This window comes from Sporofaciens sp. SGI.106, assembly GCF_050314255.1.
Classification (GTDB): domain Bacteria; phylum Bacillota; class Clostridia; order Lachnospirales; family Lachnospiraceae; genus Claveliimonas.
Genome location: NZ_JBNPMZ010000020.1, coordinates 1 through 54028, shown reverse-complemented (window position 1 = coordinate 54028; position 54028 = coordinate 1). Strand labels below are relative to the sequence as shown.

Sequence of the window (54028 nt, the reverse complement as noted above, 5' to 3'; positions counted from 1 at the left end):
AATTTTGAAGGTACATTGAAAAATCTTAAAAAAATCCTTGCAAAAGAGCTTGTAAAGGACTATAATTAAATAGTGATATTCCTCGATAGCTCAATGGTAGAGCACACGGCTGTTAACCGTGGGGTTGTTGGTTCGAGCCCAACTCGGGGAGCTTGAAGACCTGTAGAAGATAAGCTTTTACAGGTTTTTTGTTGTTTGAATTTGCTCTTGCGAAAAATTGACTTGTCTTCAATTCTGTGAGAAAATAACTCCATAAAAAAGGATTAATAAGGTGGAAGTTATGGAAAAGAAAAAAAGAGATAACTTTGTTATCCATAAGGTGTTTATAAATTCACTAGGTGTTTTTATGGCAGTTGAGATTGCAAACTCGCTGTCTAAGACGATTGACGGTATGATCACTGGACATTTTCTCGGAACGCTGGAGCTGGCTGCCAGTGGTCTTGCAAGTCCCTACTTTAGTATAGTTGGTATTCTGTCAGGCATTCTCTCTGTGGGAATGCAGTCAGTTTGCTCAAAAAGTATGGGGGAAGGAGACATGGAAGAGACCAACAGACAGTTTTCAACTGTAGCGCTCATAGCGTTTCTTACGTCTATAGTGGTGACTATTCTTGGAATTGTGTTTGTTGAACCCATTTGTGCAGGGCTTGGAGCAAGTGGGAAAGATGCCAATTTATTGCCATATACCAAAGAGTATCTTGTAGCTTTATTCCTAGGAACTCCTGCATTGATAGGCTTCTCGCTTTTGTCTCCGATTATGCAGCTGGATAGTGATGGAAAGCGGGTAAAGTATGCTGCAACAGGGCTGGCAATTGGAAATATAGCAGGTGATCTGATAAATGTATACATATTTCATGCAGGAATGATGGGAATGGGATTAGCAACCTCGTTTTCCATGGTAGTCGGTTTTGTGATACTGTTGCTTCATTTCCGAAGAAAGGATGCCTTGTTTAGATTTTCACTTCGTAATATACGGGTGAAGGATATCGTACCTGTCTTCGGAATAGGGTTGCCACGTGCTGCAAGACGTGTGTGCAATACACTGCGACCAATCCTCCTGAATCGTCATATCCTGTATATAGGTGGTAAAGTGGCCATGTCTGCCTATTCTGTTCAGAAAAGCGTGGAGGGTTTGGCTTTGATTGCGGCATATGGTGTCTCTGAGGCTGTTTTTCTTATAAGTGGAATTTATTATGGGGAGCAGGACAGGAAGGCGATTAGCAAATTATTTCATGAGGTAGTTAAATATGGTCTTATGATATCGGCAGGGATTGGAGCTACTATTTTTCTGCTGGCACCCTGGTTGGCAGAGGTGTATACAAGAGATTCGGCACAGACGCAGGGGCTGGCAGTTATTGCGCTTCAGTTATTTGCATTAAGTATTCCGTTTACAACAATGAATGAATCATTTGCAGCTTATATACAGATGCTTCGTAAGAAGACAAGCTCAATGGTTTATCTTATATTGCAGAAGCTGGCTGTTCCGTTGGCTGTGTGTTATCTTTTCACTATGACTATGGGCACATATGGAGTATTTATGATCATCACAGCTGCAGAGATGTTCATGTTCTTCGTTGCAGTTCTGATGGTATGGAAAGAAAACAGAAGATTCCCTACGAAGATTGATGATTTCATGATTTTGCCGGATGACTTTGGAACTTCTGAAGAAAATGCAATTGAGATATCAGTGCAGAGTATGGAGCAGGTGATCGGTCTGTCTATTCAAGTGGAAGATTTCTGCAAAAATCATGGTGTGAATAACAGAAAAAGCTGTTTCCTATCTCTTTTTGTGGAGGAGATGGCAGGAAATGTTGTGGAACATGGATTTAATGACGGAAAAAAACATGGTTTAGATATCCGTGTTTTGATTGAAGAGGAATCATTAATTCTGCGGATGAGGGATGACTGCCGTCCGTTTGATATAAAAAAGAAGCTGAAGGAAATGGATACGGAAGACATCTGTAAAGGAGCTGGTATTCGGATCGTTTTGGGACTTGCGGATCAGGTGTCCTATGTAAATGCATTGAGAACCAATAATCTGTTTGTTGTTTTATCAAGGGCTGATTGATAAAATGCGCTTCTTATGATACTATTTTTTATTGGATAAAGTACTTGACGATAACAGGAAAGAAGGGAAGACGTATGAATATTTTACACATTTCGGATGTACATTTTGGAAGAGATTATAAGCGTTATAATCTTAATGAGCCTTTAGTTGACCGTTATAAAATTTTGGATGGCATGATTGAGACCCTGAAATCACTTCCGAAAGAATTACGTCCAGAACACATTATTTTTACAGGTGATGTTGCGTGGCATGGTCTGGTGGATGAATTTGAAGAGGCAGCTGTATGGTTTAAAAAGTTGCTTGATGAAATGGGGATGACAGGGAAAGATATCACATTTATTGTGGGAAATCATGATGTGGACTGGAATCAGGGCAGAAAAAAACACGATATGACGAATGACTCTATTGAAGTGATCGATGAATTGTACAGATACAGGAATGTGCAGTATATCGATGCTACATTGGATAACTATAATCAATTCTGCAGTATATTGGGGGTAGAACCCTTTATGTATCCGGTGGATGACAGGATGAAATACAGTTATTCTGTTGGATATAAGGATATTACATCGGAGACAGGAGAGGTTATCAGGCTTCTCGCGTTCAATACGGCTTCCCTGACAGGTTATCCGCAGATAGCGGATGATAAATGTTTTTTAGGAATTCCGCAGATACGGTCCATGTACAAGTATAATATTATTCCAAAAGCAAAAGGTGTGGATTACACCATTGGTATGTTCCATCATGCTCCAAGATTTCTTCATTCAAACGAAACGAATACATATTCAGACAGACCGGCTACATTGTTGGCACTGCAGTATTGTACGAATCTGTTGCTGTATGGACATACGGAGAGCATGGGATATCCTACGATGACGAAACAAAGCGGCGGCGGTACACTGATGCCGGGTGGAGCGCTTTATTATAATGATATACACAAGCATACATTTAATCTGATATATATCAATGCAAAGAAGAAATCTGTTGGTTTAATGCCATACCAGTATGATGGCCATTGGCAGGAATTTGATTATATCAGTCCTAAACTTGCAAGAGAAACGGTTCCCGCAATTGTTTTCTCAGAGGAAAAATATGAAGATTGCTGCCTTGTGATGACAGCAGGCAAGCTGAAAAAGAAGATAAGGCTCCCGCATTTTCATAAATTGCAGGATGAGGGAAAGATTAACGAATATAATAACAAAAATCATATTCAGAGAATTTTTGATATTACAATAAAGAAAGATGATACTGAAGTAATTCTGGATATAAAAATTGCATCACATAAACGTAACAGAGTAGAATCGATGATGGAAGGTAAGATTCTGGCAGAATTTTATAACCGGATACAGGATAAGGAAGACTTTAAATTTTCGGTTCTGGACAGTTGCGGCAACAGTATTGTTGAGGGAAAGAAATTTGTTTATACAACACAGGAAGAGTATTTTGATTATGAATTCCTGAATCGTTTGAGTGTTTTCCAGAATTACTTTCATGCAAATTTCTATGTGGATCATTACTGTGATGAATCCGAACAGGTTATTATGGAAATGCTGGATGAAATCATCAGGAATGGATACAGCGACAGAGTAGAAGTAGACGGAAAGGTATGTGCTAAGTTTACTTCCGCAGAGGAGCTTGAAAATGCAATTACCCAGGCGAAGGAAACCGGTTATGTCGAGTTACACGCAAAGGCAAGTCCGGTCATTGAACTGTTTGGCGCCAGAATTTATCTGGGGGATTGTCAGATTCTGGTAAAATCAGTGAAGGCAGACGCTGATAATTTCAAAAAGAAGCTGGATTGTTATAACGAAGGAGATATCTATATCCATAACTTTAGAATTGAAGATGAGAGCGAAGTGTATCTGGTAGCGGATGAAGAAAAATTTATTAAGAAAAATCTGAGATATAAAGAGCCACAAAAGCTGGATGTAGAGCAGATTCCAATTCGGGTTGAATAATTTAGTTGAAAGAGAAAGATAGCAGTGAAAAAGATAACAGAAAATAAGCGGGGAAGCAATCCCCTCATTTCAAAAATGATTTTGCAGATTGCATTTGGCCTGGTCATGATGGAACTGGCGGGTGCGATAACATATATGATAGATGGAGTCATAATCGGGAAATATCTGGGAGATATTGCTCTTGCGGCAAATGGAATCGCCGGTCCCATATTTACGATCCTTACTATTTTTTCCGGAGTGCTGGCATCAGGCTATCAGAGTACCGGCGGAAAGCAGCTTGGGAAAGGAATGGTAGAAGAAGCACGAAAAAACTGGTATATGACGATGATGACAGCATTAGTCATCTCGGTTATTGCAACCGCAATTGGTCTTCTGTTTCCGGATGAGATTGCAGCCTTACTCGGAGCACCAAGAACAGATCAGGAGCTGCATGCAAAAGCTGCAGGTTATATTTTCGGTTTTATGACAGGTGCAGTCCCATACATTTTTGCTGCAATACTGGTACCAATTGTGCAGTTGAACGGAGAAAATTCAAAAATAACAATTTCCATAGTGGCAATGACAATAGCGGATATTGCGGGCGATCTTTTGAATGTATTTGTATTTAAAGGCGGAATGATGGGAATGGGAATCGCAACGGCATTCAGCTATTACGTAGCTGCACTCATTCTGCTGTCATCTCTGCTGAAAAAGAATGCGCTGATAAATATTGGCTGGTGCAGAGTGGATATCCGCACTTTATTTGAAAATATTTATCAGGGACTTCCGAAAGCAACAAAAAGAGTGTGTAATACTATTCGTCCTGTTATTATTAATCGTATGATCATAGCTGCTGCCGGCAGTGCGGCCATGGTTGCGATGTCGGTGGAGATTAATACCAGGTATGTTGTAGAAAGTGTGGGAGTCGGAATTGCTGGCGCAGCGCTGCTCCTTACGGGAATTTTTGTAGGAGAAATGGATAAAAATTCGGCTGAAAGGATGAAGAAAGTATGTTTTAAATATATCTGCGTCGGAGTGGCAGGTCTGGCGGTGTTGTATTATTTTGCGGCACCATACATAACGGCAGCATATGTGAAGACAGATTCAGCATCTTATGCAATGGCAGTCATGGTATTGCGGGCACATGCTGTGAGCTTACCGTTTTTAGCTTATAATGAATTTTATCTGTCTTATTTCCAGGGATTGGGAAAGGTTACAATTACGCATGTGCTGAATGTGGTTCAGCGAATGGTGTATATCATATTCCTGAGTTGGCTGTTCTCCATATTCTGGGGAATTAAGGGCATCTGGTTTGCAATTCCTGCAACGGAAATTCTGATGGCAGTTACGGTGAAACTGATTTCAGTCTTTATGAAGGAAGATTTTGGAACAGAAAATATTCTGGATGAGATGAGTGTGCTTATTACAGAAAAAGAGCATATATCAGGATTACTGGAAAAAGTAGATGAATTTCTTTATCGAAACCATATACAGGAAAAAGAAAGTTATTATACTCATTTGTTTTTTGAAGAATTATCCACGACAATCGTAGAAAATGGTATTTTAGAGCATCGTTTTGGGAAGAGAAGGCGTTTCCTTGAGATGAGACTGATTAGGACGGAAGATGAGCTTACGATTCGAACCAGGGATAACTGCCTGAATATCAGTGCACAGGAAAGCCGGAAGCATTCCAATAAGGAAGACCAGGAGAAATATCTTGGTTTCAGTATGGTTTTTTCCCTTGCGAATGATATGAAATATGTGAATTCTTTGAATATAAATAATTTAATTGTGAAGTTAGCTATATGATATTGCCTGGTTAGATACCTTTTCGGTCAGTCGGCTGTTTTGCATTTTCATGCAAAATAGCTCAGAGCTGACCGTTTTCTATATCTGATTTTTTGACTTCTTTTTTCCGTATACATGCGGAAATAGAGAAGTTGAGGAAAAGACTGGAATTTTATATTCTAAGGTCAAGAAAGAAATCGCGATTTAACTCTAAAGAAAAAAGGTTACACAGAAAGGAAAAGAGATATGGAAACGAAGGTTAAGAAAGGTTATGGAAAAGGCTGGGCACTGATTCTTTATGGTTTTCTTGCATATTTTACTGCTACAGCTGTAGGTAGTGCGATGAACGCAGCATCTGGAACATTATCAGAGCTGAGAGGATGGAATGCAGCAATGCTGACAAGCTTTATCTCTCTTGGTGCAATCGCAAATGTAGTTGCCGGATTTGTTTTTGGTAAGTTATCAACAAAGGCATCCGCTAAAAAGTTAAGTATTGTTTGTGGTCTTATCTGGATCGCAGGTGTTGTTGGAATGGGCGTAACAACAAACTTATGGTTGTTTGCAGTTTGCCTGATTATTGCAAATGGTATTTCATGTGCACTTGGCTATCAGTTAGCACCGGTTCTGATTGCAAGATGGTTCCCGAAGAGAAAAGGTATCATTATGGGAATTGTAACAATGGGTATTCCGCTTTGCTCCGGTGTCGCTACAATGATGTATCAGGCTGGTTATGCAGCTATGGGTGCTCTTGGTGGTTTTGTTCCGTTTATCGCAGTCTTTGTTGTAGCATTGATTATTCTTGTAGTATTTCTTGCAGATAATCCGGCTGATAAAGGATTTGTTCCGGATAATGGAATGAAGATTGAGGGAGCAGAAGAAAAAGGAATTAATACAGAAAGTATATGGACAACTAAGAAATTACTTACAACTCCGCAGGTTTGGATTCATGGAGTTACATTAGGATTACAGCTTTTATTTGCAAGTGGATTAATGGTACAGTTGTTTCCAAGACTTCTTGAAATTGGCTTTGATCCGGGAACAGCCGGAATGATGATGCTTGCATCAGGTCTTCTTGCACTGCCGGGTTCCTATATGTGTGGTGTTCTTGATTCCAAGATTGGAGCAAGAAAAGCGGCTTATACTTCTTATGTATTTGGTATCCTTGCAATGGTTCTGAATCTTACAGGCAATACGGTATGTGTATGGCTCTCACTGGTATGCATCGGTATGGTTGTAGGTGGTGCAGCTAACTGGCCGGCATCCTTATGTATCGAGGAATTTGGAGACAGCTTTGCAAACGGATATGGAATTATTCAGCCGATGATTCAGACGGTTGGAGCAGTTGGACCGGCATTCTTTGCTATCTTCTATGGAATGACAGGAAGCTACAGAATTCCATATATCTGTGGTGCGGTGCTGATGTTAGTAGGTTTAATTGCTTTTGCACTTCTTGCAAAACCAGGATTTGTAAAGGCTGAAGAAGAGAAATGCAGAAAATAAAGGGACAGGATTATGAACACTTATAAAGTATTTACGGTAAACCCTGGTTCCACCTCTACAAAGATTGCACTGTTCGAGGGAGAGAAAAAGCTGTATTCTGCAAATGTCAGTCATGATGCTGAGATTCTGGCACAGTATAAAACACTGGGAGAGCAGCTTACATATCGAAAAGAAACTATTGAAAATCTGCTGAAGGATAACCAGGTGGATCTGGAAGGTCTGGATGCATGTGTAGGACGTGGCGGAGGTCTGCTTGCCATGGATGGAGGTACCTATGAAATTGATGAGCTGGTGCTTGAACATTCTATTAATGCAGCCAATGGAGTGATTCATCCGGCATGTCTGGTACCAAGCATTGCCAATGAATTTGCAGAAAAATATGGTGCGAAAGCCTATGTAGTAAATCCGCCGGATGTTGATGAACTTCAGGATCTGGCGCGGTTGACCGGTATCAAAGGAGTATACCGGGGCGTACATCTTCATGCATGCAGGATCCATTGTATTATGCAATGGCTATGCAGAGAGTTGGTGAGGCAGATGTTACATTTGCAGGAATCGACAATACAACAGGTGACGTGCTTTTGGCAGGTCAGATGATCATCGGCATGAAACCGGGAATCAGCACCATTTCCAGCATTGGTCTGGCTGACATTCCGGGATATGAAGGAAGTGAAGGCTCCCTTCTGGCAGTTGGTGACAGTGCAGTCTGCACGAATCCGAATGCCGAGCAGCTGGCAAGTATTGCCATCTCTGCGTGTGATACCGTGCAGGAACTTCTCGGCTGGGAGTCAAGGTGTGCCATGGTTTGTTATTCCACACTTGGCAGCGGTCAGGGAGAGCTGATTGATAAAGTGACAGATGCGTTAAAGATTGCGAATGAGCTTCGTCCGGACCTGGCGATTGACGGAGAATTCCAGCTGGATGCCGCAATCGTCCCTGCAGTTGCAGAGAAGAAAGTAAAGCGTGAAAGCAAAGTTGCCGGAAAAGCTAATGTATTGATTTGGCCGGATCTGAATGTTGGAAATACAGCAGTGAAGCTGATTCAGCAATTTGGTCATGCGAATGCATACGGACCGATGCTCCAGGGCTTTAACAGTATTGTGTGTGACTGTTCCAGAGGAGCACCGGTATCTGAGATTAAAGGAAATGTCGTTATCTCAGCGGTTCGTGCAGCTGAGAGCAAGAAACGAGCTTAATGGGCTCTCCGTTATCTTCATAGCAGACGGACAGAATCTGTCCATGTGACAATTGCGTCTGATAGCATGAGACGGTGGAGTCTGAACAAATGACGGAGAAAAGGTCTCCGCTATTTGTAAAGGAGAATGAAAAGTTGGTCAGATCGGTGTCAACGCCGATTCCTGATTTCTTTACATATGCTTCTTTCAGCGTCCAGAGGCGATAGAACCATTCCTCTCTTTCGGAAATGGAAGTGCTTTTGGATTGAAGGAAGCATTTTTCCTTTTCAGACAAAGCACGGTTGATTAAAACCTCCGGAAAATAGCCGGGATTTTCGGCATCAATACCAATAGGGCTGTTGTGGAATGCGCATGAGACCAGCTGATTGCAGTGGGTGATGTTGAAACAGATTTCCGGATGTCCCGGAAGATAAGGTTTTCCATTTACATCGTATTTTAAGGCGGCATTGATTTCCCCGCATGTCAGCGGAAGCTGAAAGAGTTCCTGTATCCCGCGGGCAAGCAACTCGCGTCCGAGTGCATGTTCCTGTTTGCTGATGGCGGGGACAGAATCAGAAAATGGTGTATAATATGAGTAGTAAATGGTGGGCATTGCCTGTTCCTCCTCTTAATGTGTGCCGGTTTGTTTTGTCTGTATTATAATACTACGTAGAGGAAAATCATAGTAGAAACGATGTTTAAAATATGAAACGGTGGTGAATCGAAATGTTTTTGGAAAGAGATTACAGAAAACTTTATTATGAAATATATGGGGAAGGTGAGCCGCTATTACTCATTCATGGCGTGATTGTTGATGCGGGGCTTTATGAGCAGGCAGCGCATATTCTGTCCCGGTATTATCAGGTGATCTGTTATGATCGGAGAGGGTATTCCCGGAGCAAATCAGAGAATATGAAGGAATTCCATATGGAGGATCAGGCTGAGGATATACGGAGCCTTCTGGATGTTCTTGGTATTGAAAAAGTCAGTATTGTGGGTGCAAGTGCAGGCGCAGTGATTGGAGAGTATTTTTTGCAGAAATACCCTGACAGGATCAGACATCTGATTATGTACGAACCGGCAATGCTGGGGCATATGCTGGAGGAAGATGAAGCATTTCGAAAATGGGCAGAAGAGATAGGGCAACTGATTGAAAAGAGAAAATACAATACAGCGTTGCTTCGTTTTTCTGAACATATTGGTTCACCGGATCCGAGAAGTCCGAAGAAACCGGAAGAGGTATCATTCCGGGAATTCAGTAATATAGAATATGCATTCACGGCGGAGATTCCGGGGATTCTTGCATATCAGCCTGATCTGGAGAAGATGTGTAAAGAGGCAGGGAAGATTACAGTAGCTGCAGGTGAGAAAAGTGGCAATACAGCATATGTGCAGGAGGCTTATCGCCTTGCTGAAATAATGGGAAAGCCTGTTGTTTTTTATCCGGGAGGGCATAACCTTCCTTATGATCTGGCTTTGGAGTTTTCAATCTGTATACTGGGAACTCTGAAACTGGCTGAATAAAGACAAAGCAAGATAATTGAAGAAGGATCATAAAAAGGAAGCGATGCCTGGTGGGCAACGCTTCCTTTTTATGGTATAGTGAAAGTAATAATAACGACAAGGAAGGTGGCAGGCGTGGAAGAAAAAAAAGTCTGGATGAAGTTTGTGAAGGAAAAATATCCTACGAAGCAGGCTTTGTGCGAAGAGATTATAAATTTAAATGCTATTATTAATCTCCCGAAGGGAACAGAACATTTTATGAGTGATCTTCATGGGGAATATGAGGCATTTATGCATATTATGAATAACTGCTCCGGTGTTATCCGGGAGAAAGTAAATATGTTGTGGGAGGATTCCCTAAGTGACAGGGAGAGGGATGAACTCTGTACGCTGATTTATTATCCCCGTGAAGTGCTGAGCAGGAAGAGGGAGCAGGGGCTTTTATCAGAGGAATGGTATCGTACAGTGCTGAATTATCTGATTGAACTTGCAAAGACACTTTCTTCCAAATATACAAGGTCGAAGGTTCGTAAAGCTATGCCGAAGGAATTTGGTTATATTATTGATGAGCTTCTGCATTTTATGCCGGATGAGGATGGCAATCAGTATAATTATCATAAGAAAATCCTGGACACCATCATCGGCATTCACAATTCGGAGGAATTTATTATTACGCTGTCAGATCTGATCAAGCGTCTGGCAGTGGATCATCTCCATATAGTGGGAGACATTTTTGACAGGGGAGACAGTGCGGATAAGATTCTGGATCTCCTGATGGAATACCATTCTCTGGATATTGAGTGGGGAAATCATGATATTCTCTGGATGGGAGCTGCCGTTGGAAGCGAAGCATGTATTGCCATGGTTGTGAGAAACAATATTAAATATCAGTGCTTCCAGATTATGGAAAACGGGTATGGAATCAGCCTTCGTCCGCTGGTGCTCTTTGCGGAGCGGGTATATAAGGAACTGCCGCCGATGGAGGCGGCACTGAAGGCAATCACGGTTATTTTCTTTAAGCTGGAAGGACAGATCATTAAGCGGCATCCGGAATATAAGATGGAATCAAGAAGACTCCTTCATAAGATCGACTATGAACACAAGACGGTTGAATGTGAGGATAAGGTTTATGAGATGGAGGACGTATATTTTCCTACCATAGATAAGGAAGATCCGTATCGGCTGACGGAAGAGGAAGAGGATGTGATGGAAGGACTCAAGTTTGCTTTCCTGAACAGCCAGAGGCTTCAGAAGCATGTGGATTTCCTGTATGAGAAGGGCAGCATGTACAAATGCTATAATGGGAACCTTTTATATCATGGATGTATTCCCCTGGATGAACAGGGAAATTTCGATGGAATCGAGCTTCACGGAAAGACATATCTTGGCAAGGCATATCTGGATTATGCCGAGAAGGTGGCACGAAGAGCTCACACGGAGAATCCAAAACAGCGGGATCTGGACTTTATGTGGTATCTGTGGTGCGGCAGGAAGTCTCCCCTTTCCGGACGAAATATGAAGACATTTGAGCGTTCTTTTATAAAAGATAAGTCTGCATGGACGGAGGAGGTAAATCCATACTATCGTCATTATTATACAGAAAAAACCTGTAATATGATTTTAAGGGAATTCGGGCTTTATTCCGACAACTGCCATATTATTAACGGGCATACCCCTGTAAAGACCGGTAAAGGCGAAGAACCGGTAAGAGGAAATGGAAAACTGATCGTCATTGATGGAGGATTAAGCAAAGCTTACCATGAGGTGACCGGAATTGCAGGTTATACACTGATCTATAGTTCCCATGGCCTTCGTATCAAGGCACATCAGCCATTTGAAAGTGTGGAGAAGGCACTGGAAAATAATGCGGATATTATTTCCACGACAACGGTGGTTGAGACGGAAAAACATCGCGTGATGGTAGGGGATACGGATGCCGGAAAAGAATTGAAGGAAGAGATTGAGTTTTTGAAGAAGCTCTTGTAAAAAAATTGCGTGTAGTGTATAGATTTTGCTAAGAAATAAAAAGAATAAATTTGTTCTCGACATTTTCCGGTGAACGTAGTATTATTAGTGGGTGTTTTTGAGAGTTGATTTAGAGACATCATAGGATGTGAAAATTAGACAGGAAGAGAGGTCTTAAAGTTGAAGAGATTATTTTGCTTTATGACAGTGCTTGTAAGCACCTTGCTGGCATGCCCACTAAATGTATTTGCAGCGGAGACGGCTGCTAAGACAGCCAAAGCATTGGTTCCTCCGCTGTGGATGTGTATTCCGTTTGCCGGTTTGTTGTTATGTATTGCGATTATGCCGCTGGTTCGTGCAGAATGGTGGGAATCACATCAGCCGGTTGTAGTTGCAATGTGGTCAGTGCTGTTTATTTTGCCTTTTGCGTTTGTCTATGGTGCAGGGCATGCGGCAGAAACAGTGTTGGAGTGTATGATTGGTGACTATCTGACATTCATTGTCCTTTTATTTGGATTATTCTGTGTGGCAGGTAATATTACCATGGAGGGAGATCTGGCTGGTTCTCCCAGAGTTAATGTGATACTTCTGACAATTGGCACCCTGCTTTCCAGTATAATCGGAACGACCGGGGCGAGTATGCTTATGGTTCGCCCGGTGATTAAGATGAATGCATGGAGAAAAAGAAGAGCCCATATAATGGTATTTTTTATTTTTCTGGTTTCCAATATCGGAGGCTGTCTTACCCCGATAGGAGATCCACCGCTTTTGATGGGATTTTCCAGAGGGGTTTCATTTTTCTGGAGTCTGCATCTCTTTCCGGTGCTGCTCTTTAATATGGTGGTATTACTGTCTGCTTTCTACTGGATTGACAGACGGTTCTATTGTAAAGATATTGCCAGAGGACGTATGCCGGATATCAGCAAGCCGGGTACAAAGATTACGATTAAAGGTCTTCACAACCTGATCTTTATTGCAATGATTGTAGCAGCCGTTATTTTAAGCGGGGTTCTTCCGGAGCTTTCCGTTTTTAAAAATGCAGAGGGCGGAGTGAAAGGAATTCACATTTTTGGAGAAGTAACGCTCGGCTTTCCGGCTTTGATTGAAATAGCCATCATTCTTCTGGCAGCATTCCTTTCTTTCCGGACAACGAATCCGGAAATCCGGAAGAAGAATCACTTTACATGGGGAGCCATTCAGGAGGTTGCTATATTGTTTATCGGTATTTTTATTACCATGCAGCCGGCTCTGATGATTCTTAAAAGTATTGGGGCAGAACTGGGGCTTACAAAGCCGGCGGAGATGTTCTGGGTGACCGGTGCACTTTCCAGTTTCCTGGATAATACACCGACTTATCTGGTATTTTTGACAACTGCCGGTGTAATGGGATTCCAGAGTGGAATTGCTACGACTCTGGGTATGATTCCGCAGAAGATGTTGCTGGCGATTTCCTGTGGAGCTGTATTTATGGGAGCGAACACCTATATAGGAAATGCCCCGAACTTCATGGTAAAATCAATATCTGATGAAAATGGTATCCGTATGCCATCCTTCTTCGGCTATCTGTTGTGGTCAGTTTCAGTGCTTGTTCCGGTATTTCTGCTGGATACACTGATATTCTTTAGATAGGAGGGATTCGAGATGGAATATAATAGAGAAACAATCCGTGCACTGGCAGAGCGGATATATGATTTGGATGCAGAAGTATATCGCAATCTTGGTTCCTCACTGGGACGTGTGTTTAGCGAAGACAGAGAAAAATGTGTACGGGAAATTGTTCATGAGATGGAAGCAAGAAACCAGGGACACGTACTTAGAAGTGAGCTGGCGCTGATCAGCAATATGGCCCGTACAATCAAGGATAGAGAAGCATGGAAGAAGGTCATGACAGAGTATGATCACATTCTGAAGGCAGTGTCGGAGCTTCCGACCAGTTTCGCAGAAGGTGATGTTTTGAACTATGAGCGTGCGGAGTTGAATACCCTCAGTCTGAAAAAGCGTTTTTCGAAGGATGACCATATGGTTATCTGTATCGGACGTACTTACGGAAGCGGAGGGAGTGAAATAGGCTTCACGCTGGCGGATGAGCTGAAAATCAATTATTACGATGTGGAAATATTCAGCGAAGTACTTCGCCGTCTTGAGGCGGAAAAGGATACAGTGCACGATAAGGGAGGATTTCCGTATATCAGAGATGAAGAAAATCGTGCGAAATACGTAGGAACGCGCCAGGCTTTTGCCAGAGACCAGAAAATTACTGTGGGACAGAGAATGAAAGACTTCAGCCGGTATCATGGATTGCCGAAAAAAGATGCGGTGTTCTTTAATCAAAGTAAACTGATCTGTGATAAGGCAAAGCAGGAGGATTTCATTGTTATGGGCCGGTGTGCAGATGTGATTCTGGCCAATAATCATATTCCGCATATCAGTATCTTTATTACAGCACCTTTTGAACAGAGAGTGCGCCGTGTTATGAGTGTAAATCAGCAGCTGACAGAAAAGCAGGTAAGGAAGATGCTGAAAACTCTGGATCGCAAGCATATCAATTATTTCCGCTTTTATACAGGACTTGAGTGGGGCAAAGCTTCAAATTACGATTTGCTGATTAACAGCGCAAGTTACGGAATCAAAGGTTCTGTCGACCTGATCCGTCGAATGATCGAAAGCGGAGAAGTATAGGGGACGGTTCTCTGTCCTGAAAATAGGACAGAGAACCGTCCCTTATCTGCCGCTCAATAAAATATAAAAAAATTAATAAAAACACTTGCAAAAGTAATAGTAATATGATAATATAAATTTCGGTCACGACAGAATGAATGTGACCGAATTATTATCTGGCTCCATGGTCAAGCGGTCAAGACATCGCCCTTTCACGGCGGTAACCCGGGTTCGATTCCCGGTGGAGTCATTTGATGTAGAAACATCATGCCGATGTGGCTCAATTCAGTGAGATTGACTACGTCAATCGAAGGCAGAGTGCTGATTACAGATCAGCCGCTTTCGAAACATCATGCCGATGTGGCTCAATTGGCAGAGCAGCTGATTTGTAATCAGCAGGTTATCGGTTCGAGTCCGATCATCGGCTTTGTCCTATCAGGGACGTAATGATTTTGGACCTTTAGCTCAGTTGGTTAGAGCAATCGGCTCATAACCGATCGGTCCTGGGTTCGAGTCCCCGAAGGTCCATTTATCATAATAAGGCCCAGTGGCTCAGTTGGTTAGAGCGCCGCCCTGTCACGGCGGAGGTCGAGAGTTCGAGTCTCTTCTGGGTCGTTTGTGGGATCTTAGCTCAGCTGGGAGAGCATCTGCCTTACAAGCAGAGGGTCACAGGTTCGAGCCCTGTAGGTCCCATTTTGTGACAGATAATCTGTTGCAGGTTTTATATTGAATCGCGAAAGCGGTGAGATTGCCGGCGTGGCGGAACTGGCAGACGCACAGGACTTAAAATCCTGCGGGACTTATACTCCCGTACCGGTTCGATTCCGGTCGCCGGCATGAATGGAAAGGCTTAATCCTTAAGGGGTTGAGTCTTTTTTAGTTTAAATGACAGGAGGAACTAACTATGTGTATAGAAGATAAAAAAATAGCAGTTGTAGGAGTTGGCGGAGTAGGTGGATATCTGGCAGGTATGCTGGTGAAGGCATTTCCGCATGTGACACTGGTTGCCCGGGGCGAAAGAGGAGAATCCATACGGGAAAAAGGACTGAACCTTCACAGTGATTTTCACGGCGAGATCATTGCCAGACCGGAAAAGACGGTTTCCTGCTCAAGGGAACTGGAGCAACAGGATTATATTTTTCTTTGTGTGAAAAATTATTCGCTGGAAGAAGCATGTATGGAGCTTGGAAATGCAGTGACGGATAAAACAGTGATCATACCGGTGATGAATGGTGCGGATCCCGGAGAACGAACAAGAGAATATCTTGGGAAAGGGACGGTTATTGATTCACTCATTTACATCGTCGCATTTGCGAATGAAGATTATTCTGTCACACAGCAGGGGAAATTCGCCAGTTTGCGAATAGGTATGAAAAATCCGGATGAAAAAGAGCGGGTAACTATAAAAGAGACATCAGAGCTTTTGAAAAAAGCAGACATTGATCATAAAGTTTCGGAAGATATTGAACGTGAAATCTGGCGCAAATATATTTTGAATTGTGCGTATAATGTAACGACGGCATATTACGACAACACGATTGGAGAACTGAGGAATAATCCGGAAAAAGCGAAAGAATACGAACAGCTTGTGGAAGAAGCGTATGAAGTAGCGGTGAAAAAGGGCGTTCATGTATTGCCGGAACATAAAGAGGCGATCATCCACAAGTTTTACCATGAACTTGCTGATAATGCGACGAGCTCGCTGCAGAGAGATGTAAAGGCGGGAAGACCAACGGAGATAGAGACATTCAGTGGTTATATCGTACGGGAGGCAAGAAGACTGGGCGTGAATGCGCCGGTTAGTGAGCGGATGTATGAAGCACTAAAGGGAGTTGCAGAACCTGTCCCTGAGGGTTAAGGGTTTAGATTATGAAAATAGAGAAAAAAAGCATATATATAGATACGATTTTACCAATAGTACTGTTTATAATGGCTTTGGTGCTATTGCTTACATCTTGCTTAAGAAGTAGACAGGCTGTTCCGGCTATGCCGCTTCACCTGACATTACAGGGAGAATATTCTACTGATGGTGAGAACTGGAAACCACTTACGGAAAATGAGCGTTTTGTGGGAGCAGGCGATGAACTGATCATAAAGGGGAATCTTGGCTTGGATATGCCGGGGGGATTTCAGCTTTATCTTCTTGCAAACCATATCTTTATGAAAGTATATGTAAAGGGACAGGAAATTTATAACGATGTTTATTTATATGAAGAGGCCATAAATGATATGTGTGGGAGCAGGTGGAACTGTGTGACCTTTCCGGAACTGTCGGCGGATGACGAAATTGAAATATACATATATAATGCACATGGAATCGACAATACGAGAGCATATCATCAGTTATTAGATAATTTGTATGCGGGTAATGAGTATACTATGGAGATTTATCTTGGAAAAAACAGCAGAATTTATCATGTGGCTGGTATTTTCTTTATAGTTGTATCACTGATTCTTATTGGAATATCGATGGGAACATTTATTATGCACATTCCGATGAAATTCCGACTGGGAGTGTTGGGAATCTCCTGTTTCCTGATGGGAGGTTATTTTATTCTGGATACTCCGGATCTGTTACTGAAAGACAGTTTGATGGTATTTAATACATATGGGATGCAGATCTGTAAAATGGGAGCAGCCTTTGGAATGCTGGTATTTCTGTATGATATGATGAAAACCCGTATGAAAAAACTGGCGGGTGTAACCTTGATTATTGTGGGAGTGGCAGATGGCCTGATTCTGCTCTTACCGTTGATGAGGAAGGCCATCATCTGTCAGCTGGAAGGAAAGTGGCTGGTTCTGCAGTTCGCAGTTTTTTGGGTTTTATGTTTCTGTTGTTGTTATGAGGAAATAAAGGGAGAGTCCGAATTTGGCAAACAATGGGTTTTCGCGGCTGGAATTGCACTCTCCATTGCCGGAATAGTAGATATTATCGGTGAATGGATCTGCTGGCAATATGCGGGTATATGTGTTAAAATTGTCTTTACGCTGGGGTTTTTTGTAAGTTTAGTGTATGGAATGGTGAAGGTTGCTTCCGGTTACCGTGCAACAATCAGAGTAAAAAGGCTGGAAAGGGAACTGGAGGATAGTCGGATTGCGATTATGATGACTCAGATTCAGCCACATTTTCTTTATAATACTTTGAATTCCATTTATTATTTGTGTAAAATTAATGCGGAAGCGGCACAGAAAGCGATTAAAGAATTTTCGGATTATCTGAGAATGAACCTGGATTCTCTGAACCGGACGGTTCCGGTTTCGTTTGAACAGGAGCTGAGCCATGTAATGACATACCTTGATTTGGAAAAATTGCGATTTGAGGATAAAATGAAGGTGGAATACCGGATTTTATATACCTCTTTTGAATTACCGGCCTTATCTCTCCAGCCAATAGTGGAAAACTCTGTAAAGCATGGTCTGTATCCCAAAGAGGAAGGCGGAACCATTACAATATCGACAGAAGAATGTGAGTCTTTCTATCAGGTGATAATTACTGATAATGGAGTAGGATTTGATCCGGATCATGTCTCGGAGGATGGAAGGGTTCATGTGGGGATTGAAAATGTACGCAAACGACTGAAACGAATGTGCCATGCTGAGCTTTTCATAGACAGCAGGCCGGGAGAAGGTACAACCGTAACAATAAATGTTCCGAGGAACAGGGAGGATGATAAGCAGAAATGATTATTTTAGCAGTTGATGATGAAAAACATGCGTTGGAAGTCCTGGAAGACGCTATAGAAGTATGTATGCCGGATGCAGAGGTCTTTGGGTTTTCCAGCGGCTCTGCCGCCCTGGAATTTGCAAAGAGCAGAGCATGTGATGTGGCATTTCTGGATATCAGATTGAGAGATATGAGTGGGCTGATGCTGGCGAAAGCGCTGAAAGACAGCTGCCCAAATACGAATATTATTTTTGTGACGGCATATTCTGAATATGCTATGGAAGCGTATACACTATATCCCAGTGGTTATCTGCTGAAGCCGGTCACGCCTGAGGGAATACGTAAAGAGTTAGATAATCTCCGGTTCCCGGTACAGGAGGAGACTGGTACGAGGATCCGTCTCAGGTGTTTTGGAAATTTTGAAGTGTTTGCGGAAAATGAACCGATTCATTTTAAAAGAAGTAAGACGAAAGAGCTGTTAGCTTATCTGACTGACCGCCAGGGGGCATGGTGTACGATGGGAGAGCTGCTTGGTGTATTATGGGAGGATAAACCGGACAGTATTTCTTTAAAAAGTAATCTGCGAAGTCTGATCCATGACCTTCGAACAACCATGGCAGAAGCAGGGGCAGAAGATGTCATATTGAAAACTCGAAATGAAATCGCGCTTTGTACGGACAAAGTGGAATGTGATTATTATGATTTTCTCTGTTGTGAACCGGGAGCAGTGAATCGATATATGGGTGAATATATGATGCAGTATTCCTGGGCAGAAATGACGACAGCGATGCTTCGAAATTCACAGATACGACAAAAAAGTCATCGAGGAAAAAAGGTCAGAAAAAAATGTTAAGAAGAGAGGGAGCAAGTTGCATACAGAAAGAGAATTAGAACAGCAGTTAATGAGTATAAATCGGAAAAGCTATCCGGCGTACAAGAGTCTGCAGGGAAGTTATCGTTTTCCGGGGTTTGTTCTGCACATTGACCACGTGCAGGGCGATCCGTTCGCGGCACCTTCCAAAGTGAGTGCGGAGGTGGATATGCGTGCGGCAGCATTTCCGGAGGAATTATTTGATAAGGCCTGTAAAAGGATTGCCCTGCAGGATTATTTAATCAGAAAATTCGGCAAAGTGATGTCTGAGTATATGTTTCAGGCGAAAGGTTCGGGAAAAAGTGGTCTTATGAGTATCAGCCGGTGTGGTCAGGAAGTGTTGGAACGTACAGCCCTTGAAATGGACAGAAAGCGTATTCTGGTTCGATTTGAGGTGGGATTCCCCGCGAATGGACGGACAATAAATGCACTGGAGCTTAAGAAAATTTTGTTTGATTTTGTGCCGGCGTGTGTGAAGAAATCCCTTTATTATAAGAGTCTGGATGCAATGGCGGTTCGGAAGGTCGTGGATCTTGCGGAGGATCAGCAGTTCATCCGTGAGGAGCTGGTGAAAAGAAATCTGGTAGCATTTGTAGCGAATGGAGCTGTGCTTCCGAGAGAGAGCGGTGTGTCTGACAGACCGATGAAGGGAGCGGTAGCATTTGAAAGTCCAAAGAGCATGGAGATAGAACTGAAACTCCCACACAGGGGTGCGTTAAAGGGAATGGGAATTCCCAGAGGTATTACTCTGATTGTGGGAGGCGGTTATCATGGAAAATCTACCCTCTTGAAGGCGCTGGAGCTGGGAGTTTACAATCATATTGCCGGTGACGGAAGAGAATACGTGATTACAGATGATACGGCCATGAAAATCCGTGCTGAGGATGGAAGAGCAGTATCCCATGTAAATATTTCTCCATTTATTAATCATCTGCCAAATGGTAAAAATACGAAAGATTTTTCTACGGAAGATGCCAGCGGCTCTACTTCCCAGGCAGCGAATGTTGTGGAGGCAGTGGAATCGGGAGCCGGAGCTCTTCTGATAGATGAGGATACATCGGCAACTAACTTCATGGTGCGGGATGCACTGATGCAGTCGGTGATTGCAAAAGAGCAGGAGCCGATTACTCCATTTATCTCCCGTGCCAGAGAACTGTATGAAAAACAGGGAGTGTCTGTGATTCTGGTTGCGGGAAGCTCAGGAGCGTATTTTTATATTGCTGACAAGATTCTGCAGATGGATACGTATCGCACTTATGATATTACGGAGCGGGTTAAGAAAATCTGCACAGACTGGGATGATGCACCGGAAGAGATGGAAGAAGGCAGCGAAAAGGTGTGGAAGAAATACAACCGTCTGCTGAAAGCAGGAAAGGTTGAGAAAAAGCATGGTCAGATTAAGACAAAGCAGTTCGGAAAAGACAGTTTTTCCATCGGAAGAGAAACGGTGGATATCAAATACGTGGAGCAGATTGCAGACAGCGAGCAGACGACGACGCTTAGCTGTGTTCTCAAAGTCATTCTGGAGCGGATGGAAGGTCAAAGGGAACAGAATCTGGATATGATGATTGAGAAGGTGTGGAAGGAGATGGAACAAACCGGGTTAAGGACACTGGTATCCGGGTCATACATTTCGTCTTCCATGGCTATGGTGAGAAAGCAGGAAATCTATGCATGTCTGAATCGATATCGAGGGTTCGAAAAATAAATAAAAAAATTTCAGATGATATCTTGACAAATGCGAAATAATACTGTATGATTAATTTCGTTGCCGATGAGATATCATCTGTAGTGTGTGGGCGTAGCTCAGCTGGATAGAGCGTTTGGCTACGGACCAAAAGGTCGGGGGTTCGAATCCTCTCGCCCACGCTTTTGAAGCACTCCAATATGGAGTGCTTTTTTCTTTTGCTTTTACGAACTTTGGTAATTGTTTTATATATAAAATGCTCGTATAATATGAAATGGAAAGATTAAAGGAGGCTGATAGCTATGAATTTTCAGGAAGTAGTAGAAAATGCAAGAGGTTGTATTGGTACATATTGTAAAGCATGTAATGAGTGTAATGGAAAAGCGTGCAGAAACCAGATTCCCGGTCCGGGAGCAAAAGGAGTAGGTGATACTGCAATCCGTAATTATGATAAATGGAAAGAAGTCCGGATTCAGATGGATACGCTTACCGAGAATAAGGCAGTGGATACTTCGTTAGAGTTATTTGGAAAAACCTTTAAATATCCGTTTTTTGCAGGCCCGGTGGGAGCAGTGAATCTGCATTACGGAGATAAATATGATGATATGGCATATAATAATATTCTTGTTTCTGCCTGTGCAGATGCGGGAATTGCAGCTTTTACAGGTGATGGAACCAATCCGGAGGTTATGAAGGCAGCGACTGCAGCAATTAAAGCAAAAGATGGAGCAGGTATTCCGACGGTAAAACCATGGAATGCAGATACGGTTCATGAGAAGATGGAACTGGTCAAGGATGCAGGTGCGTTTGCTGTTGCTATGGACGTAGATGCAGCGGGACTTCCATTTCTTAAAAATATGACGCCTCCTGCAGGAAGTAAGTCTGTAGAAGAGCTGAAAGCAATTATAGAAGATGCAGGACTTCCGTTCATCGTGAAGGGAGTTATGACCGTGAAAGGTGCTCTGAAAGCAAAGGAAGCAGGTGCTGCAGCAATTGTTGTATCCAATCACGGCGGACGTGTACTGGATCAGTGCCCGGCAACTGCAGAGGTACTTAGTCAGATTGCAGACGCAGTGGGGGATTCTGTAAAGATTCTGGTAGATGGCGGAATCCGTTCCGGTGCGGATGTCTTCAAGGCACTGGCAATGGGCGCAGATGGTGTGCTGATTGCCCGTCCGTTTGTGACAGCTGTATACGGCGGCGCAGAGGAAGGGGTACAGGCATATGTAGATAAGATTGGTGCAGAGCTTGCCGATACGATGGCAATGTGTGGCGCATACAGTCTGGATGAAATTATAAAGGATATGGTTTTAGCTTAAAAATGAATGCGAAAGGCACGAGGAAATGAATCCCCGTGTCTTTTTTTGCGGAAATAATTCTTTACATACTTTTTACATTCCCGTGATTTCAGATTTAACATTCCTCCTTTATGATGTCAACTGTGAAGAAAATAAATCAGAAACAGACAAAAAGGAGATTGAATCATGAAATTGAAAAAGTTTATTGCAGTATTAGGAGTAGTTGCTATGATGACAGGACTTCTTGCAGGATGTGGAAGCTCAGCAGAAGGTGAGACTGAGGAGGCAGGAGCTGCAACAGAGTCAACAGAGACCACTGCAGATTGGGATGCTTCTAATGATATTACCATTGTTTCCAGAGAAGATGGATCAGGAACAAGAGGAGCATTTATCGAACTGTTTGGTATTGAAGAGAAGGTAAATGATGAGAAAGTAGATATGACAACTGAGGAAGCTCAGATTACCAACAGCACTTCTGTAATGATGACAACAGTAGCCGGAGATGATTATGCGATTGGATACGTGTCACTTGGCTCTCTGGATGACAGTGTAAAGGCAGTAAAGATTGATGGAGCTGAAGCAACAGCAGACAATGTAAAAAGCGGTGACTATAAGGTATCCAGACCTTTCAATATTGCAACAAAGGAAGGATCTGAAAGTGAACTGGCAAAAGACTTTATTGCATTTATCTTAAGTACAGAAGGACAGGCAGTAGTTGCAGAAAATCACTATATCGCTATGGATGATACAGAGGCTTATGCAGGAACAGCTCCGGAAGGCAAGATCGTCGTAGGTGGATCTTCTTCTGTATCACCGGTAATGGAGAAACTGATCGAGGCATATAAGAAAGTAAATCCGAATGCTGAGGTGGAACTGCAGACTACAGACTCTACAACAGGTATGGAATCTGCAATCAGCGGTAACTATGATATCGGTATGGCATCCCGTGAGCTGAAGGATACAGAGCTTGCAGAAGGACTTGTAGCACAGGTAATCGCAACAGATGGTATTGCAGTGATTGTGAACAATAACAGTACAGTAGACGAACTGTCAAGCGAGCAGGTAAAGACAATTTACACAGGCGAGGCTACAACCTGGGAGGATGTGCTTCAGTAGGAGAGTGTCCGAAACCGGAAGCGTGTCATTAAGATAAATGAGGTAAAAACATAAATGAAATCTAAAGCATGGAAAGAAACCTTCATGCGGGGAGTGTTCTTCATTGCCGCCTGTGCTTCGGTACTGGCGGTAGCTCTCATTTGCATCTTCCTGTTTGCAAATGGTGTTCCTGCTATGAAGGAAATTGGGTTTGGTGAATTTTTAAGTGGGAAAATGTGGAAACCGAAGAATGATATCTTTGGAATCTTTCCTATGATCATCGGCAGTCTGTACGTGACGGCCGGGGCAATTATTTTTGGAGTGCCGATTGGTATACTGACAGCAGTGTTTATGGCACATTATTGTCCGAAGCAAATATACAAACCGCTGAAAACAGCGACGGAGTTGCTGGCTGGTATTCCATCCGTTGTATATGGATTCTTCGGACTGGTAGTACTGGTACCAGTAATTCGGGAGCTGGGAAGAAGTCTGAAAGAAATGGGACTATTAAAGTCATCAGGAAACGGAAGCAGTATTCTCACAGCGTCTTTGCTTCTTGGAATGATGATCCTGCCTACTATTATTGGTCTGACAGAGTCCTCGATCCGTGCGGTGCCGGAATCTTATTACGAAGGCGCGGTGGCTTTGGGGGCAACTCATGAGAGAGCAATTTTCCGTGTGATGCTTCCGGCGGCGAAGTCGGGCGTGACAGCAGCCGTTGTACTTGGAATCGGCCGTGCCATCGGTGAGACTATGGCCGTTATCATGGTAGCGGGAAATCAGGCCAGAATGCCGGCAGGCATTTTCAAGGGAGTACGAACACTGACGGCCAATATCGTCATAGAGATGGGATATGCGGCAGATTTGCACAGGGAAGCACTGATAGCGACCGGAGTAGTGCTTTTCGTGTTCATCCTGATCATTAATTTCTGCGTTGCAGTACTTAAGAGGAGGACAGACCATGAGTAGAAATCAGGAAACCTTAAAACAGAAGATGAAGAGATATCTTCGTACACCGGGTTCGCTGCTTATGATGTTGCTGGTTATGATTGCGGCAATCCTGACCTTCTCGGTGTTGATATTTTTGATTGTGTATATACTGGTACATGGTGTCCCATATATTAAACCATCTTTATTTGCTCTGAAATATACATCGGAAAATGCATCCCTTATGCCGGCTTTGATTAATACGGTGATAATGACAGTATTTTCATTGCTGATTGCTGTGCCGTTGGGCATCTTTTCGGCCATATTTCTGGTGGAATATGCAGGACGGGGAAATAAATTCGTAGAAATCATCCGTCTGACAACAGAAACACTGCAGGGAATTCCATCAATTGTATACGGACTCTTTGGTATGCTGTTTTTTGTTACTACCTGTGGGTGGGGGTTCTCTTTACTGGCGGGAGCATTTACACTGGCAATCATGATTCTTCCATTGATTATGAGAAGTACGGAGGAAGCTTTGAAAGCAGTACCGGATTCCTATCGTGAAGGAAGCTTCGGGCTTGGTGCAGGAAAATTACGTACCGTCTTTCGCATTGTACTGCCATCGGCAGTTCCGGGAATCCTTTCCGGTGTGATCCTTGCCATCGGAAGAGTGGTCGGAGAGACGGCGGCGTTGATATACACTTCCGGAACCGTAGCTGCGGTTCCAAGCAGTGTAATGGGTTCCGGAAGAACACTGGCGGTACATATGTACAATCTGGCCAGTGAAGGACTGTATATGGATCAGGCATATGCTACGGCAGTTATCCTGCTGATACTGGTAGTGGGAATCAATACCCTGTCTAATGTGGCTGCAAAGCGTTTGACGAAAGTATAAGAAAATAGGAGACGAGCATGAGTAAGTTAAGTATAAAAAATCTGGATTTATATTATGGTGATTTTCATGCCCTGAAAAATGTGAATCTGGAGATTGAGGAAAATAAAATCACCGCATTTATCGGACCTTCCGGATGTGGTAAATCCACACTGTTAAAATCCATTAACCGTATGAATGATCTGGTGGAAGGATGCCGCATCGAAGGAGACATTCTTCTTGACGGACGGGATATTTTCAGAGATATTGATGTGAACCTGCTGAGAAAACGGGTGGGAATGGTGTTTCAGAAACCAAATCCGTTTCCAATGAGCATATATGATAACATTGCATTCGGTCCCAGGACCCATGGTATACGATCCAAAGCAAGATTGGATGATATTGTAGAGAAATCCCTTCGGGATGCCGCTATCTGGGATGAGTGTAAGGACCGTCTTAAGAAGAGTGCGCTGGGAATGTCCGGCGGACAGCAGCAGAGACTCTGTATTGCGAGAGCGCTGGCGGTACAGCCGGAGGTTCTGCTGATGGATGAGCCGACTTCGGCGCTGGATCCGATTTCTACATCCAAGATTGAAGACCTTGCGATGGAGCTGAAAAAAGATTATACTATTGTCATGGTAACACATAATATGCAGCAGGCTGTCCGTGTATCTGACAATACCGCATTCTTCCTGTTGGGAGAAGTTGTGGAATATAATGACACTGAGAAATTGTTCTCTATTCCGGCAGATAAGAGAACAGAGGATTATATTACAGGGAGGTTCGGTTAGGATATGCGTAATAAGTTTGATATGCAGCTTGAGCTGTTGAATCATCAGCTCATCCATATGGGAGAATTGTGCGAGATTGCAATTAACCGTGCGACGGAGGCACTTCAGGAAGGAAGCATGAAAAAAGCGAAGGATGTCATGGAGGCAGATGAGGAAATTGATCAGATGGAGAAAAATATTGAGACCCTCTGTCTGAAGCTTCTTCTTCAGCAGCAGCCGGTGGCACGGGATCTGCGACAGATATCTGCAGCGCTTAAGATGATAACAGATATGGAGCGTATCGGTGATCAGGCATCGGATATTTCGGAAATCATTATTACTGCAGGCGAATCTGAGGCGGTGGATATACAGGAAATCGGTGAGATGGCATCTGCAGCTGCGAAGATGGTGAGAGACAGCGTTTCCGCTTATGTGGAAAAGGATCTGGAGCTTGCCAGAAAAGTCATGGAAGCGGATGATACAATTGATCAGATGTTTGAAGATATTAAAAATAGTATCATGCAGTTGATTGCAAAGGGCGGCGATATGAAAGCCGGAAGCAAGGCTGTTGATCTGATCATGGTCACCAAGTATCTGGAGCGTATCGGCGATCACGCAACCAATATCGCAGAGTGGGTAGAATTCTCCATCACAGGAATCCATAAGGGACAGCATATGCAGGAACACTGATAGGAGAAGCAGACATGATTTATTGTGTGGAAGATGACAGTAATATTAGGGATTTAGTTGTATACACTCTTGAGACCACGGGCTATAAGGCGCGTGGTTTTGAGGATGGTAAGGCATGTATGGAAGCTTTGGCGTCGGAGACACCAGAGCTTATTTTGCTTGATATTATGCTGCCGGGAGAGGATGGAATGTCCATACTCGGCCGACTGAAGGCCGCCCCTGAGACCAGAGACATTCCGGTGATTATGGTGACGGCAAAGGGGGCGGAATACGATAAGGTAATGGGACTGGATTCCGGTGCGGATGATTACGTAACCAAGCCATTTGGCATGATGGAATTGATTTCACGGATTAAGGCGGTTCTTCGCAGAGTATCGAAAGATGCGGGAGAGGGAGAAGGACTGCTGATGTGCGGGAATCTTACGATGGATGGGAAGAAGCATGAGGTGAAGGTTGACGGAAGTGTCGTGACGCTTACGTTGAAAGAATTTGAGCTTTTGAAGCAGCTTTTGAAGCATCCGGGAATCGTACTTACCCGAGATCAGCTTCTGGAAGATATCTGGGGCTATGATTTCGGTGGTGAGACCCGTACGGTGGATGTACATGTACGAACTCTCAGACAGAAGCTTGGGGATGCGGGAGAATATATTGAGACTGTGCGGGGAGTCGGATACCGGATGAGAGGAGAACTGTGATTCCGGAGGCGTACTTGAAAAACAGGAGATTATTATGAGGAAAAAGATACAGCGCAGTATGGTGCTGGTGATTACGGTGACAATGTTGATATCCTACCTGCTTCTGACAGTGGTAGTCTATCATCAGAGTGTAAGTATTATTGAAGATGAAATCCGCCAGGAAGCAGATTATATCTGCAAGGCACTGGAAATTTCCGGGGAGGAGTATCTTGAGCCTCTGGATGCAGTACGTAAGACTACCAGGATCACCTGGATTGCAAAGGACGGACAGGTTCTGTATGATTCTACAGAGCCTGTAGATAACGAAGAAAAAATGGAAAATCATGCTTCCAGACCGGAAGTGAAGCAGGCTTTAGAGAGTGGAACCGGGCAGGAGATCCGGCAGTCCGATACCATGGGGCAGGAGCTTTTTTATTATGCGAAGAGACTGGAGGATGGCACTGTTCTCCGGGTATCCAAGCCTATCAATACTGCATTTCGGTCTGCTGTTCAGGTATTTCCGATAATGGCAGTCCTTGCGATAATCATGCTATTGTTTGCATGGCTGCTTTCCGGAATGCAGGTAAAGAAGCTGATTCGTCCGGTAAATAATCTGGATCTGGAGCATCCGATGGACAACCAGGTATATGAGGAGCTGACTCCTCTTCTGGAGCGGATCGACAGGCAGAATAAAGAAAAAGAAGCAGTTGCCAATATGAGAAAGGAATTTTCGGCAAATGTGTCCCATGAACTGAAGACACCTCTTACATCTATTTCCGGATATGCGGAAATCATGATGAACGGTCTGGTAAAACCTGAGGATATGAAAGGATTTTCACAGAGAATCTATCATGAAGCCAGACGTTTGATTACTCTGGTGGAAGATATCATAAAACTGTCCCGTCTGGATGAAGGAAGGATTGAGCTTGAGAAGGAGGAGGTCAATCTTTATCGTCTGACCCGGGAAATATGCAGCCGACTTGCACCGCAGGCTGAGGCGAAGCATGTCAGGATTCAGGTGACCGGAGAGGAGGTTGTGTACTGCGGTATCCGGCAGATCCTGGATGAGATGATCTATAATATCTGTGAAAATGCGATCAAGTATAATAGGGATGGAGGCAGTGTATCTGTGTGGGTTGGCAGTACCCTGAACGGAAAGAAGGTTATTGTTAATGATACCGGAATTGGAATTCCGAAAGAACAGCAGGAACGGATATTTGAGCGGTTCTATCGGGTAGATAAGAGTCATTCCCGGGAGACCGGAGGAACAGGTCTTGGACTTTCTATTGTCAAGCATGGAGCAATGCTGCATCATGCACAGATACGCGTAGAAAGTCAGGTGGGAGTTGGAACGAGAATGGAGCTGGTATTTGAACTTGAAAAGCAGGGATAAATTGTTTATAATCAAGAAAGAATATTGAAGGAATGGCTGAATGCCAATGATGAGAGATGAAGAATAAAGACAGAATTAAAGGATTTGTACTTGCTTTTATGGCGGGGTTATTGTGGGGTGCAACCAGCCCGATAGCACAGTTTTTATTTCAGCATAAAGGAGTGGTATCTTCCTGGCTGGTTCCGTACCGCCTTTTGGCAGCAGGAATATTGCTGCTTATATATGCCATTTTTAAGAAGATGAATATAGTGGAAATGTGGAAGGACAAAAGTGACGGTATTCGTCTCGTCGCATTTGCCATTTGCGGTATGATGGGAATGCAGTACAGCTTCTTCAGCGCGGTGCAGGAGATGAACGCGGGAACGGCGACCATTTTCCAGTATCTGAATCCTGCGATGCTGATTATATATTTTGCAATTATTTACCGGGTGAGACCAAAGAAAAAAGAGATCATTGCTGTGCTCTGCTCTCTGGCCGGTATCTTCCTGGTGGCTACACATGGTAATCTGAGGGAACTTACAATCTCACCCCTTGGTATCATACTGGGATTGATCCTGGCGCTGACTACCTGCTGTTATGGAGTAATTCCCATGCCGCTTCTCAAGAAATTTCAGGCAGAGGCAGTCTGTGCCTGGGCGATGATCATTGGCGGAATTGTTCTGACACTGGCAATTCGCCCATGGAGATTCCCGGTGGATATCGACTGGCAGGTTGTTGTAGCATTCTTTTCCATCGTAATATTGGGAACCATACTCCCGTTTTGTTTCTACCTTGCATCACTGAAAAGTATCGGTTCCGTTTATGCCGGATTATTATCGGCGGTGGAGCCGGTGGCAGCAACGATAATTGCAGCAGTTTTTCTGGGCACAACCTTTACACCTATAGATGTGGTAGGATTTGCTCTGGTGTTGTCAACAATGTTTATTTTGAATATAGGGTCAATGTGATGTTAATTGGGGACGTAGCAAAATGCATTTTGCTACGTCCCCAATTAACATTTGTGCTGTCCCCAATTGACATTTGCGCTGTCCCCAAACTGTATCTGTACACCTAATCCGGTGCCTGAAGTTTATGTTCATTTCTCCAGTTTCTGGGAGATTCTCCGTAAATATTTTTAAATGCCCTTGAAAAGTGAAGCTGATTGGGATATCCCACAGCATTTCCGATATCACTGATGGAAAGCGAGGTAAGTTTCAGAAGCTCGGCAGCCTTAGTCATCCGATAGTTCATTAGAAATTCCTGGGGGGATTTACCAATGGTATCGTGGAAAATTTTTCCGAAATAACTGCGGTTCAATCCGCAGAAGGCCGCGATATCCTCTACGCTGATATCATTCTGGAAGTTCTGTTCGATGAAGGACAGGGCTTCTTTGATGTAGAAATCTCTGACCTTTCCGCTCTGTTTTATCCGGCGGGAGGAAGAGGAACGGGTCAGGTAATCCAGAAAAAGATACAGGTGACCGATCAGATGAAAGGATGACATATCTGAGTGGTTGGTAATATATAGCATCTCGTTCATCAGGTCGTTGCGTAAATCTCTGGAGTTGGCGTGATAGATTGGATTATCAGGTGTGAGACCGGCAATTTCTACTGTTTCTTTGGCGCGGAGACCATCAAATTCAAGCCAGACATATTCCCAGGGAAGAGTGGAGTCTGCGATATAGGTATTCACCTGGTGGGGAAACATCATGAAGCCCTGCCCGCTTTTGATGTGATAGGGCTGGGTGACACCGTGTGAATCGTCTGCATACAGGATTCCTGTCCCGGATATGACGTAGTGAAACAGGTAGTGATTGCGGGCTGCGGGTCCGAAGGAATGGGAAGGGGAACATTTTTCCCAGCCATACTGATATAGTCCAAGGTCTACAAAATTTTCATTTGGAAAAACAAAAAACATGGAATCACTCATAGATTCTAATCCTCCGTTCTTCTGTCTACAGTGTTTTTTCGATCTTTTTTCTCATTATATCCTGAAATATACCAAAATGCTAGACTACTTTATTATATATGTTTGAAAACGGCATTTTGGTATAAAACATGAAAAATGCGGATATTTATAGACGCATTATGGTATGTTACAATGTGCGTAGTTAGAGAAAGTTAAAAAAAGAACCAGAAAGGAGCAAAATGAGAGATGTATAGGAAAGGAAAGAAAATGATCAGCCTGCTGTTAGTCATGACAATGACTGCGGCGATGCTGCTGACCGGCTGTCAGAGTGAGACAGACAATGGGAAGACTGTAATTACTATGTTGCAGTACAAGCCGGAAGCGGTAAAGATTTTCGAGGAGCTGGAAGAGCGGTTCAATGAATCTCACGATGATATCGAATTAAAGATCGAATCCCCAAACGATGCTATGACCGTTCTCAAGACCAGATTTATCCGGGAGGATGTTCCGGATATTATCGGAATCGGAGGAGATGTGAACTTTTCCAACTTCCTGGATGCAGAAATGATCATGGATATTTCAGATTTTGAGGGTCTGGACTCCATTAAGCCCGCATATAAGGACATAGACAAGGCGCTGGAATTTGTGCCTTATGAAGGAGTTTACGCTGTCCCATATGTGGCAAATGCGGCAGGCATTCTTTACAACAGGGATATGTTTGAGGAGCACGGATGGGAAATCCCGGAAACATGGGAGGAATTCATCGCGCTGTGTGATGAAATTAAGGCAGAAGGAATCCTGCCACTGTATTTTGGATTCAAGGATACATGGACATGCCTTGCACCGTGGAATGCAGCAGCAGTAGACCTGGCACCATCCGATGTATGCCAGCAGGTGAATAAGGGAGAGACAACATTTTCAGATGAATACAGAGAAGTGTCTGAAAAGATGCTTGCACTTCTTGAATATGGACCGGATGATCCGTTTGCATATGACTATAACGGAGCATGTACGGCATTTGCTAATGAAGAATCGGCTATGTATACCATCGGAAGCTATGCGGTTCCTCAGATTAAATCTGTAAACCCGGATATGAATATTGATTCCTTCGTGTTCCCGGGATGCAGTGACGAAGCGGACAACAAGCTGAATTCCGGTATTGACCTTCAGTTCTGTGTCACAAAAGATTGTGAGAACAAAGAAGCAGCATATGAAGTGCTGAATTTCCTTCTGGAAGATGAGAGCATTCAGACTTATCTGGATGCGCAGGATGCAGTTCCGTGTAAGGAAGGAGATTTTGAACTGCCATCTACTCTGGATGGAATGAAGAAATACATCGATGCGGGAAGAATGGCCGATTATCAGGATCATTACTATCCTGCGGAAATGTCGGTTGACGCACAGATTCAGACATTCCTGATGCATGGAGATGTGGATAAATTCCTTGCCAAATTCGATAAAGACTGGCAGAGATATAACCGTGATATTATCCGCAAGGTGGAAGCATACGAAGCAGAACATGCAGATGAGAAATAGGAAGGGGGAAACGAAGCATGCAAAAAGCAGCAATGGGTAACAGAAAGCGGACATATCTGATGATTACAATTCCGATTGTAGCACTGTTCTTCTGCTTTAATACATTACCGTTAATCAAAGGTGTTATTTACAGTTTTACCAATTTCAAGGGCTATGGAAGCTATGACTGGGTTGGTCTTCGCAACTACATAGATCTCTTTACAGATGCAAGAGTCGGAGGGTCTTATCTGTTTACTTTCAAATTAGCTATTACGGCAACCATTGTTACGAATGTAATCAGTCTGATCCTTGCACTGGGACTGAACAGCAAGATCAAATTCAAGAGTGCTCTGCGTGGTGCATACTTTATTCCAAACGTATTGGGAGCGTTGGTTGTAGGTTATATTTTCAACTACTTTTTCACATACATTCTTCCGGCACTCGGAAAAATGATCGGAAGTGAAGGATTGAGCTCCAGTATGCTTTCCAGCACGAAGCTTGCATGGATTGCTGTTGTAATCGTATGTGCATGGCAGTCGATTGCAATGAATACGATTATCTATATTTCCGGTTTGCAGACGGTTCCGGAAGATGTTTATGAAGCAGGAGCTATTGATGGGGCGACAGGATGGAAACAGTTTAAGCATCTTACTTTTCCGCTGATCCTTCCATTCTTCTCTATTAACATGGTTCTCTGTGTGAAGAACTTCCTGATGGTATTTGATCAGATCATGGCATTGACCAAGGGAGGTCCGGCGCAGAGTACAGAGTCCATTTCTTACCTGATCTATAACAATGGTATGGGAGGCGGACAGTTTGGTTTCCAGAGTGCCAACGCAGTAATTTTCTTCGTAGTAATCGTGGCAATTTCTGTATTCCAGATGACAGTATTAGGAAATAAGGAGGAACAGCTGTAATGAATAAAAAAGTAAAAGCAAAAGTGAACTGGCCGATTACGGCTCTGTTAATCGCAGGTCTGATTACCGTTGCATTTCCTCTTTATATGACAATTGTAATCGCTTTTAAGAAACCTTCCGAGATGACAAATGATGTTGCGGGAATCCTTTCCCTGCCGAAATCCTGGAGCCTTGAAAATTTTGCCGAGGCAATGCGTGTGACAGACTTCTGGCATTCCCTGGGTAACAGTCTGATTATTACAGTATTGGCAGTAGGTATTTCAATCATACTTCATTCCATGCTGGGATATGTAATCGGACGCAACAAAGCAAAGAGTAAATTTTACAAATTTATTTACCTGTATGTTGTAAGTGGTATGTTCGTTCCGTTTGCAATCCTGATGATGCCTGTTGTAAAGCAGACAGCTCAGCTTGGACTTGCGAATATGGCTGGCGTAATTCTGCTTTATGTGGTATTCTATATGCCAATGAATGTATTATTATATTCCGGATATCTGACAAATATTCCTCTTGCTCTTGAGGAGGCTGCATATGTGGACGGAGCGAATACCTGGACAACTTACTGGAAGGTAATCTTCCCGATCATGAAACCTATGCATGCTACGGTTGCAGTACTTACAGCACTGGGAACATGGAATGACGTTATGACTCCGCTGGTTGTCATGTCCGGTGAGGGAGGAACGACTCTTCCTCTTGCACAGCTGAATTTCCAGACACAGTTCGGTACAAATTATAATCTGGCTTTTGCATCTTATCTGCTTGCCTTATTGCCGATTCTGATCTTCTACCTGATCTGTCAGAAACAGATTTTGAATGGTGTTGTAAATGGAGCAGTCAAGTAGTGAAAGATACCAGGATATCATAATACAAAATGCAGGAAATTCTGCGATATGCCCATCTGTTCAGGATGGGCATTGAGTGGTTAGAAAAGGAGATATTTATGGCAATAATTTTCAATGAAGTAGACAGAACATTTACATTACACACAAAAAATTCGACGTATCAGATGCAGATAGATCGTTTTGGATATCTGATGCACCTGTATTATGGAAGAAAGGCCGAAGGCTGTATGGATTTTCTTCTGACTTATTTCGACAGAGGATTTGCGGGTATTCCTTATGATTCGGAAAATGACCGTACATACTCCCTGGATATTTTGCCACAGGAATTTCCATGTATGGGTACTGGGGATTACAGAAGTGCAGCCCTTGTAGTGGAGGATGAAAAGGGAATTCAGGGATGTGACCTGAGATTCTGTGATTATGAGATTAAAAAAGGAAAATATGCTCTTGAGGGACTTCCGGCTGTTTATGCAGATGAAACAGAGGCGGAGACTCTGGAGATTGTTATGGAAGATCCGGTATTGAAAATGAAGGTTGTGCTGCTGTACGGTGTCCTTCCGGAGCGTGATATTATTACCAGAGCAGTAAAAATCACAAATCAGGGAGAGGGCAGGATTTATCTGGAGAAGGTTCAGTCCGCATGTCTGGATTTTGTATCCGGAGATTATGACCTGATTACCTTCTATGGCCGTCATGCTATGGAGCGGAATTTCCAGAGAGCAGCAGTGGGACATGGAAACTCTGTGATCGGCAGCCGGAGAGGAAGCTCCAGTCATCAATATAATCCGATGATGATTCTGGCGGAGCAGTCTGCTACGGAATCTGCTGGAAGCTGTTATGGATTATCCTTTATGTACAGTGGTAATTTTAAGGGAGAGGCGGAAAAGGATCAGTGTAATCTGACGAGAGTGCTTCTTGGTCTTCAGGATGAGCAGTTCTCTTATCCGCTTGATCAGGGAGAGAGTTTTGTCGCACCGGAGGTGATCCTGACCTATACACATGAAGGTCTGAACCGTCTGTCTCAGAATCTGCATACCTGCATCCGCAAACATGTATGCCGCGGAAAGTATAAAGAAGAGATACGGCCAATTCTGGTAAACAGCTGGGAGGCAGCTTACTTTGATTTTACCGGAGAGACAATCTATGACCTGGCAGTTCATGCCAAAGAGGTTGGAATCGAGATGGTAGTCATGGACGACGGATGGTTTGGTAAACGTGACGATGATAACAGCGGTCTCGGGGATTGGACGGTGAATGAGAAGAAGCTTGGATGTACACTGGGAGAGCTGATTGAACGAATCAACGCTCTGGGCATAAAATTCGGTATCTGGATTGAACCGGAGATGATTTCCGAGGACAGTGACCTCTATCGGGCACATCCGGACTGGGCATTTACAATTCCGGGTAGAAAACCGGGACGCAGCAGAAATCAGTTAGTGCTTGATTTTTCCAGAAAAGAAGTTGTAGATTACATTTTTGAAAAAATCTGCGCTGTGTTAGATCAGGGAAATATCGAATATGTGAAATGGGATAAGAACCGCAGTTTGTCGGATATTTATTCCGCAGTTACAAAGGATCAGGGAAGAGTGCTTCATGATTATGTGCTTGGAGTTTATGATTTCCTGGAGCGTCTGATGCAGCGCTATCCGGATATGCTGATTGAAGGATGCAGCGGCGGCGGCGGACGGTTTGACGCGGGCATGATGTATTACACACCGCAGATCTGGTGCAGTGATAATACGGATGCGGTTGACCGTGTGAGAATCCAGTATGGCACCTCTTTTGGTTATCCGGTATCGACAGTAGGTTCCCATGTGTCTGCGGTGCCGAATCATCAGACCGGAAGAATCACTTCCATGCATACCAGAGGTGTGGTGGCAATGGCAGGAACCTTTGGATATGAGCTGGATCTGGGCAAGCTTACGAAAGAAGAAAAGGAAGAAATCCGTCAGCAGGTGGCGGACTATAAGAAATATGCACCATTGATTCAGAACGGAACATACTACCGTCTGACCAATCCATTTACGGATGAGACGGGAGCATGGGCATTTGTATCCGAGGATCAGAGGGAAGTACTGCTGAATGTTGTGTTGCTGGAGATGCATGGCAATATGACGGTTCCGTATGTAAAACTGCAGGGACTGGACAGTGATGCTTTATATAAAGATGAGTTAAGCGGTAAAGTATACAGCGGAAGTGCACTGATGGAGATGGGTATGCCTGTCACAGAAAGATTCTGTGAATATCCGGCAATTCAGATGTATCTTACACGTGTGTAATCTGTGTTTTTATTTGAAAGAGAAAGGAATAAAGAAGCAATGTCAAAGGCTGATGAAGTATTTCAGAGAAGGATGGACAGGCATCATGACGAGCTGAGATGGCTTTATATGGAGCTTTATCAAAACGATGATATGTTTGCGGAGCTGTGCAGTCAGCTGTATCGATTTTACAAAGAGCGCAGGCAAAAGCTTCGGAACAGAGATGAGAAAAGAGAGCAGGAGCCGGACTGGTTTAAGAAAAAGAACATGCTTGGCATGATGCTCTATATTGATAATTTTGCAGGGAATCTTCAGGGGATGAAGACGAAAATTCCTTATTTAAAACGATGCAATGTGAACTGCGTACATCTGATGCCCTTCCTGGATTCCCCGGAAGGACGTTCGGATGGAGGCTATGCGGTAGCAGATTTCCGTAAGGTGCGCCCGGATCTGGGAAGCATGGAGGATCTGGCAGAATTTGCGGATGCCTGCCATCAGCAGGAGATGAATGTCTGTATGGATTTTGTGATGAACCATACTTCCGAAGATCATGAGTGGGCAAGGCGCGCCAGAAATGGTGAAGGAGAGTACATGAGCCGATATTTCTTCTATGACAGTTATGATATACCGGCACAGTATGAGCGGACCGTTCCCCAGGTGTTTCCGACAACAGCGCCGGGGAATTTTACCTGGCTTCCGGAGGTCGGGCATCATGTGCTGACAACATTTTATCCTTATCAGTGGGATCTGAATTACAAAAACCCGAGAGTATTTAATGAGATGATGTATAATTTCCTCTGTCTTGCCAATCAGGGAATGGATATCATCCGTATTGATGCAGTGCCTTATATCTGGAAAGAACTGGGGACCCAGTGCCGGAACCTGCCGCAGGTACATACCATTGTGCGCATGATGCGAATGATTGCGGAAATCGTCTGCCCGAGTGTAGTTCTTCTGGGAGAAGTCGTTATGGAGCCGGAGAAGGTAGTACCTTATTTTGGAACGGTAGAGAAGCCGGAATGTCACATGCTCTACAATGTGACAACAATGGCAACCACATGGAACAGTGTGGCAACCCGGGATATCCGTCTTCTGAAACAGCAGATGGATATTGTGAACAGCCTGCCGAAAGAATATACCTTCCTGAATTATCTCCGATGTCATGATGACATCGGCTGGGGACTGGACTTTGGAACCCTGCGCCGGTGGGGCATGGAAGAAGTGAGTCACAAGAGATTTCTCAATGATTTCTTTACCGGAAAAGTGGAGGGAAGCGTAAGCCGCGGAGAACTGTATAATGACGATCCGGTGACACAGGATGCCCGGTTCTGTGGAACAACAGCCTCTATGTGCGGTCTGGAAAGTGCCGGATTCGAACAGGACGAGAAGAAAACAGACGATGCCGTGCGGATGATTCTCATGCTGCATGCATATATGCTGACCCAGTCCGGAATTCCAATGTTATACAGTGGAGATGAAGTAGGACAGGTGAATGATTATACCTATAAGGAAGACCCGAAAAAAAGAGAAGATTCCCGCTATGTACATCGTGGGGCATTCCGCTGGGAGCTGGCAGAATATAGCCGGGATGAGAATACCGTGCAGGGAAAGATATTCCATGGGCTAAACCGGATGGAAGAAATTCGGAGAAATCTGCGCGTATTTGATACGGATGCCAGTGTTTACACTTATGATGTGAAGGACAACAGCATTCTCTGCATTTTAAGAGAATGTGAGGGAGAGAGATTCTTCGGTATCTTCAACTTCAATGATAACCCGAGAACTGCCTGGATGAAGGAAGAGGGAGCGTATCGCAATCTGATGACGGGTGAGGAGATAGAGTTAAATAATGTGGAACTGCCCGGACATGGATTTTTGTTAATTGGGGACGTAGTAAAGTGAACTTTACTACGTCCCCAATTAACATTTGTGGTGTACCTTTTTGCAAAATGCCCTGTCCCCAAATGACGTAGGACGAAGTATGCCAGCATACAATATAAGTAAAATGACTGTTTCGGAGACGGAGAATGCACGAAAAAAGAAAATGGAAGCAATATGGCACGTTGCTTTTGATGCTGATGATAGCCCTTGCCGGTTCTTTTAAATATCTATCCTCATATACGAGTGTATCCAGTCATGTGAACGGACGGGAGCTTCCGATATACAGTGTGGAAACGGATGAAAAGAAAGTGGCGCTGACATTTGATGCGGCATGGGGAAATGAAGATACACAGCAAATATTGGATATACTGGCTAAGCATGATGTAAAAGTTACATTTTTTATGACCGGAGGATGGGTGGAAAAGTATCCGGAGGATGTAAAAGCAATCCTGGCAGCAGGCCATGATTTGGGCAACCACAGTGAGCATCATAAGAATATGAGCCAGCTTTCGGAGGAAGAGAAGACGAACGAAATAATGGAGGTGCATAACCGTGTGAAAGCACTGACGGGAGTGGAGATGAATCTGTTTCGTCCGCCTTACGGAGATTACGATAATGCAGTTGTGTTAAATGCAGAAAAGAATGGCTACTATCCAATTCAATGGAACGTGGATAGTTTGGATTGGAAAGATTACGGTGTTGATTCTATATTGAAAACGGTTCTTGAGCATAAAGATCTTGGAAACGGATCCATTATTTTGTGTCATAACGGAGCAAAATATACTGCGCAGGCGCTGGATGCATTAATTACCGGATTGGAGGAGAAGGGGTATGAGCTTGTGCCGGTATCCCAGCTGATTTATAAAAAGGATTATCATATGGATGTGACGGGTCGGCAGATAGCAGATTGACTTTTCCGGACAAGGGATTTACTATGAAGTATAGAAGATGTCATAAGGACAGATGATGAATAACAGATGGAGGAATTCCTATGGATACCAGAGTTTCAGTGATTAGTATTATTATAAAAAACGATGAAGCAGCAACAGCGATTAATGAGCTGTTACATGAATATCGTCAATATGTTGTGGGGAGAATGGGGATTCCCTATCGCGACAGAGGTATTTCAATTATAAGTGTAGTGCTGGATGCGCCTGGTGATGTGACCAGTGCGCTCTCCGGCAAGCTTGGTATGCAGCCGGGAGTGAGTGCAAAGACACTAACGGCGAAGCTGTAGAAGAACGCGTATGGTATTATTGAGAGAAAAATTACAAAGGGGACACGTGATGAAATTTAGTTTGAAAGAAGATGGGAAAAGAGTCATTGTTATTTGTATTGCGGCTTTTTTAATGGCATTAAATATTAAATCATTCGTTCGGACAGGCGGGTTATATCCGGGAGGAGCGACGGGATTAACGATTCTGATACAGAGAGTAGTACAGATTTTTGGGAATGTGGAAATTCCATATTCCCTGGTGAATCTATTGTTGAATTCTGTTCCGGTTTATATTGGTTTTCGGTTTATCGGGAAGAAATTTACATTGTATTCCTGCCTGATGATCGTTCTCAGCAGTGTGTTTGTTGATATTGTACCGGGCTATACCATAACATATGATACGTTGCTGATCAGTATATTCGGAGGCCTGATCAATGGATTTGTAATCAGTGTTTGCCTTTTAGTAAATGCAACAACCGGCGGGACGGATTTTATTGCAATTTATTTGTCAGAAAAAAAGGGAGTAGATTCTTTTAATATCATACTGGCGTTAAATGTTGTGATACTTGCTGCAGCGGGACTCCTGTTTGGTTGGGACAAGGCGCTTTATTCGATTATTTTTCAGTATACATCGACGCAGGTACTTCATACCCTGTACAAAAAATATCAGCAACAGACATTATTTGTGGTTACAAATAAAGCGCAGGAAATCAGCGAGGCTATTTCAAGAGAATGTAACCATGGTGCAACGATACTGGAAGGGGAGGGCTCTTACGGACACTGTGAACGTCATGTGGTGTATTCGGTTGTATCCAGCGCGGAAAGCAAAAGGGTGATTCATGCAGTGAAGCAGACAGATCCGAAGGCATTTGTGAATGTGATTCGGACAGAACAGCTTTCCGGAAGATTTTATCAGAAACCAACAGAATAATGAAAAAAGAAAGGCGTGCGATGCTTCTGTTGTGTGAAGCTGCACGTCTTTCGGATTTTTACAGTCTGGATATACCGCTTTGGAGTTCTTCAGCCCATTTTTGCAGATTGTAGGTTCTTCCACCGAACAGCTTCAGGATGACACCGGTCGGCTGATTGTCGTTGGCGAAAGCGTTGGCTTCGTCTGTATCTACATGCATGGCAAGGGCGAATTTGGGACTGACTCTGACAACGACATCGGCGAAGATCAGGGAGCGCTCAAAGCTTTCCATGATTACGAAGACTTCGTCATTGTCTTTTACGTTCATCTGGATTGCCTGTACCGGAGTCATGTGGATGTGGCGTTTTGCAACGATGACACCGTGATCCAGTTCCAGTGAGCCCTTCGGCCCTATGAGGGTGCACCCCGGGGTATCTTTTGTGTCTCCGGACTGCCGTATGATTCCCGGCACTCCAAGTTTCCGGGAGTCGGTCATAGAGATCTCTACCTGTGTTTCCGGACGATAAGGTCCGAGTAGTGCCACATTTTCAAAGGAACCCTTTGGCCCCTTGATTGTAACACGTTCTTCGCAGACATACTGTCCCGGTTGACTCAGCTCTGATTTATATGTAAGTTCTGCGTCGTCACCGAACAGGATATGAAAATCTTCTTCGCAGATGTGCATATGTCTTGCACTTGTTTCTATTGGTATTGCTATTCCCATTGTTATTCCACCTTAATTTTTATTGTTCAATTCAAATACACCAATGCTAGTATTTTAGCAAAAAAAAATAAAGATTTCAATTGGAGATTGCGGAAAATCATTTGAGTTTTTGAAGAAAACCACGTATAATGGAAAGAGCAGAACGGAGTATAAAGAAGGAGGAACGATAAGCATGAAACAGGTATGGGAAGCGCTGAAGGATTTTTTTGAAAGAGACTGGACACCGGCTGAAAAGATTCTGGTAGTTCTGTGTTGTATATTACTGGGTATGGTGAAGGGATTTCTGATATCTCCGATTAAAAAAGGAATCAGTTGCGGAAATAATAATGCTAATGTATATTATCAGGCAGAGGACGAGTACTGGCTGGATGATGAGGACTAAATTGATGTAACTGTTCAGAGCCAACCTCGAAAACACTGTGTGTTTTCGAGGTTGGCGTATCCGCCAAATAGATTTGTGCAAAAAAGTGCTTTTGAATACAAGTATTCATCGCTCTTTTTTGACAAATCTATTTGGCTCTGAACAGTTGCAAATTGACAAAGTAAATAGATATATTTATAATGATTCAAAACAAGGGCGTTTTTCTATAGGTGAGGAGCGCCCATTTTTATATACCAGCTTCTAAACCAAACGGAAAATGATTAGATATCAATATACAGGAGGTAACGGTAATGAATAATTATACCAGAGAAGATATTATGCGTATGGTAGAAGAGGAGGACGTAGGGTTTATCCGTCTTCAGTTCACAGATATTTTTGGCACTATGAAAAATGTGGCGATTACAACCAGCCAGTTAAAAAAGGCACTGGATAATCAGTGTATGTTTGATGGTTCTTCTATTGAGGGATTTGCAAGGATTGAAGATTCCGATATGTATCTCTACCCCGATCTGAATACATTTGCAATTTTCCCGTGGAGGCCGCAGCAGGGAAAGGTGGCGCGTCTGATCTGTAATGTTTATAAGGCAGATGGAACGGCATTTGAGAGCGATCCGAGATATGTGCTGAAGAAGGTGACGGAGAAAGCACGGAAGGAAGGCTATGTATTTGATGTGGGGCCGGAGTGTGAATTCTTCCTGTTCCATATGGATGATAATGGCTTGCCGACTACGATTACCCATGAAAATGCCAGCTATTTTGATCTGGGACCTCTTGATCTGGGGGAAAATGCACGGCGTGATATGGTGCTGACACTGGAAGATATGGGATTTGAAATTGAGGCATCCCACCATGAATTTGCGGCCGGTCAGCATGAGATTGATTTTAAATATGATGAGGCCCTGGCGACTGCAGATAATATTATGACATTTAAAATGGTTGTGAAGACCATCGGAAAGCGGCATGGAGTGCATGCAACCTTCATGCCCAAGCCGAAATATGGAGAAAATGGATCGGGAATGCATCTGAATATGTCTCTTCGCAGGGATGGAATCAACGTATTTTCAGACCCGCAGGATGTCAACGGTTTAAGCCGTGAAGCATATTATTTTATAGGAGGTATTTTAAAACATATTAAAGCAATCAGCTTTATTACGAATCCGACTGTAAACTCTTATAAAAGGCTGGTTCCCGGTTATGAAGCGCCGGTTTATATTGCCTGGTCGGCAAAGAACCGGACACCGCTGATCCGTATACCGACGTCACTGGCTGAGAATACCAGACTGGAGCTTAGAAGTCCGGATCCTACTGCCAATCCGTATCTGGCACTTGCAGTGTGTCTGGCAGCAGGACTGGAAGGAATCCGCGAAGAGATAGAGCCGCCGGCAAGCATTGATGCCAATATCTATAAAATGGAGAAGGAAGAAAGGGAGAAACTGGGAATTGAAGAATTACCGGGAAGTCTTCTGGAGGCAATCCGTGAATTTGAGAAGGATACATTTATACAGGATGTGCTGGGCAGAGATCTGTCAGAAAAATTTATTGCCGCTAAGAAGAAGGAGTATGCAGATTACCGCTCACAGGTAACCGATTGGGAACTTCAGAAATATTTACATGTCATGTAAACACCTTTCTGTGTTAAGAGCAGCAGTAGTGATTGACAGGAGGTGGAAGCTTGAGTGGAATTATTGTTGTATTTCCAAATAAAGATAATGCAGCGAATATTCGAAATCTGTTAACCCGGGGCGGTATCAATGTCCGGGGCGTCTGCACCACAGGAGCTCAGGCACTTCAGTATGCGGAGGATGCTGAGGAAGGCATTGTGGTGTGTGGCTATAAGCTTGTTGATATGATGTATACCGATTTGCGGGAATATCTTCCATCTACATTTGAAATGCTTCTGATCGCATCGCCGGATAAATGGAGTGCAGGTGATATCGAAGGAATTGTTGGGCTTTCCATGCCGATTAAGGTGTATGACCTTTTGAATACGGTGGAAATGATGCTCAATACTATGGAGCGTCGAAGGAGAAAACGAAAGCGGGAGCAGAAGGAACGGGAGAGAAGCACTGGAGACAGGGCAGTCATCAAAGAGGCAAAAGAGCTTTTGATGGCGCGTAACAATATGACAGAAGGAGAAGCGCACCGGTATCTGCAGAAGTGCAGCATGGACAGCGGAACAAATCTGGTAGAAACTGCCGAGATGGTGTTAAGTATTATGAAAGAATAGTAAAAGCTGTAAAGGAAAATTTCATATATGAGATTTACGAAAATGCATGGGCTGGGAAATGATTACGTGTACGTAAATTGTTTTACAGAGGAGGTTCGGGATCCGGTCAGGACAGCGAGAGCATTAAGTGACAGGCACATGGGGGTCGGTTCAGACGGTCTGATTCTGATTGGTCCGTCTGATAAGGCGGATTTCCGGATGCAGATATACAATGCGGACGGTTCTGTGGCTGAGATGTGTGGGAATGGAATCCGCTGTGTGGGTAAGTATGTCTATGAACGGGGAATGACCGGGAAGAGGGAAATCCAGGTGGAAACACTTGCGGGAATCCGCACGCTCAGGCTTGATGTGGAAGAAGGACGGGTGAAAGCGGTAACTGTGGATATGGGAATACCCATCCTGCGGGCAGAGCGGATACCGGTGATTTCCGGTAATACGGAGGTACGCAATGAACCAATCGAGATCAATCACATGGAGTACCGGATGACAGCCGTCTCCATGGGTAATCCTCATGTGGTGGTCTATGTGAAAAGCGTAAAAGGAATTGATATGAATCTGTTGGGACCTGCATTTGAGTACCATGGGCGTTTCCCCAGACGCATTAATACGGAATTTGCGGAAGTGATTGACCGCAGAACAGTAAGGGTGCGTGTGTGGGAGAGAGGGGCCGGTGAGACCCTGGCCTGCGGCACAGGGGCATGTGCGGTAGCAGTAGCAGGAGTGTTAAATGACTTGACAGAACGGAAAGTTCAGGTAAAATTATTAGGAGGAGATTTGACCGTTGAATGGCAGGAGTCGGACAATACTGTTTATCTGACAGGACCGGCTGAGATGGTATTTGACGGAGAAATATATACATAGAAGGAGAAATCATTATGTTCAAAGTAAATCAGGATTATTTAAAATTACCAGGAAGCTATTTATTTTCCACCATTGGAAAAAAAGTAGCGGCATTTCAGGCGGCAAACCCGGATAAATCCATCATCCGGCTGGGAATCGGCGATGTCACTCAGCCGCTGGCACCGGCAATTATCGAGTCTTTGCACAGTGCGGTAGATGAGATGGCTCATGCAGAGACCTTCCGCGGATATGCACCGGATCTTGGCTATGAGTTCCTTAGAAGTGCTATGGCAAAGAACGATTATCAGGATAAAGGCTGTGATATTAAAGCGGATGAAATCTTCATTTCTGATGGAGCAAAGGGAGATTCCGGTAATATTCAGGAGATTTTCAGCAAAGATAATAAGATTGCAGTCTGCGATCCGGTATATCCGGTATATGTGGACACCAATGTTATGGCAGGACGTACCGGCACATACGACCCGAAGACAGAGACATGGAGCGATGTGATTTACATGCCATGTACCAAAGAGACGAATTTTGCACCGGAGCTTCCAAAGGAGACACCGGACATCATTTATCTGTGCTTCCCGAATAACCCGACCGGTTCTACCATTACAAAGGCACAGCTTCAGGAATGGGTAGACTATGCAAATAAAGTTGGTGCAGTCATCATTTACGATGCTGCTTATGAGGCATATATTTCCGAGGAGGATGTGCCACACACCATCTATGAGTGCGAGGGTGCAAGAACCTGTGCAATCGAGCTTAGAAGTTTCTCCAAGAATGCAGGATTTACCGGCGTGCGTCTTGGTGCAACCGTAATTCCGAAGGATATTAAGCAGGGAGATGTAACACTGCATTCTCTGTGGGCAAGACGCCACGGAACCAAATATAACGGTGCTCCATACATCGTGCAGAAAGCCGGAGAGGCAGTTTACTCTGAGGCCGGAAAAGCACAGCTGAAAGAACAGGTTGCTTACTACATGAACAATGCAAAGGTTATTTACGAAGGATTAAAGAGTGCGGGATACAATGTGTCCGGTGGTGTGAATGCACCGTATATCTGGCTGCAGACACCGGATAACATGACTTCCTGGGAGTTCTTCGATTACCTGCTTGAGAAGGCAAATGTAGTCGGAACACCGGGATCCGGATTCGGACCGAGCGGAGAAGGATACTTCCGTCTGACAGCATTCGGTTCCTATGAGAACACCGTGGCAGCAATTGAGAGAATTAAAGCATTATAAATCAGGTGGGATAATTTAATAAGTGAGATATTAAGGGAGTGTCGCAAAAATTGTGATTTTGTGATACTCCCTCTTTTTTTTACACATTCAGTCATGGATGTAGTACAATATATTCGTATGAATGACTAATTTTGAGTGGGAGAAAGTACCGGAATGGTGCGCATGATATGAAGGAGACGATCCATGAATTTGATCAGTAAGATTCCGAAGGAATTTTATAAACTTTTTGCAAGTAAATATATGGACTACTATCAGCAGTTTCTGGTGGCAATCTATGAGGAGTCCGCGAGATCCTATTCCCTTCTGGGGCTCACCGAACGGGAGTGCCGGGCGGTGATGAATGAGCGGATTGCTAAGGAGACGCTGGAATGGAGCGAGGAGCAGTTTGACGAGGAAGGAGAACTGCTTACCAGAGCCAATATGGCATCCGTCTGTCTTAAGAATCTGGAGAACTGGGGATGGCTTATTCGGGATTATGATGAATCACTGAACAGTTATGTGGTTTCATTTCCGGAATACAGTCAGTTGTTTGTGCAGTTGTTTCAGAGGCTATACAGTGAGGACAATACCAGGGAGAGGGAAAGCGTGCTGGCAGTTTACAGTTATCTGTATACCTACAGTTCCGATAAAGAAAAAAATAATGAGATATTGAAGAGCGCGCTTCAGACCTCGCGGTCCCTTCTTCAGATGCTGGCGAATATGCAGGAGGGCATGAGAGGGTATTTTGATGAGCTGTCCAGACAGAGGAGTTTCCTGGGGATTCAGGAAGTTCTGGTGAAGGAGATTAATAACAGTGACAGTAAGAAATATGCGATTCTTACCACCACAGACAGCTTTTACCGCTATAAGGAGGCGGTGAAGGAACTGATCGACAGGAATTTAAGTGAAAATGAGATGCGCAGGCAGGAGCTTCTGGAGCGGGAAATCGATGAGGAAGATGTGCTGCAGTGCAGAAAAAGAGACCGGGCAGTACGGCTCTGCGAGGAGGCAATGGATATTATTTATCTGATTGAGCGGGAATTTGATGCCATTGAGAGAAGATATAACAAGCTGATTGAGCAGAAGACCGTATTTGCCAGCCGTGCGGCGGCACGAATCCGGTATATCCTTATGGAGGGCTCTGTATCGGAAGACCAGACGGTAACACTGGTCAATATTTTAAATAAGAGTGACAGGCAGGAGGAAATCCTGCAGAAGCTGGCAGACCGGATGCATCTCACCGAGCGTTTTCGCGTAATGACGGAGCGAAGTCTGTTCAGACGGCGTGATACGGAAAAAGAGGAATTCAGGCCGCAGGCGGTTCGCCGGGATGAAGAGGCAGGAGAAGAGCTGGATGCATTCGTGATTAAGCCGCTGTATACCCGACAGGAAATTGATGCATTCAGAAAGAAAAATGAACAGGATGGAAGATTCCGGGTAACAGAGGATACGGTGCAGTCTATGGAAGATCTGGAGAAACTGTTTTTTGTATGGCAGGAGGCAACCGAGATTGCGGATGACAGAAGAGATATCTCAGTGGGACGGGAACTGGAGAGCAGGGATGGATACCGGTTCTCTGAGCTGACGATTCGGGAGGAATAGAGGATGGCAGCATATATGGAAGAATTATCCGTAACAGAGGCGGATAACCTGAAAAAGACAATATCAAAACTATTTCGGCAGACCTGTATTGTGCAGATGCGTTATGATCCGGTGACCCTGACGCCCAGAGATAATCCGGATTATGAAATGTGTGTAAGGCACAGAGGATTTATTGAGGAGTATCTGTCGGTACTGGGATGTGAGCTGACGCACGATCCCCAGGAGCATATTTTCCGGCTGGTGGGAGATGGCGTGGAAACAGAGAAAATGAGTCTGACCACCACAATTATTGTTCTTCTGGTAAAAATGATTTACCGGGATAAGATCCTGGGCGAGGGATTGAAGGCAACAGTGACAACGCTGGAAGAAATCCGGGAATATGGTAAAAATACGAATCTTCTGAACCGGAAGCTTACGGTAGCGGAGTGGCGGGAGGCGCTGTATCTGATGAGTAAGCATCAGATGATCGAGCTTCCGGGAGCTGTCCGGGATGTGGAGGACAGGACACCGATTTATTTATACAGTACGATTAATCTTTATGTGAGCGCGGCAGATATTAATGCGCTGGTTGAAGAGTACAGAGAGGAGACCGCGGAGAATGAAACAATCGAAGAAAATATTTACCCGGATGCTGATTAACAACTGGGGAGGTATCGGTCACAAGGTAATGGAATTCCATGAATATGTGAATCTGTTCAGTGGTAAGAGCGGCTCCGGAAAATCTACGGTGATGGATGCGATTCAGGTGGTGCTTTACGGCAGCGTGGCGTCCACATTTTTAAATAAGGCAGCAGATGATGCGAAGAATAAACGAAGTGTCTTAAGTTATCTTCGCGGTGCACAGAAGGATGGAACGTCCAATCGTGAAAATGTGGATTTCTGTTCACAGCTGGTATTGGAAATTGTTGATACCGGCAGTAAAATCACGACCTGTATCGGTGCAATTTTTGAGGTTGGCAGAAATGATCTTGAACTGAAAAAATATCATTTCTTCAGCCATTCCGGGAAGATTCCTGAAGATGAATACCTGACGGAGCAGGGCACACCTTACACAGTCGCGCGGCTGAAGAAGCTGATTGAGGAGAGAAGCAGATCCGAAGATAATCGGGGACGGGGGGATGTCAACCGCATTTATCCGTCCAAAGAGGCGTATCTGAACACGCTGTATGACGTCATTTTCGGATATATTGATCCGGGACGTCTGATGACGATGGAGAAAAGTGCCATTGCACTCCGTATGACCAACGGAACCGGGCAGTTTATCAAAGACTACATGTTTCCAAAGAGCAAGGAGGATACGGTGTCCACAATCAGTGAACAGCTGGGAGCCTACCGTGAGATTAAGGAACGGGTGGATGATCTGGAGCACCGTATCGAGATTCTGGAAGGGATTCGGGAGCATAATCTGGAGCTTGTGAAGGTAAAGGCTGATAAGGTGCAGACGGAGGCAACCCTTCGGATTGTGGAGATTGAGAACTGCAAGACTCGTCTGGAGGCTAAAAAATCCGATCTGGAAGGGATTCTTAAGAAAATATCGGAACTGGAAGAGAAGAAGAATATGCTGGACGGAGAGCGGAAGGCGAAGACAGATGAGCTGATCGAAGTGAAGGCGGAGCTTCATGCCAGTGATTACGGTGTGAAGAAAAAGGAGCTGGAGGATCTGGAAACCACCATTCATCTTCTGGCAGGTAACTCCAGACAGTGGAGGGAAATACTGAATGGTCTGAAGGCATGGGAGGACGATGAAGACATCAGCGGCTACATCAGTAATCCAACGCTTCAGCGTCTGGATGAAATACTGGATGGTCACGTATCAGTATCCGGATTGGAGAAGCTGAAAAAGGGAATCCAGAATGCGTTGGAGATGATTGCGGATGAGCTTGCGGATCTGAATGAAAGTATCCGGGAGACTACGAGGGATCTGAAAGAGAAGCAGGAGATGGTAGAGGATCTTCGCAATGACAGGAAGCCCTACCGGAAGGAATTGAAAAGCGCCAGGGCACAGCTTCAGAGTGAACTCAGCAGTCAGTATGGACGAACCATCCATGTGGAAATATTTGCAGATTTATTTGATATTACAGAGGAAAAATGGAAGAATGCCATTGAAGGAAGGCTGGGACGTATCAAACACAGTCTGATCACGGAGCCACAGTATGCGCTGGATGCGGCAAAAATTTTCCGCAGAATGAAGCGCAAAGAATATGAAGAAATTGACATTATTAATACGGCTGCTATTCAGCGAGATCAGCCGCAGGCAGAGGAGGGAACCCTGTACGAAGCGGTTAAGGCGGAAGAGGCGTATGTGGATCTTTGTCTGAAACGGTATCTGGGAAGAATCCACAAATGTGAGACGGTGGATGAACTCCATGAAGTGCGGGATGGCGTGACTCCGGATTGCTATTCCTACAGTAATTATATGTTCCGCCATTTACGGGAAAATGATTATACCCGTTATGCTTGCATCGGTACCAAAGTTTCCAAGGCGAAGCTTAAGGAACTGGAGGATGAGGTGTACGAGCTGCAGAAGAGGCAGATCGGGGATATTCAGATGAGAGATACTCTGAATCAGGCCCAGCGGTTCGAACAGCTGAATCAGGATCCGGAGCAGTTACTGCAGTTGTCCTATGCGGCAGATGAACTGGAAAATTATCTGGCGAAGCAGGAGCAGCTTAAGAAAGAGCTTAAGAAACTGGAAGACGGTACGTTGACGGCACAGCTGAAGGCGCGCAAAGAAGAACTGGAAGAGAAAATTACGGCTCTGGATGAAGCAATAGAGCGGGTGAATCGTGAACGAATCGGACGCGCGGAAAATAAGAGTGCGGCAGAAAAGGAACTGGGTGATTTCAGAGAGAAGCTGGCATTTCTACAGGAAGGATTTGTGATAAATGAATCTCTGCTTGAGGAAGTGAAGGCGCAGCTTTGCACGCAGAGCGAGACCGCTTACCGCAGAAAATTAAATGAACAGCTGGCTCGCCTGGGAGAGCAGGAAGAGCACGAAGCGGATGAACGCGCCATGGCTCGTAACCGATTTAACCGGGAGTATCCGGCGTATGGCTTTACCGGGGTAGAACGGAACAATGATGTGTATGACAGGGTACTGGATCAGATACGGCAGGATTTTGAACCGAAGTATAAAGAGGAATTTGAAAAGCAGTACCGGCTGGTATACCATTCCCTCAGAGAAAATGTGATTGCTACGATTCATGGCGAGATTAAGGCTGCGTACCGCCACAAGAGAGAGATTAACCGAATGCTGTCAAAGATCCGATTCTCGGACAGCACCTATCAGATAGACATTCTTCCTGCGGAAAATGAAAATGGACAGTTTTATGAGATGCTGATGGCACCGGAGTTGGACAGCAAGGTTCTGGATAATGACGGATTTGAGGGACAGCTGAGCTTTGGCGAGGATGAATTCTATCAGAAATATGAGCGCCAGATTCAGAGGCTGACAGAAAAATTCATGCCTCCAAGAGATGAGGATGGACAGAATCGTTCTCTTCACAAACAGGAAATGGAGAGGTATGCAGATTATCGTAACTACCTGACCTTCAGTATGTACGAGAGAGTAGAAGATGAGCAGGGTAATGTAAAGAAGAATGCGGTAGACGAGATGGCAGGACGAGATTCCGGAGGAGAAGGACAGAATCCGAAGTATGTAGCCCTTCTTGCGGGATTTGCAATGCTCTATATGCAGCAGAGTAACCGGGATTCCAAGATCCGTCTGGTGCTCCTTGATGAGGCATTTTCCAAGATGGATAAGGAACGAAGCGAAGTATGTCTGCGCTATGCAAGAGAGCTGGAATTGCAGCTGATTGTCTGCGTACCGGATGAACGTCTCCAATCGCTGATCCGCAATGTGGACAGTGTCTACGGATTCCGGAGATATCAGAATCAGATATCCATGATGCACATTGATAAGGGAAATTATCTGGAAATGATTGAGGGAAGAGACGGTGACAAAGAAAAGCAAAGCGGAAATGAAGACAATCACGCTTATTCAATGGATGATTGAGAAAATAGATACCAAGGGATACCGGGCGGGCACTGCGTCCGGTTATCATCATCCCGGAGTGGATAGTGCAGTTATGCAGGCGGTTGGTGGAAGAGAAAGATTTCTTGCCCAGGCAAGAGAGATTGAAAATGATCCCGTGCTTGGCGGACAGGGAAAAGTCTGGTTTGACTGGTGTGATGTGAACACAAACATTCGTACCATCCATTACTCGACGGATATCATGCCGGCGCTCTGTGCAAGGGCAGGTGTCGAAGACCCGAGAAAAAGACAACTCAGGTATATTGACATTCTGGAAAATTTGAGGAAACGTGCGGAAGGGACATGGCTTACACAGTATTACGAGGAAGAGCTGCGTCTGCTACGCGAAGGGAATTGTTCTCAGACAACGAAAGAACGGATAGAAGATGGATGTCTGTACCGGTGCCTGAATGAGCTGATTCATCTGGAAGAGCCGGTGGAAAAGCCGATTTTCAGTGCGAGAGTATTTCAGAATGCGAAACTGCCGGAAGAAAGGCTGACTCCATCCAAGATATTTCGGAAGAAATATGAAGGAGCAGTTGTTAGTATCCTTACAAATTATTCTCCCGATTATGAAGATGGTATGAGTAATGATGAAGTTCTTGCAGCGCATGGAATTCTGTCCTATGCGCAGACCCTGGAGTGGAAAGGACCTCTTGTCTATTCTATGGAAGGAGATGCTGATGCGCATGCCGGTGTGGAGATAGACACGTCACAGAATCTCTATGGAACCATCATTAATGCGAAGACTCTGGAGCATGCATCACCGCTTAGACTTCCGAATGTAAAGCAGGTAATCATTATTGAAAATAAGGCAAATTATGAAAAACAGAAGTATAAAAGAGATACCCTGTATATTTTCTGTCACGGGTTTTTCTCTCCAAAAGAAGTGCGTTTCTTAAAGAAAATTGTGGATGTAGCAGGGGATAATGTGGAGTATTATCATTGGGGAGATATGGATTACGGTGGAATTCGTATTTTCCAATTTAATAAGGCGAATATTTTCCTGGAGTTGCAGCCGTTTAAAATGCTGAAAAGAGATTATGAGCGGGCAGTTGCCCAGGGAGCGGGAGTATCTATAGAGGCAGGAAAAAGAAAGAAGCTGGAACTGTTGAAAGCAGGTGATCTGGAAGAACTGAAACAGTGCATTCTGGAGTATGGGCTTGAAATCGAGCAGGAGCTGCTGGTGGAGTAGGGTAAAGCGTACTTGATTATAAGGAGGAAGAACATGAGTAAGTGGAAAGAGATAAGTATTCATGAGATAAAGAACATTCATATCGGTCATGCTCAGGATGAGGAGCATGGAACAGGCTGTAGTGTAATTATCTGTGATGAGAAAGCACCATGTGGTGTAGATGTGCGCGGAGGAGGCCCGGCATCAAGGGAAACGGAGCTTCTGAATCCGCGTATGAGCAATGATGGAATCAATGGACTGTTCCTGAGCGGCGGAAGTGCCTATGGATTGGATGTTGCCGGAGGAGTTATGAAGTATCTTGAAGAAAAAGGAAAAGGGATACAGGTAGGCAGTGAAATCGTACCAATCGTGGTGGGTTCCTGTATCTTCGATCTCAATTGTGCAAATGGAAAAGTCCGTCCTGATGCAACTATGGGCTATGCAGCCTGCCTTGACAGTGAAAGAAATATAGAACGAAACGGAAATGCAGGTGCCGGGATGGGAGCCACTGTGGGAAAAATCCATGGAGATGAGTACGCAATGAAATCCGGTCTTGGCTGTTACTGTCTGCAGATAGATGAACTTCAGATAGGAGCAATTGTAGTTGTCAATGCTATCGGGGATGTATTTGAAATGGACTCCGGGAAACAGTTGGCGGGTCTTCTCAATGCACAGAAGGATGGTATGATTTCCAGTGAGGAAGAGCTGGTCAGAACCCTTCAGACAGCAAGCGGTTTTTCTTTCAACACAACGATAGGCGCAGTCATTACCAATGCAAAGTTTACAAAGTCAGAGATGAATAAGATTGCAGCAATGGCCAGCAACGGACTGGCAAGAACCATACGGCCGGTGAATACATCCATGGATGGTGATTCCATTTATGCCCTGTCTGTGGGAGAGGTAAAATCCAATCCGGATGTGGCAGGAACCCTGGCTGCATACGTGGTAGGAAAAGCGGTTAACCGGGCGGTGCTTGAGGCAGAAGAAAAATACGGGTATAAAGCGGCAAAGGATATGATAAATTAAAATAAAAATGTATCATTTATATTGACGCAACTAAGGCTTTATGTTAAACTGTGCATAAAGTATTATTTTTCTACTTGTCTATGAAAAAGCGTATCTGATATTATCTTAAATCAGTATCATGTTGCAGATATGCCGTTGGAAGATGCAGTAGAACGTGCGATTAATGAATGTATCAGAGAGGGGATTCTGGCAGATTTTCTCTCGAAAAACAAAGCGGAGGCGAAGAAAATGAGTATTTATGAATATGATGAAGAAGAAACCATGCGCCAGCTGCGGGAGGAAAGTTTTGAAGAAGGAAAGGCTGAGGAAAGAGAAAAGAATGTCCATATTTTAACATTGTTTAGCAAGAATTCCCCCTCCTCTTAGGTGGTTGGGATGAATTGCAAAGAAAGAACGTATGTTCTTGAAAATAGGTGAGCATTGTGGTATAATATACTCAGTCGATAAGAAAGGAAGTCTTTTATTATGCGAGAGTTAGACCATAATGCTCATTCAGTTTTTTTGTTGTATTATCACCTTGTTTTGGTTGTGAAATACCGACGATATGTCTTTGATGATACTGTTTCTGACCGTGCTATGGAAATTTTTTCTTATATCGCACCCAGATATGGCATTGAGGTGGATGAGTGGAACCATGACGGTGATCATATCCATGTGATGTTCAGGGCTCAGCCCAAGAGTGAACTCAGCAAGTTTATCAATGCGTATAAGAGTGCCAGCAGCAGACTCCTTAAGAAAGAATTCCCGGAGATTCGAAAGAAGCTGTGGAAAGAAACTTTCTGGAGTCAGAGCTTCTGTTTGATAACAGCCGGTGGAGCACCGATTGAAGTG

At 44.1% G+C, this 54028-nt stretch carries 44 protein-coding genes, 8 tRNA genes and 2 pseudogenes; 51 read left to right on the top strand and 3 right to left on the bottom strand.

From position 1 onward, the window contains the following. Positions 1-79 precede the first annotated feature (79 nt). The 7 genes and pseudogenes from ACQRCC_RS12855 to ACQRCC_RS12825 form a co-directional block, all read left to right on the top strand. Positions 80-151, top strand: a tRNA-Asn gene (locus ACQRCC_RS12855). A gap of 129 nt (positions 152-280) precedes the next feature. Further along, complete coding sequence (locus ACQRCC_RS12850) at positions 281-2065, top strand: MATE family efflux transporter (RefSeq protein ID WP_427851167.1); 1785 nt, start codon at positions 281-283, stop codon at positions 2063-2065. Between the two features lie 74 nt (positions 2066-2139). Continuing rightward, positions 2140-4023: a metallophosphoesterase family protein gene (locus ACQRCC_RS12845; RefSeq protein ID WP_427851166.1), complete on the top strand. Its 1884-nt coding sequence runs from the start codon at positions 2140-2142 to the stop codon at positions 4021-4023. A 24-nt stretch (positions 4024-4047) separates the two neighbouring features. Then, positions 4048-5811: an MATE family efflux transporter gene (locus ACQRCC_RS12840; RefSeq protein ID WP_427851165.1), complete on the top strand. Its 1764-nt coding sequence runs from the start codon at positions 4048-4050 to the stop codon at positions 5809-5811. A 225-nt stretch (positions 5812-6036) separates the two neighbouring features. Next, positions 6037-7290, top strand: a complete 1254-nt coding sequence (locus ACQRCC_RS12835; protein ID WP_427851164.1) for a CynX/NimT family MFS transporter — start codon at positions 6037-6039, stop codon at positions 7288-7290. A 12-nt stretch (positions 7291-7302) separates the two neighbouring features. Continuing rightward, positions 7303-7785, top strand: a pseudogene (locus ACQRCC_RS12830) (butyrate kinase); the annotation flags it as partial. Next, positions 7776-8486, top strand: a pseudogene (locus tag ACQRCC_RS12825) (phosphate acyltransferase); the annotation flags it as partial. The pseudogenes ACQRCC_RS12830 and ACQRCC_RS12825, both read left to right, overlap by 10 nt. Here the strand turns inward: ACQRCC_RS12825 and ACQRCC_RS12820 are convergent. Further along, positions 8443-9078 (bottom strand): 4'-phosphopantetheinyl transferase family protein, encoded by a 636-nt coding sequence (locus ACQRCC_RS12820; RefSeq protein WP_427851163.1) that lies wholly within the window; start codon positions 9076-9078, stop codon positions 8443-8445. The pseudogene ACQRCC_RS12825 and the gene ACQRCC_RS12820 sit on opposite strands and share 44 nt — an antisense overlap. Before the next feature lie 113 nt (positions 9079-9191). Between ACQRCC_RS12820 and ACQRCC_RS12815 the strand changes: the two genes are divergently transcribed. The 24 genes from ACQRCC_RS12815 (at position 9192) to ACQRCC_RS12700 (ending at position 29481) form a co-directional block, all read left to right on the top strand. Then, positions 9192-9989, top strand: a complete 798-nt coding sequence (locus ACQRCC_RS12815; RefSeq protein WP_427851162.1) for an alpha/beta fold hydrolase — start codon at positions 9192-9194, stop codon at positions 9987-9989. Between the two features lie 135 nt (positions 9990-10124). Continuing rightward, positions 10125-11954, top strand: a complete 1830-nt coding sequence (locus ACQRCC_RS12810) for a fructose-1,6-bisphosphatase (protein ID WP_427851170.1) — start codon at positions 10125-10127, stop codon at positions 11952-11954. Between the two features lie 180 nt (positions 11955-12134). Beyond that, on the top strand, positions 12135-13562 hold the full coding sequence (locus tag ACQRCC_RS12805) for a sodium:proton antiporter (protein ID WP_427851169.1): 1428 nt from the start codon (positions 12135-12137) through the stop codon (positions 13560-13562). 12 nt (positions 13563-13574) lie between these two features. Next, positions 13575-14612, top strand: a complete 1038-nt coding sequence (locus tag ACQRCC_RS12800; RefSeq protein ID WP_427851161.1) for an AAA family ATPase — start codon at positions 13575-13577, stop codon at positions 14610-14612. Positions 14613-14769: 157 nt separating this feature from the next. Continuing rightward, positions 14770-14841: transfer RNA gene (locus ACQRCC_RS12795), tRNA-Glu, on the top strand. 104 nt (positions 14842-14945) lie between these two features. Then, positions 14946-15018: transfer RNA gene (locus ACQRCC_RS12790), tRNA-Thr, on the top strand. Between the two features lie 27 nt (positions 15019-15045). After that, a tRNA-Ile gene (locus ACQRCC_RS12785) sits at positions 15046-15119 on the top strand. A gap of 13 nt (positions 15120-15132) precedes the next feature. Then, a tRNA-Asp gene (locus ACQRCC_RS12780) sits at positions 15133-15206 on the top strand. Positions 15207-15211: 5 nt separating this feature from the next. After that, positions 15212-15284: transfer RNA gene (locus ACQRCC_RS12775), tRNA-Val, on the top strand. 57 nt (positions 15285-15341) lie between these two features. Further along, a tRNA-Leu gene (locus tag ACQRCC_RS12770) sits at positions 15342-15428 on the top strand. Between the two features lie 67 nt (positions 15429-15495). Beyond that, positions 15496-16449 carry a ketopantoate reductase family protein gene (locus ACQRCC_RS12765; protein WP_427851160.1) on the top strand — a complete coding sequence of 318 codons (954 nt, stop codon included), beginning with the start codon at positions 15496-15498 and terminating at the stop codon, positions 16447-16449. 11 nt (positions 16450-16460) lie between these two features. Then, positions 16461-18275: a sensor histidine kinase gene (locus ACQRCC_RS12760; RefSeq protein ID WP_427851159.1), complete on the top strand. Its 1815-nt coding sequence runs from the start codon at positions 16461-16463 to the stop codon at positions 18273-18275. After that, on the top strand, positions 18272-19108 hold the full coding sequence (locus ACQRCC_RS12755; RefSeq protein WP_427851158.1) for a response regulator: 837 nt from the start codon (positions 18272-18274) through the stop codon (positions 19106-19108). The genes ACQRCC_RS12760 and ACQRCC_RS12755 overlap by 4 nt, the downstream gene beginning before the upstream one ends. Positions 19109-19124: 16 nt before the next feature. Next, the gene (locus ACQRCC_RS12750) at positions 19125-20834 is read left to right on the top strand and encodes an ABC-ATPase domain-containing protein (protein ID WP_427851157.1); all 1710 of its coding nucleotides are present in this window, start codon (positions 19125-19127) and stop codon (positions 20832-20834) included. Positions 20835-20921: 87 nt separating this feature from the next. Continuing rightward, positions 20922-20995: transfer RNA gene (locus ACQRCC_RS12745), tRNA-Arg, on the top strand. Between the two features lie 120 nt (positions 20996-21115). Then, positions 21116-22132, top strand: a complete 1017-nt coding sequence (locus tag ACQRCC_RS12740) for an alpha-hydroxy-acid oxidizing protein (protein ID WP_427851156.1) — start codon at positions 21116-21118, stop codon at positions 22130-22132. Between the two features lie 165 nt (positions 22133-22297). Beyond that, the gene (locus tag ACQRCC_RS12735) at positions 22298-23227 is read left to right on the top strand and encodes a substrate-binding domain-containing protein (protein WP_427851155.1); all 930 of its coding nucleotides are present in this window, start codon (positions 22298-22300) and stop codon (positions 23225-23227) included. Positions 23228-23281: 54 nt separating this feature from the next. After that, positions 23282-24175, top strand: a complete 894-nt coding sequence (gene pstC, locus ACQRCC_RS12730; protein ID WP_427851154.1) for a phosphate ABC transporter permease subunit PstC — start codon at positions 23282-23284, stop codon at positions 24173-24175. Next, positions 24168-25031, top strand: a complete 864-nt coding sequence (pstA, locus tag ACQRCC_RS12725; protein WP_427851153.1) for a phosphate ABC transporter permease PstA — start codon at positions 24168-24170, stop codon at positions 25029-25031. The genes pstC and pstA overlap by 8 nt, the downstream gene beginning before the upstream one ends. Positions 25032-25048: 17 nt before the next feature. Further along, positions 25049-25798, top strand: a complete 750-nt coding sequence (gene pstB, locus ACQRCC_RS12720) for a phosphate ABC transporter ATP-binding protein PstB (RefSeq protein ID WP_427851152.1) — start codon at positions 25049-25051, stop codon at positions 25796-25798. A gap of 3 nt (positions 25799-25801) precedes the next feature. Further along, on the top strand, positions 25802-26467 hold the full coding sequence (phoU, locus tag ACQRCC_RS12715; protein WP_427851151.1) for a phosphate signaling complex protein PhoU: 666 nt from the start codon (positions 25802-25804) through the stop codon (positions 26465-26467). A gap of 14 nt (positions 26468-26481) precedes the next feature. Then, complete coding sequence (locus tag ACQRCC_RS12710) at positions 26482-27162, top strand: response regulator transcription factor (RefSeq protein WP_427851150.1); 681 nt, start codon at positions 26482-26484, stop codon at positions 27160-27162. Positions 27163-27196: 34 nt separating this feature from the next. Further along, positions 27197-28534: an ATP-binding protein gene (locus ACQRCC_RS12705; RefSeq protein WP_427851149.1), complete on the top strand. Its 1338-nt coding sequence runs from the start codon at positions 27197-27199 to the stop codon at positions 28532-28534. Positions 28535-28590: 56 nt separating this feature from the next. Then, positions 28591-29481 (top strand): DMT family transporter, encoded by an 891-nt coding sequence (locus ACQRCC_RS12700; RefSeq protein ID WP_427851148.1) that lies wholly within the window; start codon positions 28591-28593, stop codon positions 29479-29481. Between the two features lie 103 nt (positions 29482-29584). On the opposite strand, the gene ACQRCC_RS12695 is transcribed toward ACQRCC_RS12700, so the two are convergent. After that, on the bottom strand, positions 29585-30442 hold the full coding sequence (locus ACQRCC_RS12695; protein WP_427851147.1) for an AraC family transcriptional regulator: 858 nt from the start codon (positions 30440-30442) through the stop codon (positions 29585-29587). 225 nt (positions 30443-30667) lie between these two features. Between ACQRCC_RS12695 and ACQRCC_RS12690 the strand changes: the two genes are divergently transcribed. The 8 genes from ACQRCC_RS12690 (at position 30668) to ACQRCC_RS12655 (ending at position 39981) form a co-directional block, all read left to right on the top strand. After that, positions 30668-31957: an ABC transporter substrate-binding protein gene (locus ACQRCC_RS12690; RefSeq protein ID WP_427851146.1), complete on the top strand. Its 1290-nt coding sequence runs from the start codon at positions 30668-30670 to the stop codon at positions 31955-31957. Between the two features lie 17 nt (positions 31958-31974). Next, complete coding sequence (locus ACQRCC_RS12685; RefSeq protein ID WP_427851145.1) at positions 31975-32853, top strand: carbohydrate ABC transporter permease; 879 nt, start codon at positions 31975-31977, stop codon at positions 32851-32853. Beyond that, positions 32853-33695 carry a carbohydrate ABC transporter permease gene (locus tag ACQRCC_RS12680; protein ID WP_427851144.1) on the top strand — a complete coding sequence of 281 codons (843 nt, stop codon included), beginning with the start codon at positions 32853-32855 and terminating at the stop codon, positions 33693-33695. Before ACQRCC_RS12685 ends, ACQRCC_RS12680 begins: the two co-directional genes overlap by 1 nt. Positions 33696-33793: 98 nt before the next feature. After that, positions 33794-35974, top strand: a complete 2181-nt coding sequence (locus ACQRCC_RS12675) for an alpha-galactosidase (protein ID WP_427851143.1) — start codon at positions 33794-33796, stop codon at positions 35972-35974. A gap of 39 nt (positions 35975-36013) precedes the next feature. Then, positions 36014-37855: an amylosucrase gene (locus tag ACQRCC_RS12670; protein ID WP_427851142.1), complete on the top strand. Its 1842-nt coding sequence runs from the start codon at positions 36014-36016 to the stop codon at positions 37853-37855. Between the two features lie 176 nt (positions 37856-38031). After that, entirely contained in the window at positions 38032-38745 is a 714-nt protein-coding gene (locus ACQRCC_RS12665; protein ID WP_427851168.1) for a polysaccharide deacetylase family protein, read from the top strand. A gap of 80 nt (positions 38746-38825) precedes the next feature. After that, the gene (locus tag ACQRCC_RS12660) at positions 38826-39071 is read left to right on the top strand and encodes a TM1266 family iron-only hydrogenase system putative regulator (protein WP_427851141.1); all 246 of its coding nucleotides are present in this window, start codon (positions 38826-38828) and stop codon (positions 39069-39071) included. Between the two features lie 49 nt (positions 39072-39120). After that, a complete protein-coding gene (locus ACQRCC_RS12655) occupies positions 39121-39981 on the top strand; it encodes a YitT family protein (RefSeq protein ID WP_427851140.1) in 861 nt (286 codons plus the stop codon). A 58-nt stretch (positions 39982-40039) separates the two neighbouring features. Here the strand turns inward: ACQRCC_RS12655 and ACQRCC_RS12650 are convergent, their stop codons facing one another. Continuing rightward, positions 40040-40684: a PduL/EutD family phosphate acyltransferase gene (locus ACQRCC_RS12650; protein ID WP_427851139.1), complete on the bottom strand. Its 645-nt coding sequence runs from the start codon at positions 40682-40684 to the stop codon at positions 40040-40042. 172 nt (positions 40685-40856) lie between these two features. On the opposite strand from ACQRCC_RS12650, the gene ACQRCC_RS12645 reads away from it, so the two are divergent. From ACQRCC_RS12645 to tnpA, 12 genes are all read left to right on the top strand, one after another. Next, positions 40857-41066: a hypothetical protein gene (locus ACQRCC_RS12645; protein WP_427851138.1), complete on the top strand. Its 210-nt coding sequence runs from the start codon at positions 40857-40859 to the stop codon at positions 41064-41066. A gap of 290 nt (positions 41067-41356) precedes the next feature. Continuing rightward, complete coding sequence (glnA, locus tag ACQRCC_RS12640; RefSeq protein ID WP_427851137.1) at positions 41357-42688, top strand: type I glutamate--ammonia ligase; 1332 nt, start codon at positions 41357-41359, stop codon at positions 42686-42688. A gap of 50 nt (positions 42689-42738) precedes the next feature. Then, entirely contained in the window at positions 42739-43293 is a 555-nt protein-coding gene (locus ACQRCC_RS12635) for an ANTAR domain-containing response regulator (RefSeq protein WP_427851136.1), read from the top strand. 27 nt (positions 43294-43320) lie between these two features. After that, on the top strand, positions 43321-44154 hold the full coding sequence (gene dapF / locus ACQRCC_RS12630) for a diaminopimelate epimerase (protein WP_427851135.1): 834 nt from the start codon (positions 43321-43323) through the stop codon (positions 44152-44154). Positions 44155-44168: 14 nt separating this feature from the next. Beyond that, entirely contained in the window at positions 44169-45383 is a 1215-nt protein-coding gene (locus ACQRCC_RS12625) for an LL-diaminopimelate aminotransferase (RefSeq protein WP_427851134.1), read from the top strand. A 183-nt stretch (positions 45384-45566) separates the two neighbouring features. After that, on the top strand, positions 45567-46964 hold the full coding sequence (locus ACQRCC_RS12620) for a Wadjet anti-phage system protein JetA family protein (RefSeq protein WP_427851133.1): 1398 nt from the start codon (positions 45567-45569) through the stop codon (positions 46962-46964). A gap of 3 nt (positions 46965-46967) precedes the next feature. Continuing rightward, a complete protein-coding gene (locus ACQRCC_RS12615) occupies positions 46968-47603 on the top strand; it encodes a DUF4194 domain-containing protein (RefSeq protein WP_427851132.1) in 636 nt (211 codons plus the stop codon). Continuing rightward, positions 47563-50979: an SbcC/MukB-like Walker B domain-containing protein gene (locus tag ACQRCC_RS12610; protein WP_427851131.1), complete on the top strand. Its 3417-nt coding sequence runs from the start codon at positions 47563-47565 to the stop codon at positions 50977-50979. Before ACQRCC_RS12615 ends, ACQRCC_RS12610 begins: the two co-directional genes overlap by 41 nt. Next, positions 50921-52192 (top strand): Wadjet anti-phage system protein JetD domain-containing protein, encoded by a 1272-nt coding sequence (locus tag ACQRCC_RS12605; protein WP_427851130.1) that lies wholly within the window; start codon positions 50921-50923, stop codon positions 52190-52192. The genes ACQRCC_RS12610 and ACQRCC_RS12605 overlap by 59 nt, the downstream gene beginning before the upstream one ends. Before the next feature lie 33 nt (positions 52193-52225). Then, positions 52226-53197, top strand: a complete 972-nt coding sequence (locus ACQRCC_RS12600; RefSeq protein ID WP_427851129.1) for a P1 family peptidase — start codon at positions 52226-52228, stop codon at positions 53195-53197. 129 nt (positions 53198-53326) lie between these two features. Beyond that, complete coding sequence (locus tag ACQRCC_RS12595) at positions 53327-53563, top strand: hypothetical protein (protein ID WP_427851128.1); 237 nt, start codon at positions 53327-53329, stop codon at positions 53561-53563. 99 nt (positions 53564-53662) lie between these two features. Then, positions 53663-54028: IS200/IS605 family transposase (tnpA, locus tag ACQRCC_RS12590; protein WP_427851127.1), on the top strand; the 366-nt coding region annotated here is incomplete at its 3' end.

Bases quoted from the DNA above. Each gene is read 5' to 3' on its own strand.
- ACQRCC_RS12850 (WP_427851167.1), top strand. From the start codon at position 281: ATGGAAAAGAAAAAAAGAGATAACTTTGTTATCCATAAGGTGTTTATA.
- ACQRCC_RS12845 (WP_427851166.1), top strand. From the start codon at position 2,140: ATGAATATTTTACACATTTCGGATGTACATTTTGGAAGAGATTATAAG.
- ACQRCC_RS12835 (WP_427851164.1), top strand. From the start codon at position 6,037: ATGGAAACGAAGGTTAAGAAAGGTTATGGAAAAGGCTGGGCACTGATT.
- ACQRCC_RS12820 (WP_427851163.1), bottom strand. From the start codon at position 9,078: ATGCCCACCATTTACTACTCATATTATACACCATTTTCTGATTCTGTC.
- ACQRCC_RS12815 (WP_427851162.1), top strand. From the start codon at position 9,192: ATGTTTTTGGAAAGAGATTACAGAAAACTTTATTATGAAATATATGGG.
- ACQRCC_RS12810 (WP_427851170.1), top strand. From the start codon at position 10,125: ATGAAGTTTGTGAAGGAAAAATATCCTACGAAGCAGGCTTTGTGCGAA.
- ACQRCC_RS12805 (WP_427851169.1), top strand. From the start codon at position 12,135: ATGACAGTGCTTGTAAGCACCTTGCTGGCATGCCCACTAAATGTATTT.
- ACQRCC_RS12800 (WP_427851161.1), top strand. From the start codon at position 13,575: ATGGAATATAATAGAGAAACAATCCGTGCACTGGCAGAGCGGATATAT.
- ACQRCC_RS12765 (WP_427851160.1), top strand. From the start codon at position 15,496: ATGTGTATAGAAGATAAAAAAATAGCAGTTGTAGGAGTTGGCGGAGTA.
- ACQRCC_RS12760 (WP_427851159.1), top strand. From the start codon at position 16,461: ATGAAAATAGAGAAAAAAAGCATATATATAGATACGATTTTACCAATA.
- ACQRCC_RS12755 (WP_427851158.1), top strand. From the start codon at position 18,272: ATGATTATTTTAGCAGTTGATGATGAAAAACATGCGTTGGAAGTCCTG.
- ACQRCC_RS12740 (WP_427851156.1), top strand. From the start codon at position 21,116: ATGAATTTTCAGGAAGTAGTAGAAAATGCAAGAGGTTGTATTGGTACA.
- ACQRCC_RS12735 (WP_427851155.1), top strand. From the start codon at position 22,298: ATGAAATTGAAAAAGTTTATTGCAGTATTAGGAGTAGTTGCTATGATG.
- pstC (WP_427851154.1), top strand. From the start codon at position 23,282: ATGAAATCTAAAGCATGGAAAGAAACCTTCATGCGGGGAGTGTTCTTC.
- pstA (WP_427851153.1), top strand. From the start codon at position 24,168: ATGAGTAGAAATCAGGAAACCTTAAAACAGAAGATGAAGAGATATCTT.
- pstB (WP_427851152.1), top strand. From the start codon at position 25,049: ATGAGTAAGTTAAGTATAAAAAATCTGGATTTATATTATGGTGATTTT.
- phoU (WP_427851151.1), top strand. From the start codon at position 25,802: ATGCGTAATAAGTTTGATATGCAGCTTGAGCTGTTGAATCATCAGCTC.
- ACQRCC_RS12710 (WP_427851150.1), top strand. From the start codon at position 26,482: ATGATTTATTGTGTGGAAGATGACAGTAATATTAGGGATTTAGTTGTA.
- ACQRCC_RS12705 (WP_427851149.1), top strand. From the start codon at position 27,197: ATGAGGAAAAAGATACAGCGCAGTATGGTGCTGGTGATTACGGTGACA.
- ACQRCC_RS12700 (WP_427851148.1), top strand. From the start codon at position 28,591: ATGAAGAATAAAGACAGAATTAAAGGATTTGTACTTGCTTTTATGGCG.
- ACQRCC_RS12695 (WP_427851147.1), bottom strand. From the start codon at position 30,442: ATGAGTGATTCCATGTTTTTTGTTTTTCCAAATGAAAATTTTGTAGAC.
- ACQRCC_RS12690 (WP_427851146.1), top strand. From the start codon at position 30,668: ATGTATAGGAAAGGAAAGAAAATGATCAGCCTGCTGTTAGTCATGACA.
- ACQRCC_RS12685 (WP_427851145.1), top strand. From the start codon at position 31,975: ATGCAAAAAGCAGCAATGGGTAACAGAAAGCGGACATATCTGATGATT.
- ACQRCC_RS12680 (WP_427851144.1), top strand. From the start codon at position 32,853: ATGAATAAAAAAGTAAAAGCAAAAGTGAACTGGCCGATTACGGCTCTG.
- ACQRCC_RS12675 (WP_427851143.1), top strand. From the start codon at position 33,794: ATGGCAATAATTTTCAATGAAGTAGACAGAACATTTACATTACACACA.
- ACQRCC_RS12670 (WP_427851142.1), top strand. From the start codon at position 36,014: ATGTCAAAGGCTGATGAAGTATTTCAGAGAAGGATGGACAGGCATCAT.
- ACQRCC_RS12665 (WP_427851168.1), top strand. From the start codon at position 38,032: ATGATAGCCCTTGCCGGTTCTTTTAAATATCTATCCTCATATACGAGT.
- ACQRCC_RS12660 (WP_427851141.1), top strand. From the start codon at position 38,826: ATGGATACCAGAGTTTCAGTGATTAGTATTATTATAAAAAACGATGAA.
- ACQRCC_RS12655 (WP_427851140.1), top strand. From the start codon at position 39,121: ATGAAATTTAGTTTGAAAGAAGATGGGAAAAGAGTCATTGTTATTTGT.
- ACQRCC_RS12650 (WP_427851139.1), bottom strand. From the start codon at position 40,684: ATGGGAATAGCAATACCAATAGAAACAAGTGCAAGACATATGCACATC.
- ACQRCC_RS12645 (WP_427851138.1), top strand. From the start codon at position 40,857: ATGAAACAGGTATGGGAAGCGCTGAAGGATTTTTTTGAAAGAGACTGG.
- glnA (WP_427851137.1), top strand. From the start codon at position 41,357: ATGAATAATTATACCAGAGAAGATATTATGCGTATGGTAGAAGAGGAG.
- dapF (WP_427851135.1), top strand. From the start codon at position 43,321: ATGAGATTTACGAAAATGCATGGGCTGGGAAATGATTACGTGTACGTA.
- ACQRCC_RS12625 (WP_427851134.1), top strand. From the start codon at position 44,169: ATGTTCAAAGTAAATCAGGATTATTTAAAATTACCAGGAAGCTATTTA.
- ACQRCC_RS12620 (WP_427851133.1), top strand. From the start codon at position 45,567: ATGAATTTGATCAGTAAGATTCCGAAGGAATTTTATAAACTTTTTGCA.
- ACQRCC_RS12615 (WP_427851132.1), top strand. From the start codon at position 46,968: ATGGCAGCATATATGGAAGAATTATCCGTAACAGAGGCGGATAACCTG.
- ACQRCC_RS12610 (WP_427851131.1), top strand. From the start codon at position 47,563: ATGAAACAATCGAAGAAAATATTTACCCGGATGCTGATTAACAACTGG.
- ACQRCC_RS12600 (WP_427851129.1), top strand. From the start codon at position 52,226: ATGAGTAAGTGGAAAGAGATAAGTATTCATGAGATAAAGAACATTCAT.
- ACQRCC_RS12595 (WP_427851128.1), top strand. From the start codon at position 53,327: ATGCCGTTGGAAGATGCAGTAGAACGTGCGATTAATGAATGTATCAGA.